We start from the raw sequence: 57,671 nt of genomic DNA on the forward strand, positions 1-57,671 counted from the left end.
GGCAATATCCGGAAGATGAAAATCTACCAATGGCGCCCAATCGCCCGCGTTATTTTGGCAAGCCCAAACGTATTGCCCCAAGCGCTACTGAAGTCAAACATAACCCGAGATCTAGAAGCGCGTGGTTACGTGCGGCGGTGCGTACGGATACCGCGTATGAAGAAAATGCTAAGTAATGATAAAATGATAACTGGCTATATTGTTTTTAAATCGCTACGGGTCTGTTAAAAAGCGGTAAATATTAGCTGCTAATCTGACAGGCTGCTTCTTATAAGCCTTTTTGCTTTATCTGACTGATTATTTTGTGATATTAGTTATTTATTTATTATGAGCTACGGCTATCAGCTATTGCTTAATGAGTAGCAGTTTATATACGTTCCCACTCGTACTAGAGTAGGTCTGTAAAAGTAGGCTTAATATTGATGATATTTTACTAATAGTGGTTTAGGGTGGGTAATTTCATGCTGACAGTTTAGTGTTGGTAGTGATAGGCAGCTAACGGCATAATGCGTTGGCTGTATTCTTTTTTATAATTGAGTTTACTTTTTTGAGACAGTCATGGCAATAACTGGCAGACCTACAACCCGTCATCATACTAAGACCACGCCCGATGCGGATATTGGTGAATTATTCGTGCAGCGTTTTAGTATCGTGAGAATATATGTAGCGATACTACTGTTGTTGGCAGCTGCTATTGTGTGGAGTGGTATTAAAACCGCCGAATCGATTCAACAATATCATCAGGATTATAAAGCCTTGCAAGATATGAAAAAACAAGAGCGCACGTTGCAAATTGAGCATCAGCGTTTATTAATTGAGCAGCAGACTTTTAGTGCCACCCCGCAAATTGCCAGCCGCGCGGTTTCTGAATTGGGAATGTATACCCCAACTTTTAAAGATAAGCTTATTATCCAGCCAGGTGCTGCTGTTGCAGTGACTGAAGCGGTAAGCCCAACTACCGTGGAGGCAGGACGATGAGCGACAACGGAAATAAAACTGACAAAAAAAGCCAAAAAAAGCCAAGTGCTGCCACTGCTAAAAGGTCAGAAAGCGGTAAAGTGACTTCGCCCATACGTCGTAGCAGCATTGGCAAAAGCGGTATTAAAAAGAGCACTGATAAAAACGGTAAAAGTACCAGCGCCGCACCTGTTGGCAAACGTCCAGTGCGTAAAACCACGGCAAAAATCAGTGCTGGTAAAGCCAGTACGAAAAGTCGCTCGACCAAAATAACCAATCGTCTTAAAAAGAGCGACACCCAAGGTGCTTATACCAGCATCAAAAATCGCAAAAGTAAAAAAGTCATTTTTAGTAAAGCGTCAGGTGCCTCAACACGGGGCGGTTTTGAATATGATAAAAATCGATTTCGTACCATTTGGGGACTGTCGTTTATCATTTTGGCGCTGCTTGTCTGCCGTGCTTTTTATCTGCAAGTGGCTAATGCACAGTTTTACCAAGACAAGGGTAATGAGCTGATTACCAGTGAGCGCACCCAAAAATCATACCGAGGTATGATTACCGATCGCAATCATTTACCTTTAGCGGTTAGTGCGCCATTGGCAACCGTCTCTTTTAGCCCATATGATTATGCACGTGAATATTACGAGATAAAACGGATTAAAATAAGTAATCCTGACCAGCCAAAATTACAAGCGCGGATGCAAAAGCGCCTAGATGACATGGATTTGACGATGCTTGCGGCTGCTGCCAATATACCGGTGACAGATCTGCAAAAAGTTACCAAAATTGATGACAGTATTGATGTGACTAAAGAAGAATTGGTAAAAGCTGCGCTACCTTCTGGAGCAGGCTCGCATTATTTGCCGCTATTAAATAAGGTAACGCCTGAGATTGCTCAAAGTGTGAGCTCATTAGACTTTCCTGGCGTTTATGAAAAGACTTTTTTCCAGCGTTTTTATCCGCAGCCGCAACCAAACTCGCAATTATTGGGTTTTATGGGGCAAAATGCTAATGATCCAGAGGGCGGTTATGAAGGGCGCGCTGGCATTGAACGTCAGTATGAAACTGAGCTTGCCGGTAAAGATGGCAAAGTTTTAATTCTAAAAGATGCTAAGCAAAACAGCTTAAAAGAAATTAAACAATTAGAGCCAGAAATTGCTGGGCAAGATGTTGCCCTCACGATTGACTCACGATTGCAGTATTTGCTTTATAAAGAGCTGGAAAAAGTAGGGCGTTTGCGTCAAGCGCTATGGTCAACGGGTATGATTGTGGACGTGCAAACAGGTGAAGTGCTTGCCTTATCAACGTGGCCGTCTTTTAACTCGAATAATTTAAATGAGATGACTGGTGAAAACCAGCGCAACCGTGCATTACTAGACGTGTTTGAGCCGGGTTCGGTTATGAAACCTTTTACCGTGGCGGCGGCGCTAGATTCAGGTAAATATACGCCTACCTCGTTAATTGATACCAATCCTGGCTCTATTCATGTCAAAGGTTACACCATTCGTGACCATGATAATTTGGGCTCGATAAACATGGCAACGCTACTACAAAAATCAAGTAACGTCGCCTCTACCAAGATTGCTTTATCTTTGCCACCTGATGCCATTACTAATATGCAACGACAGTTTGGCTTTGGTACCAAAACCCCATTACAGTTCCCGGGCGAAGGCAGTGGATTATTGGTCACGCCAAAAGAAAAAGAGCTGTCCCGTCGCGCCACCATCAGTTATGGTTATGGCCTACAAGTAACCCTAGCACAAGTGGCACAGGCATATGCCGCACTGGCCGCAGGCGGCGTGATGCACCCGTTAACCTTGATTAAAAGTGACAAACCGCTGCCCAGTAAGCGCATTATGGCGCACGAGCAAGCGATGTCGATTGTGCAGATGTTAGAGTCGGTAACAGCGCCTGGTGGTACAGCGGTTGCTGCTGCCATTGATGGATACCGCGTAGCCGGTAAAACAGGGACATCACGCCGTATCAATCCTGAGGGCGGTTATTATACCGATCAGTATCGCAACGTATTTGCTGGTATTGCCCCAGCGTCTAACCCGAGATTAGTTGGCGTGGTATTGGTTGAAGATCCGCGTGGACAGTTTTACGCTGGTTTTACATCAGCACCTGTTTTTCATAATGTGATGAAAGAGGCGCTACGGTTATATAATGTGCCGCTCGATAAGCCTTTACAAACGAAGTAGAGCACATTACTGTTTTATTTAAGTGCTTACTTATTTTAATGCTCAGTCACCTTTAATATGTTTAGGATTTAAATCTCTCATGCCGACATTGACACGCGATATTACCTTGCAGCTGCTGCTGGACCAGACGCCCAATTATGATGCTGAGGGTGACAATCGCGTTGACATCGTCAGTCATGGCAATAGCAATCTAAAAAGGCAATGGACGGCACAATTACAGGCACTTCCTCATTTACATTCAGTGTCTAACTTGCCCTTTCAAAATATAAAGCTAGATAGTCGCGCGGTTGCTACAAATGATATGTTTGTGTTGCTAGCCAGTCACACACAAGACTGCCAAAAAAGTAGGGCTTATCTTTATCAAGCTGCACAAAACGCAGCCTTTATTTTATCAGAAGTTGATCACACAACTTTACTGACTAACGAGGCTCTTGCTTGTCCGGTTATCTATGTGCCCAATATTCGTGATTTTTTAGGCGATTTGGTGCAAGCGTGTTTGCAATATCGCCAGCCAGTTACGTTGCCAATTGTGGTTGCAGTGACGGGCACGAATGGTAAAACCACCATCAGTCAGCTGATTGCGCAATTAGCACAATTAGCGGATATGAGCAGCGCGGTCATGGGTACGGCAGGTAATGGTAAGCTTGGCGCGCTGATACAAGCCAGCCATACCACGGGTGACGCTTTGGCAGTTCAGCAGTTTGTATATCAAATGGGTGAGGAAGATGCGGATTTAATTGCGCTTGAGGCAAGCTCGCATGGTCTCGATCAGCAGCGTTTACAAGGTGTGCCCGTCAGCGTTGCTATTTATACCAATCTTAGCCGCGACCATTTGGATTATCATGCGACAATGGCGGAATATGTCGCCGCTAAAGCCAAGTTGTTTAACAAAGCCCATTTTCCGACTTTGACCCATGCCATTATTAATATTGATGATGAGTATGCGCAAATAATGCTGGATACGGCAAATGCTAGTGGTTTAGTAGTCTGGACATATAGTTTAGATGCAACGTCAACAGCGACTTTTGTAGCATCGCGTATCGCACCAAGCCTGCAAGGAGTTGAAATTACTCTACAGAGCACGTTTGGTGATATTGATATTATTAGTCCTTTATTAGGACGTTTTAATGTTGCCAACTTACTTGCCGCGATTGCAGCGACAGTCGCATTGGGCATTGATATTGAGCGTATGGTAGATTTAGTACCACAATTACAAGGCGCGGTTGGGCGTATGCAGCGCGTGCCGTCAAAAGATGGCTGCTTTATCGTTGATTACGCGCATACACCTGATGCCTTGGTGCAAGTGTTGGACAGTCTGCGTACTCATTGCCAAGGCAAATTGTGGGCAGTATTTGGCTGCGGCGGTGATCGTGATACGGGTAAGCGTCCGTTGATGGCGCAAGCAGGATTAACGGGTGCGGATCAAGTGATATTGACCGCAGACAATCCACGCACCGAAGATCCCAATGTGATTTTGCAAGACATGCAAGTAGGTATGACTGCTGAGCAATATCAGCGCACCCATATTGAGTCTGACCGCCAACAGGCAATTACATACGCAGTCAATCATGCCAGCGCTAATGATATTGTGGTAATTGCTGGCAAAGGTCATGAAACTTATCAAGAAATTAACGGTGTTCGTCATGATTTTGATGATAGCGTGGTGCTGCGACAGGCTCTACAACAATCTTTGTAGCAATCAGGACGAATATAAAACCATTTAGTGCCTCAAAAATATAACCATCATAGTAAATGGTATCGTCAATACGACAAGAAATAAGACAAGGTAATCGTTATGACAGCTGATAATAATAATAGTAGGCAGTCGCAAGGACTGTATGTCTGGCAAGAAGATAATTTGCTAGCAGCGACAACAGCACTTGATGGATACTGGCAGCTCGGTGATAGGCAACTAGATAGCAGTCACGCTGATTTAGCGGTAAGTGTTTCTAGCACCCGCATTGCCACGGATACCCGCAACATTCAAGCTGGTGACATTTTTTTAGCCATTATTGGTGATAATTTTGATGGCCACGATTACCTCGATATTGCGATTACTCAAGGTGCAAGCGCTGTTATTGTGTCGCGTCCACTGGTAACTGTCATTGCTAACAATATTCCGCAATTGGTGGTTACAGATACTCGCTTGGCATTGGGGCAACTGGCATCGTATCGTCGTCAGCAGCATCCGGATTTGACAGTTATTGCTATTACTGGCTCGAGCGGTAAAACAACGGCTAAAGAGATGCTTGGCAGTATTTTTAGTCGCCTAGCATCGACTCTAATTACCCGTGGTAATTTAAATAATGACTTTGGCGTGCCCATGATGATGCTTGAGCTAAAAGATCAGCATCGTTATGCCATCTTAGAGCTTGGCGCGAACCATATTGGTGAGATTGCCTATACCACAGAGCTTGTGCGTCCAGATGTGGCGTGTATTTTAAATATCGGTACCGCACATCTAGGTGAGTTTGGTAGTCGTGAGGGTATTTGCCAAACCAAAGCAGAAATTTTTCATACCTTAACGGATAAGCAAGTTGCCATCGTGCCTGACACTGATGATTATGCTCAGCAGTTGCGAAACATAGCTAAAACGCATACGTCGCAAGTGCTTGGCTTTGGCAGCACCGATGTGACCGCAAGTGACATTAACGTCCATGCTGAAGGCAGCGAATTTATTCTTCATCTTGGTAGTCAAGCAGGCGCAGTCAGTTTGCCGCTGGCAGGTGAGCATAATGTGAGTAATGCTTTAGCAGCAGCAGCGTGTGCTTATGCGCTAAATATCGATATTCAAGATATCGTCACCGGATTAAATCATGCCCGTCCAGCAAAAGGGCGCTTAAACAGCCAAATGTTGGGCAGACATCGGCTGATTGATGACACTTATAATGCCAATCCACATTCTGTCCGCGCTGCTGCCCACGTATTAGCCGCGCAAACTGGCACTCAAATTATGGTGTTGGGCGATATCGGTGAGCTTGGCGAGGCGGCAATCAGCGAGCACCACAATCTTGGGCACACGATTGCTAGTGATACCAGTATTGATATGCTGTTATGTGTTGGGGAATTTGCATCGGATAGCGTTGCTGGTGCCAAAGCCGTTGGCGGTATTGAGGCACACGCATTTACCGATAAACCTCAGTTGTTGGATTTTTTACAGCCGTATTTACAGGCGCAGCAAGCACAGCCTTGTACTGTGTTGTTCAAAGGCTCTCGTTCCATGCAAATGGAATCTCTTATTGATGCGCTAGTAAAGGAGTAGACCGTGTTAGTTTGGTTGTTTGGATGGCTTGGGCAATTTTATTCTCCGTTTTATGCGGTCTCTTCGTTAACGCTGCGTGCGTTACTGGCAGTAATTACTGCGCTTGCCTTTAGTCTGTTTTTTGGTGGGCGCGTGATTCGCCATTTACGTACCCTCAAATATGGGCAGGCGATTCGTAATGATGGACCGCAATCGCATTTGATCAAAACGGGTACGCCAACCATGGGCGGGGTTTTGATTTTAACCGCTATCGGGGTCTCAACCTTATTATGGGCGCGATTGAATAATCCCTACGTTTGGATTCTGCTAGTAGTCATGGTTATTTTTGGCTTGGTGGGCTGGGCAGATGACTGGCTAAAAATTAAGTATAAAAACCCCACTGGTTTAATTGCTCGTAAAAAATACTTTTGGCTATCCATGGGCGCATTATTCGTCGGGGTATCCTTATATTATATCGCCACGCAGCAACCTGACATCAATACCACGCGCGAAATGCAAGATTTGTTATTACCTATCTTTAAGAATCTAACGATTCCATTCTCCGTGGTGCCATTTGGTATTGGCTTTATTATCTTTACCTACTTTGTGATTAATGGCGCGTCCAATGCGGTCAATTTAACCGACGGCTTAGATGGTTTGGCAATTTTACCGGTTGTGTTGGTAGCCGCTGGTTTAGGCGCGATGGCATATGTATCAGGAGACGTTAGATTTGCCCATTATTTGCATGTACCGTATATTGCTTATAACTCTGAAGTTATTATCGTCTGCGGGGCGATGATTGGCGCAGGACTTGGGTTTTTATGGTTTAACGCCCATCCCGCACAAGTCTTTATGGGTGACGTGGGTGCACTATCGCTTGGCGCTATGCTGGGAACGATTGCGGTCATGACGCGTCAGGAGATTGCCTTTGCGATTATGGGTGGTTTGTTTGTCGCTGAAGCGTTATCGGTAATCATACAGGTAGGCTCCTACAAGCTGCGTAAAAAACGTGTCTTTCGAATGGCACCGCTGCATCACCATTTTGAAGAGCTTGGCTGGAAAGAGACGCAAGTGGTGGCGCGGTTTTGGATTATTGCCATTGTATTGGTGGTAATGGGTCTTATGACGTTAAAGCTACGTTAGGAATAGGTAGCGTAGCTTCAACGAGTAGCAATAAAAAGCCACTTCTATATCATGAGAAGTGGCTTTTTTGTCGCTTGATGCTTAAATTTTGGTAAGATGCTCAGCATATTTATCTGATTTCGAGATGCTCGTGACCCTATTTATTTGCCCTATTTGTCAATCGCCCCTCCAGCCTGCCACTGACACTTGGCGCTGTGATGGCAGCTTGCACCCAAAACATACCCCGCATCCTTTTGATGTGGCGCGCCAAGGTTATGTTAATCTTTTACCTGTACAACAAAAAAAGTCTAAAGCCCCGGGCGACAGCCAGCAGTCTATTATTGCCCGCCAGCGCTTTTTAACTGCCGGCTATTATCAACCGTTAAAAGACCTAATTTGTGAGCAAATGGCGCAGTTATTGGGGCAAAATAAAACTGGCACTGATAATGAGAGGGCAGAAATAAACTGGCTAGATATCGGCTGCGGTGAAGGTTATTACACCCAAGCCATGGCGCAGCAAGGAATTATCGACAACTTAATAGCCGCCGATATCAGTAAACCGGCATTGGTAGAGCTTGCAAAATCTAGTAAGATAAAGGATAGGTTGTGGTATCAACAAGGCGCTAATCAAAAAAATACTAATAAAAAAACCTCTATTTATCCACTAGTGACTAGTGCCGCACATTTGCCATTAAGTGCTGGCAGTATGCACGGAATTAGCAGTATTTTTAGCCCAATTTTGCCAGAAATATTCGCTGATATGCTCACAGAAGAAGGCTATTTAATCATTGCTAAACCCGATATCGGTCATCTGATGAGTTTGCGTGAGGCGTTGTTTGATAGCGTACGAGAGCATGATTCTGATAAATTTTTACCAACCTTAGCACCGCATTTTAGGCTAGTAGCCACGCATCAAGTGATAAATGCGCTAAGCTTACCGGCTGACGCCTTAGCCGATTTATTGACCATGACGCCTTATGCCTATCGTGCCCGCTTAGAGAATCGCCAAGCGCTGTTAGACAGTGCAGCAACAGCGCCTTTTGCTACTGAAGCTAAGTTTGTGGTCTATATTTTACAAAAACGTACCGCGAGTACGCTAGATGCTGATGTCCAGACTTAGAGAACTGGTCCTATGGTTGCCACAATATTATTCCATATACGATAAAATAATGGCCATTGTTCGACTTGTTCGCGCTTAACTTCGACGGAGTCTGCAATATATTGATATTGGCGCGCCATAATATCAGCGGTTAATGCCTTATTGCTCATGACCACGTTATTTTCATAGTTCAAATCAAAGCTGCGTAAGTCTAAGTTGGTTGAGCCAATCAAGCTGATTTCACCATCAATGGTCAAGGTTTTGGCGTGTAATAAGCCCGGTTTATACTCGTAAATTTTGACTCCAGCTTCTAACAATTCCCAGTAATAGCTGCGACTGGTGGCAGCGACTACGAATGAGTCGTTATTTTTGGGGAAAATCATCGTCACATCGACACCACGATAGGCAGTAGCACATAGGATACTAACTAGCGAATAATCAGGTACAAAATAGGGCGTTGAAATCATCAAGGTATGCTGAGCCTGACTGATCAGCGCGCCCAAAAATTGTGGAGAAGCGCCGCGCTGCTGGATTGGACCATCGGCAAATACCTGCGCGGCAAAGCCATTTTCTTTTGGCTGAGTGTCATAAGAAAAACTGCTAAGTGGCGTGTCGGGATTTTCCATTAACCAATCACTGGCAAATAGCATCTGATTTTGGGCGACCACTGGACCTTCCACACGCAGCATAATATCTACCCAAGGTGCATACTTTGGCTTTGGGCTAAATTCAGGATCCGCGCAATTGCGACTACCGCTATAGCCAATTTTACCGTCAATGACCGTGATTTTGCGGTGATTGCGCAAATCGATACGACTAAACAATAACACTTTAATGAAATTACTAATCGGTAGCGCCACACTGACTTGCACGCCCGCAGATTTCATCTCCTTCCATAGCTTTGAGTTCACCATCTTGCGTGAACCCATACCATCAACCATGGCGCGACAAGTAACGCCGCGTTTTGCTGCCCGAATCAGCGCTTGTGCGGTATCTGTGCCCATGCCATCAAGCAGCCAAATGTAATACAGCACATGAATATGATCGGTTGCTGCATCGAAATCAGCAATCATACGCGTGCGGGTTTCATCGGCATCTGCCATCAGCTCAGCACGGTTACCAAGCGTCGTATGATAACCTGTGACATTGGCACCATAGGCAAATGCAGCATGATACTCATGCTTGACCCCTATACGTAGTGACGCATCACTGCCCAACACGGCAGGTGCTTGCTGATGTAGGCGTTCAATAATGGCACGATTCTTACGCTCAAAATCACGACCCAAATGAATTTCTCCGAATAGCCAATACACCACCACTCCGGCATAGGGCAGTAAGAATAATACCACGAGCCAAACCAATCGAGCAGGCGAGGTCAAATCATGACGAGATAATACCCGCAGCGAGATGACTATTAATAAAAGAAAATGGATGATAAAAACAATATTAACGATATTTATCGTCATAAGCGTTACCTGTTATTATTATTTATAGGATTAATCTTATGGATGCATGTCGGTGCTTTTTAGGGCACACGCGTTAGAGTAAATGAACCACTAGAATTTTAAATGAATTAAATATCAGGCATATTCATCACTTGAGTATAGTGCGCAGGATTAAATTTTATAGTAACCACGAGCATACCAATAAGCGTCATGAGTAACATCAGCCATACTGCTTGAAAACTGCCTGTCCATTCGCGCAGTACGCCTGCGATATAAGGAATAATGGCGGTAATAATAAAGCCAATCCCTTGTACAAATGCGGTCAGCGCGCCAGCAAGGCTTGGCTCAGATAGATGATCAAGCGCCACCGTCAATGTTAAAGAAAAACACGCACCAAGACCACAGCCAATCATCGCCACCCATAAGATAAGAAGCGCCTTCGGCATAAGCAACAGTCCAATAAACCCGAGTACCTGAATACCCACTGCAAAAAACAACCAAGGACGACGATCTAAGCGTTTTGCCGACAGTACGGGCGCGCCCAGTGCGCCAACCACCTGCAAGATGGTCATAATGCCAATCAGCTCGCCACTATCCTGCGCGCTCCAGCCTAGGCCACGAGCGTAGCTTGGTAACCAAGCAATCATACAGGCGTAACCGGCATTTGCCAGACCAAAATAGCTGGCGAGCAGCCATGCACGCCGCTTGCCAAAAAAATTAATTTTTATAGAATGGATTGAGTTATTCATCTCCTCGCTGGCTTTTAACCACCATAGGACAAGGGCAATGACCGGAAAAATCAGCCATACACCTAAACCTGCTTGCCAATGACCATAATGCTCAGCTACTAACGGACTGACCATAGCAGCCAAGCCGCCACCCGTCATCAACGCCGCTGAATAAATACCCATTGCCAGAGGTACGCGCTTAGGATACCAGCGTTTTACCACGCCCGGAGCCATCGCTTGCACCACCGCAATTCCAATACCACCAAGCAAGGTACTGGCAATTAACGCCCAGCCTGTGGTCAATCCCAACCGCCACACGCCCGCTGCTGCAATGGCAAACAAGCCTGCTACAATCCATGCGCTTTCACTTAACCGCCTACCAATCCAAGGTAACAATAAAGGAAATATTCCCATACATAACATCGGCAAGACTACCAGTAATGACGCTGTTTGCAAGCTTATACCAGTGCTCAAGCGAATTTCCGCCAATAAAGGACCGGTAGATGTTAGCGTCGGGCGTAGCGTCAATGCTAGAGCAGCAATTACTACCATCGGCCAATATAACGTTAGAATTGACGGACGGGTTTGAGAAGCCAAGTACTTATTACTCATAAAAAATGCTCAGTATTCATAAATAATAAACTGATCCTTAGCAGTAAAAAGGGGATTAAAACCTTCGTGCATTGCTATAAAAATTTGTGCCAGTCTACTCTTTTTACAATGATTTGTAAGCGTCAAGATGTGCAGCAAACGTAACGGCTTAAGTGTTAATAAAACGCCCTTAACAAAAGTAAAAACGCCCTTTTATAAAAGCTAAGATAGGTCACAAAAGACATAGGACAACTGCGACTATAATAAAACATATTTTGCACAAGGAAATTCATACATCCGTGCTACAGTAAAAGACGCATCCCTTATTTTAAAAAACCAGCAGCATAAAATAGTTAAAATAAAATAGTCAAAAAATTGGCGCAGTCTTAACAGGATTATGTTAATGCTATTAGTAAATACAGCTTAATTTATTTACTCATGAAAGGGATGGTATACTTGTTACAGTTATGGAATACTAATAAAACTCACGTAACGGCAAACTACAGTTTGTAGTATGTTCTTAATATCGTGAAGTTAACATCATGACATTATCGTCATGTACTTAGGATTATTAAGAATAGGCCACCCACTAAGCTTGAATGATACAAGCTTTTATTTGAAAGGATGCTCAATAATGTTTAAGACTAAAACGCCACAACAAGAAACATTTATTAATATCGTACACAGCCCACGTTTAAAACCCCTCAAGCGTCAGCCTGCAGTCAAATGCACGGTAGCTCGCGGACCGATTGATAAAGCCTATTTGGCAGAATTAGCAGGCTCGGATGAATATATCTCAATAGCTTTTTGCTATAAAAACTATAACGATGAAGCCAAGCCCCGCTTGAGTGAAAATGAAAGCTGTGCAGTGATTAGTGTCGCTAAGGCCAAAGAGCTGTTGCACACAGAAGTATTAGCAGAAGAAGCGTTGACGTCAGTCAGTATTATCTTATTTAGTGCGGTATCACAAACCTTTGGGGGTTTCTTAACCGATGGCGAAACCAACAAGCGCTATGTCTTATCAAAAGGCACAGAATACGCCGGTCTGACTTCACTTTAAGATAATCTTTATAAACTCATCATTTTTAACATATGTGAGTGAGAGATACTTGTTTAAGTTTAATAGTATTGAGTTTTTATAAATTAGATAAATAAAAAAAGCCACTTTTAGAGTGGCTTTTTTTATTGCTTTAAAGTTTTCATAAATAATGATGATTTTATCGGTTATTCTTAAATCTTACATTCTTTAACACTGTTATTCATGGTCATCTTCAAGTTTTAGTGTAAATTATTTATAGTTATAAGCTGTAGATTCAACTCACCATTATCAAGGATGATAAGATGTATAAAATTGGAAGCGCTTTATTGATGACCGCAGGTTTAGCTTTGACACCACTTACACAAGCCATAGCAGCAGAACGTCCCAGTATCTCTGTTCTCATTCCGGGGAAGCATAATGATAACGGCTTTATGGAAGCCGCCTATCGTGGCTATGAAAAGATTAAGACAGAGTTGGATGTCGATGCGACATACGTCTCCAATATATCCGCGACTTCAGATCAAAAGCTACTAACGGATGCCATGCGAGAATTGGCTCAAAAAAGCCCCGATATGATTATTGCTCATGGTGGTCAATGCAACGGTCCTGCAGAAATTGTTAGTAAAGAGTTTCCTAATATTAAATTTGTCGTTATCCAAGGTCAGGTACAAGGCGATAATCTTTCCAGTTATGTCGTACGTCAAGAAGATTCTGCATGGCTGGCAGGGGCGCTGGCTGGACTCACCACTAAATCTAACATCGTTGGTCATATCTCTGGTGCTTGGCCAAAGCCCGGTTTGATGGGTCGTGCTGCTTTCTACGATGGACTCAAATATGTTAATCCTAAAGCTACCTTTCTAACTTGGTTCACAGGTGATCTAGATAATAAAGATATCAACGCAGAAGCGGCTTCAGCAGAGATATATAAAGGTGCTGATGTCATTTACACCATGCTCAATGCCGGGCGTCAAGGTGTGATTGAAGAGATTAAAACTCATGACGGCAAGGTACGTCACATCGGGAATGTATCGGATTGGACCAAGGTAGATGATACATTTGTTGGCTCGGCAGTGGCTGACGCTAGTGTGGCTATTCTTACTGCTGCTCAAGACTTAACCACGGGTAAATGGCGTCCTAATCAAATTCATGAGATTGGACTGAGTGAGCAGGATGTGGTGAGACTGGCGGTCGCTAATGACGTATCACCAGAAGTAAAAAATAAATTAGATACCTTTGCTAAAAAAATCGTTAATGGTGAGATTAAGATTTCTACCACCTATAACGGCAAAGAGTTTAATCCAGCAACCGGAAATTTTGTAGAGCAATCATTTAAAGAAACTCTAAAAAAATACCAATAATGCTTTTAATAGCAAAAATACTGTAAAGGCTAGGGACAAGATAGCCTTTACAGCATAGACGTGAATCATTGCTGTTTACGGTATTTATTTGGTCGAGAATGATATTTTAGTGGTATGAAATTTTTGACAGCCGTAATTAGCAAGTAGAGACTAAAAGTCTTACTATTATAGGCATTCATTATTGTTTAAAGTGAAGTAAAAAAAAGATAGGATAACAGAGTTCATATATAAGATTGGCGGTGAAGGAGGGATTCGAACCCTCGATACGCTATTAACGTATACACACTTTCCAGGCGTGCGGTTTCAGCCACTCACCCACTTCACCGTTTGATAACTGCTTACCATCAATGTGTTGCACGTCATTAAAATGGCGCGATATTGACAGACATCGGTTATTTTAGACGGCCTATTATAGCCGATAGTAGCGGCAATGTCACGACTTGCGCTTGCCAATCAAGAAAAATATGCTATATAGGTGCGTCTTTCATTATCTATCTGCGCCTGCTACGATAGCGTATTGCCAAAGAGAGTGAACTGTTAGATGAGAAGTGATGTTATTGTTAACGATCAAAAAAAGCATATTGCCCCGCAGCCGTCTTCACTAATGCAGATTAGCCGTGTCAGTCTAACTGTGATAACGCTGCTTGTTGGGCTATGTATCAGTATTTTTCCGGCACAGGCGGAGGATTTATCGCAGTGCGGCGAGAATTTTTATGGCGGTGTTTATCCAGAATTTACCAATAGTAAATTAAGTAAAGATACTCAAGCGTTATGTTTTAATGGCTTTGCGGTGATGTATTCTGATGTCTCGCGTACACCATTATGGTCAGCCGAGCATTTAACTCGTAAACGATTGCAGCAAGCCAAACAGATTGATCGTGAAGACAGTTTTCACGAAGAGAGCCGATTACCGCTGTCTGCGCGTGCCAAATTAGCGGATTATTCAGGCTCTGGCTTTGACCGTGGACATCTAGCGCCGAATGGTGATATGGCAAACCGCAATCAGCAGTATGATAGTTTCAGCCTTGCCAATATTGCCCCGCAGTCACCACGTAACAATCGCTATATTTGGCGTAATATTGAATCAGTAACTCGCTATTTAACTCAGCAATATGGCGACACTTATACCATCACCGGCGTTGCCTTTACCAATAAAAAGCTACAACGGCTCAAAGGGCGAGTACTGGTACCAAGCCACTTTTTTAAAGCCGTTTATATTCCTGCGATCAATAGTGCTGGCGTGTACTATGCACCCAATGATGAGTCTGAGCGAATAGAAGTTATCAGCATTGATGAGCTGACAGCGCGTACTGGGATTGATGTCTTGCCGGTACTCGATCGCCAAGTAAAAGCGCAGTCCATGATGTTGCCACTCAAGGCAGGTGAGAAGATAGATGCTCCCGATGTGCCAACAGAAAAACCAAGCTGGCAACTTTTTGTTGTCGCCATAATTGATTGGTTAATGGCGCAACTAAAAGCTTAATAACCAATTGTAAACTATTTATACGATAGCTTATTCTTTAAATAAATCTATTATTTAGATAAAAAAGCATTTATATAAGTAGCCTACTGCGCTTTTGAGAAATAGGGGAAACATATGATTGAACCTTTTGCAAATAATCATCAAAGCATGCAAATTGGTGATTTAGTTATCGAAAATCAAACCGATAAAGTGGTTATTTACGGTGACATTGATTTACAGCTAAATACTATCGGCTATGAGCAAGCTCAGCAATTACACGCGCTCAGTGGTAGAATTTTGCAAGCTTTTACTGAACATCCTGACTATAGTAAAAATGATGCGCTGTCAAAAGATAATAGTGACGCCACAGATGAGACTATAGACAATCCCTTTCTGTAACTATTTGATATAGTTTTTCTTTTATAGAAACATTTGTCTATAAAAATATACTGAGCAAAATTTGGAATTTGCTTATAATGAATGGAACGACAGCCCAATATTGCTGCTATTTAATAGCAGAGTAGCTTTTATAATCTCACATTGCGTTCTACAATCTCATCTTACGAAAGGAGTCGATATATGAAGTTATTTACTAAAACTGTATTAACAGTTGCTGGTATCAGTATGGCAACTATGGCCTTTGCCGCAGATCCATTAGCCAATACCAGCTGGCAAACCTTTGAAGACGGTAAGCCAAAAGGGGTGGTTAAAATCACTGAATCTAATGGCGTATTGACCGGTAAGCTTGTTGAAGCCAATACTGCCAAAGGCAAACAGTATGTCGGTATGACCGTCATTGCTGGTCTAAAAGCTGATGGAAATGGCAAATATAGCGGTGGCACGATTACTGACCCAGCAAAAAATAAAACCTATCGTATGACTGCTACGGTCAAAGGCGATACTATGGATTTAAAGGGTCACTTAGGTCCATTTACCCGTACGCAAACGTGGAAAAAGAAATAAGGGAATAAATGCAGCACCCTTATTTAATGTATGGTTTTTCAGTGTTAGTACTATAAATAGTTAGTAAAAAACCCCGCATACCGATTGGTATGCGGGGTTTTTAATGAGCGTTTCTTAATTCTGTAGCGTACATTTATCAAGCTGTTAAGAAGCTGGTTGTCCGCTTAAATCGCGTCAGAGCCGGTTTCACCAGTACGTATACGAATTACCTGTTCTAAGTTGGTCACAAAAATTTTACCATCACCAATTTTGCCAGTACTGGCAATACGCGTAATGGCTTCTATTGCCGGGTCTACCATCTCATCAATAACTGCTACTTCTACTTTGACCTTCGGTAAAAAATCCACCACGTATTCCGCACCACGATAAAGCTCAGTATGTCCTTTTTGACGACCAAACCCTTTTACTTCGGTGACGGTAACGCCTTTGACACCGATATCAGACAATGCTTCGCGAACGTCATCGAGTTTAAAAGGTTTTAAAATCGCAGTAATGAGCTTCATACAGAATTTCCTTATAAGGGTAATGGGGCTGTCTGGTGCAGACCTTCGCATGCGTCTTATGATTCCTGCGCTTACAGACAAATTGCTTATTTTTATTACCCCATATCAGCCTAATAAAGAGCAATGAATGTACAAGCTTGTCTATACGGTAGCAAAAATCAGGATTTTATTATAGCTAACTTTTGCCCTACTTGGGATGACTATCCTGTGATGATTTACTAAAAAGCGACGGTCAATTCAATAACACCAGCGGTCGGTATCAGCAAATCGAGGGACGAGCGTACGCTTGTTTTTTATTTAACAGCCAATCGACAATGCATGACCTTATTTGTATGACCCAGTTTAAGAAGCGACCATGTTATAAGTATTATTTCATTATTCTTTAGGAAATAATAGATAAGGGATTTTGGTGGTGCCAAGCAGTTTTTTGGTGTCACTGCCTTGTAGCAGTTCGCGCAGGCGTGATTGCCCAAAAGCACCAGTCATTAACAGCCCAATCTGATGCTCTTCTAGATAAGAGCTTAAAGATGCGCTGACATCGCGACTTTCTATTAATGTCTTTTTGCATTGAATCCCGGCTTGCTTTAATCGGGCATAGGCTTCGCGTAAGGCATCGCAGTTTGTGGCATTTTCTTTGCCAATCATAACGATATGAATGGTTAATGCACGTACTAAGGGTGTTTTACACAGCCATTTCAGCATTTTATGAGAGGTTGGGCGATTATCAAAGGCAAATAAAGCAGTGGTCGGCGCTAAAAAATGCACGTGGGTGACAAGCACCGGACATTGGCTTAAACGCACCAGCTCACTCAAAGTCAGCTTGCAGGTGAGATGATGACCGATGACCACCAGTTGCGATTTTTCATCGACATAATCTAAGCTCTCAACCAGTGGCTCGTGCCGATGTAAGGTATAGACTGGTCGTTTATAATGCTGTTGTCCGCAGTAAGCAGTAGCTTGATGCAGCAAGAGTTTACCTTGTGCTTTTAATTCTGAATTGCTTAAATGCTCTTTAGTGGTAAATTCTTCCAGCAAGGCGCTTTCATCATCAATATTTAAGCAGCCTGAATAATTAATCGCGGCTTTTTGTTGTAGACTTGGCACAGAGTAGAGCAAGCCAATGGGCGCTTGCAAACGTACCGCTGCCCACATGCTGGCATCTAGTACCGCTTGCACATGGTCTGGGCAGTCTAAACAGGCAATCACACTATCAGGTTTCAAATTACTCATAACACAACCACATCATTTTAGTCATAATCAATCGTCGCAAGACATGAGCTAGTGAAACGAATTAATCGAGCAATCCAATATCACGGCGGTCGTGAATAGAGAAGCGATCAATTAGCGTACGGCTGGCGTTATTTAGTCCAACCACTTTGACATCAATACCTTCGCGCTGCAAGCGCATGACCAGTTTGTCGAGTGTATCAACGGCACTGACGTCCCAAAAGTGCGCTTGACTAACGTCAATATGAACGTTGTCTAGCGCTTCTCGGGTATCAAAACTCTGTAAAAATTGTGTTGTAGAGGCGAAGAAAACTTGCCCTTGAACATAGTAATAGCGGGTATTATTATCGTCATCGTACTCACTAAATACGGTTAAAAATTGCCTGATTTTATTAGCAAAGAATAACGCTGAGAGTAGGACACCAACGCCGACACCATATGCCAAATTATGCGTAAAGACGGTGGTCAATACGGTCGATAACATAACGATATTAAAAGACATGGGATGGGTTTTAAACTCGCGAATAGACTGCCAGTTAAAAGTACCAATCGACACCATAATCATCACGGCAACCAGCGCCGCCATTGGAATTTGGCTGACCCATTCACTTAAAAATACCACCATAAGGAGTAGCACTACACCGGCAATTAAAGTCGATAAGCGCGTACGTCCGCCAGATTTGACGTTAATCATCGACTGACCAATCATCGCACAACCTGCCATCCCACCAAAAAAGCTCGTCACCACGTTAGCAATACCTTGTCCACGACATTCGCGATTTTTATTACTTGGGGTATCAGTCAGCTCATCGACAATAGTAGCGGTCATCATGGACTCTAACAGTCCAACAATCGCTAGCGTAATAGAATAAGGCGCGATAATCACTAGCGTATTCAAATTCAGCGGAATGTCCGGTAATAAAAACATCGGTAGCGAGTCTGGCAGCTCGCCCATACTACCCACATTGCGGATGTCTAAATTCATATACATGGCCACAATCGTCAGACCCACAATACATACCAGCGGTGAGGGCAGTACGCGCCCGATTTTGGGTATCAATGGAAATAAGTAAATAATAGCAAGTCCTGCTGCGGTCATGATATAAACCGTCGTGCCGACCCGTTCCGTCATCGGGTTCAGCTCAGGGAGTTGGGCGGCAAATATCAAAATTGCGAGCGCATTAACAAAGCCAATCACCACGGAGCGCGACACAAAACGCATCAAGTTACCCAGCTTTAAGATGCCCATGACAATTTGGATGACGCCACATAATAATGTGGCTGCCAATAGATATTGTAGACCATGGTCAGCGACCAAAGTCACCATCACCAATGCCATCGCACCGGTTGCCGCTGAAATCATCCCCGGACGTCCACCAACAAAACTAATCACTACCGCAATACAAAACGAAGCGTATAACCCCACTTTAGGATCAACGCCGGCGATAATAGAAAAAGCAATGGCTTCTGGAATCAGTGCCAATGCGACCACGATACCCGACAGGATATCGCCTCGCACGTTAGAAAACCATTCGTCACGTACGCTATCAAAGAAAGAGGTCATAAATAAACTGTATACCATTAAGGTAAAATAGAAGTAAAAACAGGTAAGAATAGATAGCGGTCATAATGTTAGACTAAAACGTTAAAACATAATGCCAAGTACAGTGCTAGCCGCTGGCTATGAAAACATGCGCATAATAGCACATAGAGATAAAAAAGCAGTATCGAAACCTGAACGATACCGTTATCATGCTAAACCCATTATCCCATAATACTGGGTATGATATATGTTTTAGTCTGCCACTTATTGTTATGACAGGCTTGTCTTATATTAGCCTTATCCGCTTAGCCAATTCACTCTTATACATTGCTTTGAAAAAGGAAACCCCATGACCCCTCTTGTTGCAACAGAATCTGCCACTCATCATATTATCGATTCACAGCATCAGCGTGGTTTACAAGTAGTGGTTGGATTGGGTCAGTCGGGGCTGTCTGTGGTGCATTATTTGGCTGAGAAAGGCTATGAGGTTGCTGTAACCGATAATCAGAATACGCCAGCACTGGCAGAGCAGCTACCAGAGTCAGTGACTATCTGTCAGTTTGGTGCGATTGACAGTGAGTTGTTGCAGCAAGCCGCGCGTATTATTATCAGCCCGGGTATTTCACTGGCTACCCCAGCTATCGCCTTAGCTCTTGAAGCGAACATTCCAGTCGTCAGTGATATCCAGCTGTTTTGTGACGCGTGCACTGTTCCTATAATTGCCATTACCGGTTCTAATGCCAAAAGTACCGTCACCACTTTAGTAGGAAAAATGGCGGCTGATGCTGGGGTTAATGTCGGTGTTGGTGGCAATATTGGTATTCCTGCCCTCAACTTACTTGCTAATGCTGATATGCAGCTGGCGGTACTTGAGTTGTCCAGTTTCCAACTTGAAACTGTGACCAATCTTGGCGCGCAAGTAGCAACGGTACTTAATATGTCACCTGATCATCTTGATCGCCATGGTGATATGTCGCGCTATCAGCAAGCCAAGCATCGCGTATTTCAAGGAGCAAAATCAGTGGTCATTAATCGTGATGATACACTGACGCATCCAGAAGCGGCGGTGCAATTACCATGCGTTAGTACCGGCATTGATGCTCCTGATGTTGGTCAATACGGGTTGATTGTTGATACAGACGGACAAACTTATATTGCTCGTGGTACCGAACGCCTGTTATCAGCAGATCAACTGCCCATCAAAGGTCGCCATAATATGCTCAATGCCCAGTCAGCCTTAGCACTTGGCGAGCTAGCCGGACTGTCTTTATCGTCGATGCTCAGTACTTTGCAGCAATTTACTGGATTGGATCACCGTTGCCAATATGTCCGAACTATTGCCGGAGTCGATTATTTTAACGACTCTAAAGGCACTAATATCGGCTCGACCATGGCGGCTATTGAGGGTCTGGGGGCGGTCTATGCGCCTAAAGGTGGCAAGCTGCTATTAATCTTAGGTGGTCAAGGGAAAGGGCAGGAGTTTGGCGAGCTAGCTCCTTTTATCAATCGTTATGTTAGCCACGTGCTGTGTATCGGTGCCGATGGTGAAAAGATTGAGCAGCATTTACGCGCCGCAAAGCTAAGTGATGAGGTGGCGTTACAGCAATGTCAGTCGCTTGATAATGCGTTTGTTATTATCCAGCAGTTAACAGATAAACAGGCAAGTGATAAGAGTGATAAGTCAGACATACAGGTTGTGTTGTTATCACCTGCTTGTGCCAGCTTTGATCAATTTAGTGGCTACGAGGCGCGGGGGGAATATTTTAGCCAACTGGTTGTCCAATTAGATTTAGATGCTACAACGGCACGTTAAAACAGTGTCCAATTATCCTTAAAAAGTTAAAGTAAAGGACAATTACAATCGGCTAAACTTAATGGGTTCAGCCGATAAATCATTGTTTTACTGCATTATTACTGCTACTGTCGCATACTAAATATCTCTGACTACTGTGAGTTTGAAATTTGCTGCTAAAATACTTTTTTTAACCATGTTTCTTGTATAACGTATTTTTGATAAATCGTGTTTTTTAAAAGCGAGCGTATGACAAAAACAAAGTTAGTAAGGTTAAAAACAGTAAGATTAAAAATAGCGAAATCATTTTATTAATCCACTCAGTAGTTGTCCGCTTAAACAATTACGCTGTAGTTGAGTAACGGTCTAGGTTTTCTGAAGTAAACGGTGGCGTTCAATAAACGCCGTGTTTTTTGTTTGTTAGTGTATCTAAAATCAGTGTATCTAAAACTATGGCGCTCTCTTTTCTATCTCGTATTTCCCAATCGTTTCAGTCAACGTCCGGCTCAGACGATAGGCAGTTGTTGCCTTCGGCGCGCGCGACGTTATTGGCCAGTGTCGGTTGTATGTTGGTACTCAGCTTATTGATGGTGGCATCGGCTTCTATCCCTTTTGCCCTTAATCGCGGTATGACCGAGCTACACTTTTTCAATCGGCAGTTACTGTATATGGGTATTGGCTTGGTTTTTGCCATTATTCCCTATTATTTGGTGCCGCTTAAAATGCTATATCAGACGACGACACAATTCGTCTTATTAGGCATCACCGGTTTACTATTGGTTGCCGCGCTATTTGGGACGCCCATTAATGGCTCAAAGCGCTGGCTAAATTTAGGCTTTCTAAATTTTCAGGTGGCTGAACTGGCAAAGCTGGTAGTGATTATTTTTGTTGCCGACTTTGTAGTGCGTCGCTCGTTTGAGGTGCGTAACGGCTGGGATGGTTTTTTACGTATTTCTTTAGTCATTGGCTTATTGACAGTATTGCTGCTATTACAGCCGGATTTTGGCTCATTGGTGGTGATTGTTGGCACTGTATTTGCGATATTTTATATTGCTGGTGCGCCTTATAAGCAGTTTATTGCACTGGGCACGGTAGTCGGTGTGTTAGCGGTGATGGCGGTGGCTTTTGTACAATATCGTCTGACGCGGGCGCTATCATTTTTAGACCCCTTTGATGATATACAAGATACGGATTATCAGCTGGCACGAAGCCTAATTGCCTTTGGTCGTGGGCAGTTTACGGGAGTCGGTTATGGGGAAAGTGTGCAAAAGCTGTCACATTTACCCGAAGCGCATACCGACTTTCTATTAGCCATTACCGGTGAGGAGCTTGGCTTTGTTGGCGTTGCAACGATTTTGCTGTTAGAGACGCTGATTATTGGTAGTGCCATGCGCATCAGCTACAATGCGCTAAAACGTCGGCAAATGCGTATGAGCTATACTGCGTTTGGTATTGCTATTATTTTTATTGCGCAAACAGTGATCAATGCGGCAATGAATATGGGTGCAATGCCGACCAAAGGTTTGACCATGCCGTTCTTTAGTTATGGTGGTTCATCGATGTTAATCAGCTTGATTATGGTGGCGATTCTACTTAAAATTCATAAAGAAAGCCCTGAAATTGAAAAAAGCCAATGTCGTTATTATTAGTAACCAAACTGTTTATAAAAAAGCGTCGCATATAGCGGCGCTTTTTCTATGCTTAGTATTTATATCTAAAGCTGAGGACTGTTTAACGCTTGCTTACCTTGCAGCGGAGTGTTGTCCCATTGAGCAATGGCTTGCTGGAGCATACGCGCAGGCGTGTCCATATCTACGTTTGGCTGCTGTAATAGCTGTAATGCTAGCGCCAGCAGGGCACTTGGTTTGCGCGTATCAATGGGCTGAGCCAGGTTTTGTTTGGATAGTTTTTGTCCATTGGTATGGCATATTAGCGGCAAATGATACCAATGATCTATGCTGGGCAGCTTTGAGGCGTGCATAATGCTGATTTGCGCAGCGGTCAGCGGTAGAATATCAAGACCACGCATCACATGGCTAATATGCTGTAGTCCGTCGTCAATGCTTGCCGCTAAGATATAATTGATCATGCCATCTTGCCGGCGCACCACCATATCCCCTAAAGTTTGCTGCGGATTTTGCCACTGTAATCCCTGAATACTGTCAATAAACCCAATCAGATGATTGGGCAGTTGCAAGCGTAGCTTATGGGTATACAAATTCAGCTTAGCGTCCACACAACAGCGCGGATAACGTTGGTGTTCTGCTCGCTGCTTATAACTGTCTTGATTATCCTGCTGAGACCAATAGTGCGCAAGGCTTTTACGCGAGCATTGACAACCATAAGTAAGCGGGCGCAGCAATGAGGACAAATAATCATTATAGATGTCAATACGCTCCGACTGATAAATCACGTCGCCATCCCAATGCAAACCTAGCGCTTCCAAATCGATCATAATCTGTTCGCTAAATTGCTGAGCGCAGCGGTCAGTATCTGTATCCTCAATACGCAAGCGCCAAATACCGCCCAAAGATTTAATATGACAAAAACTTGCCAGTGCTGTGGTCAGTGAGCCCAAATGCAGCTCACCCGTTGGCGAAGGGGCAAAGCGCCCGATGGGTTGTCTTTTTACCAATGATATATCGGTAGGGGTATGAATAAGTGTCAAAATAGATAACTGTCGAAAGTAGAAGAATATAGATAGAATAAAGAAAGTGATTATAAAAAGATATCAATAAAATTCAGATATTTTGTGAGCCATATATTATTGCCATAAAAAAATAAGCGACCTGTTTAAAGGTCGCTTATTAAAAGAAAATAATCGTTAAGGATAATAAGGCGCTTATAGAGCCACTATAAACTTATTATGCCCCTTGATTTTGACGCTCTTTTATTTCAGATAATGTTTTGCAGTCGATACATTGAGTAGCTGTTGGACGTGCTTCTAGGCGACGCAAGCCAATCTCAACACCGCAAGTGTCGCAGAATCCATAATCATCTCCATCGATTTCTGCCATCGATTTGTCAATTTTACGAATCAGCTTACGTTCACGGTCGCGCGTACGCAAAGTCAATGCAAACTCTTCTTCTTGGGTTGCCCGGTCATTGATATCAGGCATGGCACTCGACTCATCTTGAATATAGGTCTTCGTGCGGTCTGCTTCGCCAACCAGCTGTTCTTTCCAATCCAATAAGATGGCTCGAAAATGCTCTAATTGCGCTTCAGACATATATTCTTCATCGTCAGCAGGCACATATGGGGTGAACTTAACATCACTTGGGTTGGTCGTCAGGGTGCTCATATCGGTCTCCTACTTTTACAATTTAATCCATCAAAACGGCACCTTTAATTAAGTGTTAAGTAAGGGTGAGCCGTCAAAAATTTTGCTAAAGGTATTCATGTTGGGATAAAAAAACGTGGTTTAACAAGCGGTCTAGAATTGTAGTTCTCTAAAAGTATTATCCTAGGTCGTCATTACACTTTACGCGAGACGCAACCAGAATAATAACTGTATAATTATTAGCAATTTATTAAGGTAAAAAAGGTATCAATACCCTTCATATTGCTAAGTTATTTATAGCGTAAATTCATAGCACTACAGTACCTTTGTAAGGTAAAGAGTCGGGCTACTGGCGGTCAAGTATCTAACCTTTTAACCCAGCTTGCAACCTGCCCATTGTTGGCTAATTGCAACCAACGGTAACCGGGACGCGCTGTCTCATCATAGGTAAACTCATCCTCATTGGGCTTGAATTGGTAGCAGGTAGAGGGAGTACTATAAACAGTGATGCCTTGATGGGTAGAGGCTTGTTCCTGATGAGTATGCCCGCTAATAATTACCTGCAACTGGCTATTATACTCAGCCATCTGCTGCCAAAATATACCCGCATTTTTGGTGATATAAGCATCTATCCATTTAGAATTCATAGGTAATAGATGATGATGGAGCGCAAGCAGTGCAGGCTTGTCGCAGGAACTCAGCTGATTACGCAGCCATGCCATATCGTCAAGCTTGATTTCACCGGCCACCTGACCCGGTATCGACGAATCTAAAAACAGCAACTGCCAATGGTCAGTCATTATCACATGGCGGCTGAGCAAACGGCTATCGGCAGGCTGAGCAATCAGGGCACGCTCTGAAAAAGGTAGATCTTTGCCCACCTCGTCGGTCACATCATGATTACCAGCAATACAAACAAAAGGAATATTGGTTGCCTGCAAAGTTGCAAAAATATAGTCATAAACAGCGGACTCTACTTCATCTACTAAGTCACCGGTCACTATGATTAAGTCACAGCGCACATCATCACTAAGTGCTTGCTGCAATACCGCCTCAAATCTTTGCAGGCAGACGTCATCTAATACGGCATTGGAATGAGTACTGATAGCTTGCTGCGTTAAGTGCAAATCTGTAATTTGTAGCACGTTCAGTGGCTGCTCTGCGGTGCTGAGTGTCTGAATAGGATAGGTTGGCATGGGCTGTCCCTTATCAAGGCGAAACAGTTCAAATCTAAACAGTCATCATTAATATCGAATATATCAAGCAAGCGCTGTTTTTTATGTCATTAAATGCTTACGCTACTAAATAATCAGCAGTGAGCGCACCATCTGAACGGTAATTAGGCGGTTTATAACACACATTTCGCAAAAGCCCTACTATTATTTATCAAATAAAGTTTAATAAATAATAAGTAAAAGTAGCGATAGCTTAAAGTCACTTAAGACGATATGAAGAGAAAATACAAATTAGTGATGAGAGGCTGTCCATATTTTTGAGGTGATTAAGGCGGCAAAAAATAAAATAGCAAGGACTAATACAATAGCCAGCCCTGTTTGAATATCTAAAGCAATACTGCCCCAAACGCCTAATGTCACGCCCAGTTGCGCGACGATTAACGCAAGGACAACCATCTGCTTTGGTGATGCAGAATATAAACGGGCAGTGAGCGCAGGCAATACCAATAGACCGCTAATAAGTAAGCTGCCAACCGCTTGCAAGGCAATAGCACAAAATCCTGCCAGCATGCCCATGAAAAATAACCGTTGGCGGGTGGGGTTGATACCTTGAATACGAGCAAGCGCCTCATGCGTGGCAAGCTTCACTTGTGCTGGCCAAATATAGCGTAATACTACCAAACCGACCAAAACGCTGCCACCTAATAGTGGCAAATCTGCCCAGTCAAGCTCAAGCAAATTACCAAACAAAAATCCCAACACATTTGCTTGCTGGTCAGTTAACTGCGTAAGGGTGAGTAAACCCAAACACAATAATGAGACGGCAACTACCGCAAGGACAGCATCGACAGGTAGGCGTTCATCATCAATAAATACCAAACCGACCACTACGATGACGCTGACGACAGCGATACCCATACCGATAGGCAGTTGCCACCACACAGCGAGCGCCACACCCAACAGCGTACCATGTGCCAAAGCATCAGCAAAAAATGCCATACGCCGCCACAGTACCAAACAACCAAGGGGCGCAGAAAGTAGCCCTAAAATACTGCCAGCAATCCAAGCAGGGGCAATGATGGCTAACCAAGCGCTCATAACAGGTATCGTCCGTTAAAATTTTTAATAAAAGAAAATAAAACTACAAGCAGCAATCACACTGGTTAATCACAGCTCACTTGGCGCATGATGCTCGCACGCATGAGGCTGATGCACATAAGGTTGCTCATAATGATGCCCAAACAGCTTTTGGAACTCTGAGGTAATCGCAAGTTCACTGGGTCGCCCTTCACAGCAAATATGCTTATTTAAACAAATCACCCGCCGACTCCCTTTCATAACCCAATGCAAATCATGAGACACCACCAGCATCGCACAGCGTAAAAAGTCTGGCAGCTCATCGATGAATTGATACAGCCACACTTCAGTATCTGGGTCTAAACCCTGCATGGGCTCATCTAAAATTAATAGATTGGGCTTATCCAGCAGTGCCCGTGCCAGTAACACGCGCTGGGTTTCGCCGCCCGATAGGTGGCGCATTTGCCGCGATAATAGATGGGTTAACGATAGGTTGTCAAAAATAAACTGCCGCTGACTGTCATTTAAACGGTCATTATCCGCTTGTCCCAATAAATCTGAAACCCGTAATGGCAAAATGGGCGGTATGGTAAAGCGCTGCGGCACATAGCCCAGTTGCAATGGTTGATGCGCAGTAATTGTCCCTGCTGTTGGTGTAATCAAGCCCAATATCAACTTAACCAGCGTTGACTTACCTGCACCATTGGGTCCGATTAAACTAACTGTTTCATTGACTGCAATATCGATATCAATATGCGACACCAAACGCTGCCTACCAATATCATAATTCACCTGATGTAAGCTAAGCAGCTTAGTCTGACTCTGTGCCTTATTCTTTGTCTGAGCCGAATTTTCTGACGGCTGTATCCTATCTGCAGTAGTGGCAGAAGACGGATTTGAAGAAGAGGTAAATGGATTCATAAGCTCACAGCACAAGGTTAAAAAAGGACGGAAACAGCCAAGCAAATAAATCACAGACTCATCACAAATAGCTAGTATAAAGCACGCCATGCTAAGGTAATGACTAAGTTTCTGTAATCGGAAGCGTTGTCTCTGTCGGTATATTCAGCGTAGACGGCACAGACACATGGCAATCTTGACAGTAGCCACTCAGCTCAATCACGCTGCGTGCTACCTTGAAACCAACATCTTGCTCAGCAAAGCTCATAATTTCTTGTACTGGCATACTACTGCATTCCTGCACGCGCTGACACTGCTCGCAAATTAAAAAAGCAGCGGTATGCGGTGCACGCGGGTGGCAACAAGGCACATAGGCATTGATAGAGGTCAGCTGATGAATCAGATTTTCTGACAATAAAAACTCTAGGCTGCGATAAACTGTTGGTGGCGCGACATTTTTTTGCGTTTCTTTTTTGCTGCTTTTAGTATCTGCTGCTTTGTTGTCAGCTGCCTTACTTTTACTTACTTTGTTAGCTTCTGATTCTGCTACGCGCATCTGTTGTAATTGGGTGATGAGGTCATACGCGCCAACGGGTTTATCCGCTTGTAAAATCAGCGCATATATTTGCTGACGTAACGGAGTAAAGCGTACTCCGTCAGCCCTACATTGCTCCTGAGCTGCCCTCAGCCGCGCTTCTACATCCGCAGTAGTGAACTGCTGCACATCATGTACATGATTACAAATGGATGCAGTAATAGACATGAGGCAAACTCCTAAAATAATGATGCACTTTTTATTTGTTATAGTATAACATAATGATAAAATCTTCACTTCGCTATTTTACGCTATTTCTCATAGGATAATGACCGCATGAATGCCCTGCATCGATACTTAGAAAACGCGCAACGTCGCCTGTTTACTTTTGACAAACGTATTAGCCAATGGCAAAAATGGCTAGTAACGCCTATTTTTCTATTAAGTTCGTTGTTTATGGTTAGCGCTCAAGCTGGAACCGTTAGCGTAAGCAATTATCCCTTATTTCTATTAAGCCAAGCAGTGACAGAAGGCTCACCTCCAGCCAAGCAATTATTGCAAGCAGGGGAGGTGGGGCACCACGGTAGCATTAGCCCGGGCGATATTAAAGCCATTCAAGACAGCACCTTTGTGGTTTGGTTTGGCGGCTCATTGGAGAATACGCTAGCCACTACCTTGAATAATGCGCCTAATGCCATCTCCTTATTCGCTTTTGATGCGTTTAACCGTCATCCGCTACGCAACGTAGCGGCTCAACCGCTGGCTGCTACGCTTGATCCGCATATCTGGCTGGATCCTGAAAATGCCAAAGCCATTACCCGTGCGCTTGCTGTTATTCACAGCCATGCCAATCCGCAGTACAAAAAGCTTTATCACACCAATGCGCAAAAATTTGCTCAAAATATGGACAGCGCTGTTGCCAAAATTCAGCCTAGTGTTGCCAAAAAACGTCCTTATTGGGCATATCATGACGCATACCAATATATGGAACCCGCACTGCAGCTTCAGTTTATCGGTAGCTTAAGTACAGATGAGCATCTTGCCCCAAAAGCCAGTCAATTGCGCTGGCTCAATGAACAACGACCACAAAAACAAATGTGTTTGGTCAGTCAAGGTAAGCCTTCAAAAGGGCTCATGGCTAAACTACAGCCAGTCAAGAGCACGATTCAAGTAGAAGACATGAGTCAGAGTAAAGATTTTGTGAGCGGTTGGCTGCATATGGCACAGCAAATAGTAAACTGCATTTCATAAAAACCGTTTACGAATAAGTGGGATGAATAGCAGCTTACAAGCATCTTATACCGACACCCAAATCTCTCGTAGCACTTGATTAGTAACAGATTTAACTTGCTTAACCTAAGTCTGCTCCTTATAATGAGTAGCGGTTAAAATAAGCAAAATGCTACCGTTTTAATAAAGAGCTATGCTGCATTAAGTCTGCTTTTGTGCTGTTATTCGTTTTCAGCTGATCATAGGATAGCGCATGACCCAGCCTGCAACACGCACGCAAAAACATCATATTGGTAGGGTAATTAAGCGTCAGTTATGGGTATTATTTATCCTCATTGCGCTGGCGATAGTCATTGACATGGTCTTACTACACACGCAGCTGCTGGTAGCCAAAAGCTTGTCCATCGGTGCGCTACTGAGTTTTGCCACCCAAGTGGTTTTTGCTAGTTTTATTTTTTGGCATAGCGGTTATCGCGCGCGTCAGCATATTGTCACGCAGTTGTACCGAGGTCAAATGGTCAAATGGCTATTAACCATCGTTGGTTTTGCGGCTATTTTTATTATGGTCAAGCCATTGTCTGCGCCTGCGCTGTTCTTTGGTTTCATTATTATGCAGATCAGTCACAGCCTATTGCTATGGAAACAGCATTAAAATTGATATGTAAAGGTAAGGCAGGTCATATAGCGCCAGTTTTATCCGTAACTTGCCTATCACATTGAACTGTCTTATTGAAAAATAAGTAAACTGTTCAACAGTTTATAAGCTGCCAATCACTCTTTATCTATGAATGACTCATAATTGTTTATAAATAGGGGAGGGTTGTAAAGATAAACAAAGTGATAGGTAAACTATATTTTACAATACAATTATAAGAGCAAAGCTATATTACTAAAGAGTATCAATAACTACTTTAGTTATACCAGTAATAAATAATAGATAATTGACTTTACATGAATACAATGCTGCATTAAGATACACAGTTAATTATTTTGCTTAAACACGTTGTTTTGAGCATTAATCTTGCTACAAGGATTGAGCAAGCACGAACATGATAACTCATGTGCAGATACCAAGGGCTGGTAATTACTACTATTAAGCCCTTTTTTGATAGCTATATTTTATAAAAAGCTAATGAAATCAGGTACTTGCATCGGTTCTATAGGTTGGGTGTTGTTGATGAAAGGACAGTTTTAGCAGCACAATTTGTGTGCATGATAGTCGTGCATTGTGTCGGGCTTACCCCTGCATCAGGTGACAACCATTTTTTTGGTAGTTGATTAAATCGTTGATTAATAAGAAGCTTACATTATGGCAGCCGAGCAAACATCATCAGAATATATCTCTCACCACTTAACGAATTGGACGTACGGCTATCTGCCGGGCGAAGGTTGGAAAGTTGCACATACCGCTGAAGAAGCAGGGTTAATGGGCTTTAAAGCTATCCACCTTGATTCCATGTTGTGGTCAATTGGTTTGGGTATCCTGTTTTGTGCGATCTTTTGGATGGTTGCCAGAAAAGTAACCTCAGGAGTGCCTGGTAAACTACAGGCAGCCGTTGAGATGATCGTTGAATTCGTTGATAACAACGTTCGCGACTCTTACAGCGGTACATCAAAATTGGTTGCGCCCTTAGCGCTGACCATTTTTGTGTGGATATTCCTGATGAACTTAATGGACTTGTTGCCTATCGACTTTATTCCAAGTCTAGCAGGACAAGTTGGCGCCATGATGGGTCATGACCCACATCATGTATTCTTTAAGATTGTACCAACCACAGATCCCAATATTACTTTAGGCATGTCATTTTCTGTCTTTATACTGATTTTATTTTATAGTATTAAAGAAAAAGGCTTGGGCGGATTTGTAGGCGAGTTAACCCTGCATCCGTTTAGTGCCAAAAATCCTATTTTACAAATCATTTTAATACCCATCAACTTTATCTTAGAGTTTGTAACTCTAATAGCCAAGCCAATCTCTTTAGGATTGCGACTATTCGGTAACATGTATGCCGGTGAGTTGATTTTCATACTGATTGCCCTGATGCCATTTTGGATTCAATGGGCGTTATCAGTACCGTGGGCTATTTTCCACATCTTAATTATTACCCTCCAAGCGTTCGTATTTATGATGCTGACCATAGTTTACATGTCACTTGCATCATCAACTGAACATTAATTAGACATTCAATAGGTAAATGAGGATACATCAATGGATCCAGTATTAGGTGGTTATACAGTTATCGCAGTAGCAATACTTATCGGTTTAGGCGCACTAGGCACCGGTATTGGCTTTGCAATCTTAGGTGGCAAATTCTTAGAAGGCGTTGCCCGTCAGCCAGAACTTGGTTCACAGTTGCAAACCCGTATGTTCATCGTCGCAGGTTTGCTTGATGCTATTCCGATGATCGGTGTTGGTATCGCCATGCTATTGTTATTCGCAAACCCTCTAGCAGGTTAATCAGAAAGCTCAGTTGTAAATGTTTGGTAGTCAAAATTTGTATTTTAAACGTAGTCAAAGTTTGGCTATCAAATATGATCAATGACACTGATTTTTCATTAACAAAGAGGTGATCACGTGAATATCAATTCTACCCTCATCGGTCAAGCCATTGCTTTTGCAATCTTTGTGATGTTCTGCATGAAATTCGTGTGGCCACCACTTATTGGCGCAATTAATGACCGTCAGCGTAAAATTGCTGAAGGCTTAAGTGCTGCTGAAAAAGCAAAAGCAGACTTGGCAACCGCTGAGCAAGATGTACAGCAAGAGCTTGATTTGGCAAAAACAAAAGCGGCTGCATTAATTGAGCAGGCGAATAAAAGTGCCAACCAACTTGTTGAAGATGCAAAATCGCAAGCCCAAGTGGAAGGCGAACGTATCCGTCAGCAAGCACAAGCGGCAATTGATCAAGAGATCAATCAAGCACGTGAATCATTGCGTGCCCAAGTGGCAGAGCTTGCAGTACTGGGTGCTGAAAAGATTTTGCAAGACAAAGTCGATATGCAAACACATGCCAGAATGTTAGACCAACTGGCGGCGAAGCTGTAATTGTGAGGATAACATGGCTGACTTATCAACCTTAGCACGACCCTACGCGAAAGCCGCGTTTGACTATGCCAATGAGAACGGGGTAGTAAATGAGTGGGAAGACTTCTTGTTTATTGCCGGAACGATTGTCAAAGACAAATCGTTCCAACCATTGCTAGACAATCCAGCCGTCTCTGCTGAGCAAAAGTCAGCCGCTTTGGTCGATCTTTATGATACACAAGTGGCAAGCGCCAATGGTTCTGCTTTACAGCTGTTGTTAGACAGCACGCAGGGTCATGGCGATACTGCCCACTATCCTAAAGTATCAACCGCGCTTAGCAACTTCGTTATTCAGTTATCAGAGCACGAGCGTCTGGCGCTGCTGCCTGAAGTTTATGAGCATTATCGTCATCATAAGGCGCTAAGCTTAAAGCAACTTGACGCTTATGTGACCTCTGCCTATCCTTTAACCGATGCACAGCGCGAGCTGTTTCAATCACGTCTTGCTACCTCGCTTAATGCCAGCGTAGTGATTCATGAGTCGGTTGATGCAAGTCTTTTGGCAGGCGCGACGATCAAAGTTGGCGACAAAGTCATCGATGATTCTATGCGTGGCAAGTTACAACAGTTAAAAACACAGCTAACGGCCTAATACCAATCATGAACGCAAACTTGCCTTATCGGGTGTGCGTGATATAAGAGTATTTAAGTCAGTAGGCGGGTTATCATAAATTAAAGGAAACACGGCAATGCAACAATTGAATCCAGCGGAAATCAGTAATCTGATTAAGCAGCGCATTCAAGACCTTGATGCAGGTGCAACTGCAAAAAATGAAGGCACGATTGTCAAAGTATCTGACGGTATCGTGCAAATTCATGGTCTTGAAGATGCCATGTATGGCGAGATGATTGAATTTGAAGGCGAAGTTTACGGTATGGCGCTGAACTTAGAGCGTGATTCTGTGGGCGCGGTAGTCCTTGGTGATTACTTAAAACTACAAGAAGGTCAAAAAGCCTATTGTACAGGTCGCATTCTTGAAGTTCCGGTAGGTCCTGAGCTGCTAGGTCGTGTTGTTGATGCTTTAGGTAACCCTATTGATGGCAAAGGTCCTATCAACGCTAAGCTTACTGATAAAGTTGAAAAAATCGCCCCAGGCGTTATCGACCGTCAATCAGTAGATCAGCCAGTAATGACTGGTTATAAAGCTGTTGATACCATGATTCCAATCGGTCGTGGTCAGCGTGAGCTTATCATTGGTGACCGTCAGACCGGTAAAACGGCAATGGCAATCGATGCGATTATCGCGCAAAAAGATTCTGGCATTAAGTGTGTGTATGTGGCTATCGGTCAGAAACGTTCAACGATTGCGAACGTGGTTCGTAAACTTGAGCAAACTGGTGCATTAGCATATACCACTGTCGTTGTGGCGTCAGCGTCAGAGCCAGCAGCACTACAATATATTGCACCGTACTCAGGTTGTACGATGGGCGAATATTTCCGTGACCGCGGTGAAGATGCGCTGATTGTCTTTGATGATTTATCAAAGCAAGCAGTAGCATATCGTCAGATTTCACTATTGCTACGTCGTCCGCCAGGTCGCGAAGCTTATCCTGGTGACGTATTCTATTTACACTCACGTTTACTTGAGCGTGCCTCACGCGTGAACGCAGCGTATGTAGAAAAATTCACCAATGGTGAAGTGGTTGGTAAAACTGGTTCTTTAACCGCGTTACCGATTATTGAAACTCAGGCGGGTGACGTATCAGCATTCGTACCGACCAACGTAATTTCAATTACTGATGGTCAGATTTTCTTAGAGTCAAGCCTATTTAACTCAGGTATCCGTCCAGCAGTGAACGCTGGTATTTCGGTATCACGTGTTGGTGGTGCGGCGCAAACTAAGATTATTAAAAAGCTATCTGGTGGTATCCGTACCGCTTTAGCACAGTATCGTGAATTGGCTGCGTTTGCTCAGTTTGCATCGGATCTTGATGATGTGACTCGCGAACAGTTGGATCATGGTGAGCGTGTGACTGAACTGATGAAGCAAAAACAGTATCAGCCGATGTCTATTGCTGAACAAGCTGCGGTTATCTATGCCTCAAACGAAGGCTTTTTAGCGGATGTACCGGTTGAAAAAATTGGTGCTTTTGAAGAAAGCTACTTACGCTATATGCGTGATGAGCAAGCGGCATTAATGACTGAGATTGATGAGACTGCAAACTACAATGATGATATTTCTAGTCGTTTGAAGTCAGCTATTGAGACCTTTAAAACAAACCACAGTTATTAATTTAACGGGTTTGGTTGGTTGCTTACGAGTGGTGCGATGTCTTATATAGACTGTCACGCCGCTTTTCCCGCAACCAACGGCATGTAATCGCGTAGTGCCACGAGATATTAATACCTTGTTTTATATTAAAAAATTGTGACCTGCGCCAATGCTTTTAACCCTCTATATTGGAATCATTATGGCAAACTTAAAAGAAATACGTGCCAAAGTCACCAGTATTCAAAGCACCCAAAAAATTACTCGCGCCATGCAAATGGTTGCTGCAAGTAAAATGCGCCGTGCTCAAGAGCGCATGGTGGTGGGTCGCCCGTATGCTGATAGTATGCGCCGGGTTATCTCGCATTTGGTGCATGCTTCATCCGATTATAAACACCCGTATATGGAAGCGCGTCCGGTTAATAAGGTGGGTTACATCGTTATCACCTCCGACCGCGGACTTGCTGGTGGCTTGAATATTAATTTATTCAAAGCATTAAGCAAAAATATTAAAACCTATCAAGACCAGTCTGTACACGCTGAATTTGCGGTTATTGGTTCTAAAGGCGTCAGCTTCTTTAAAAGCTTTGGCGGTAAAGTCACCTCAGCAATCACAGATTATGGTGACAATCCGACTTTTGAGCAGTTAAATGCGCCGGTTCAAGCAATGCTTGACGACTATAATACGGGCAAAATAGACCGCATTTATGTGGTATATAATCAGTTTATTAATGCCATGACCCAAAAGCCGACGATTACGCAATTGGTGCCGCTACCAGAAGGTGCATTGAATGATGAAAACAGTGGCATAGAGACTGAATTGAGCTGGGATTATATCTATGAGCCTGATATCGAGACTCTAATTGATGGTCTGCTTGGACGCTATATTGAATCGATTGTCTATCAAGCAGTCATGGAAAACATTGCCTCTGAGCAGTCGTCGCGTATGGTAGCAATGAAAGCAGCCACAGATAATGCTGGTGACCTCATTAACGATTTACAGTTGGTTTATAACAAGCTGCGTCAAGCGGCGATTACCCGAGAAATCTCGGAAATCGTTGGCGGTGCTGCCGCTGTTTCATAATTGACACCCCCTATATATAGAAGATCAAGGAGAACGCAATGAGTAGCGGTCGTATTGTACAGATTATTGGCGCGGTTCTTGACGTTGAGTTCAACCGTAATGAAGTTCCTCAGATTTATGATGCCTTGCAAGTAGATGGTACCGACACTACCCTAGAAGTACAGCAGCAGTTGGGCGATGGCATTGTACGTACTATTGCCATGGGTTCAACGGAAGGCTTAAAACGTAATTTGCCAGTGACTAACACCGGCGCCCCTATTTCTGTGCCCGTTGGTATGGGTACTTTGGGTCGTATTATGGATGTTCTTGGTCGTCCAATCGATGAAGAAGGTCCAGTTATTGCTGATGAGAAATGGTCGATTCATCGTGAAGCGCCAAGCTACGCTGAGCAATCAAACAGCACTGAATTGCTAGAGACTGGTATTAAAGTTATCGACTTACTATGCCCGTTTGCTAAAGGTGGTAAAGTTGGTCTGTTCGGTGGTGCTGGTGTTGGTAAAACCGTCAACATGATGGAATTGATCAACAACATCGCGCTTAAACACGAAGGCTTGTCTGTGTTTGCAGGTGTTGGTGAGCGTACGCGTGAAGGCAATGACTTTTATCACGAAATGCAAGAAGCGGGCGTTGTTAATACCGAAGACTTTAGCAAATCTAAAGTGGCGATGGTATATGGTCAGATGAATGAGCCACCGGGTAACCGTTTGCGTGTGGCGCTGTCTGGTTTGACCATGGCTGAGTATTTCCGTGATACTAAAGATCCAGAAACCGGTAAAGGTCGCGACGTTCTATTATTCGTTGATAATATCTATCGTTATACGCTTGCCGGTACTGAGGTATCTGCATTGCTAGGTCGTATGCCATCAGCAGTTGGTTATCAGCCAACACTAGCTGAAGAGATGGGTATGCTGCAAGAACGTATTACTTCTACGCAATCAGGTTCAATCACCTCTGTGCAAGCGGTATATGTACCTGCGGATGACTTGACCGATCCATCACCTGCTACTACCTTTGCTCACTTAGATGCAACTGTAGTACTAAGCCGTGATATCGCCTCACAAGGTATTTATCCTGCGGTAGATCCACTCGATTCAACGTCACGTCAGCTCGATCCACAAGTGATCGGCGAAGAGCATTACAATGTTGCTCGCGGCGTGCAAGAAGTATTGCAGCGTTATAAAGAACTTAAAGACATCATCGCTATTTTGGGTATGGATGAGTTGTCAGAAGAAGATAAACTGGTTGTTTATCGCGCCCGTAAGATTCAGCGCTTCTTATCTCAGCCATTCCACGTGGCGGAAGTATTCACCGGTGCACCTGGTAAATATGTATCATTACGTGACACCATCGCCAGCTTTAAAGCCATTATCGCTGGTGAATATGATGACCTACCAGAGCAAGCATTCTACATGGCAGGTGGTATTGATGAAGTCGTTGCTAAAGCAGAAAAAATGAAATCTTCTGCCGCGTAATTGGTTTACTTCTCTAAAAATTAGTAAATAGCTCGTAATAGGTCTATTTACTAATACGCATTACCGTTTTCTAGTCGCTTGAATAGTAAGGAGTAAGGGATGGCAACGTTTCAATGTCGCATCGTAAGTGCCCGTGAAGAGTTATATTCAGGGGAAATCAGCATGTTGATCGCTACGGGTAGCGAAGGCGAAGTTGGTGTCCTACCAGGTCATACACCACTGATTACCTTACTAAAACCGGGACCGATGCGCGTACAAACTGCTAATGGCGAAGAAGTGGTTATTTATGTGTCAGGCGGTGTATTAGAAGTACAACCAAAGATGGTCACGGTATTGGCTGATACTGCGACGCGTGCGCATAACCTTGACGAAAGTAAAATCGTTGAAGCTCGTAGGAAAGCAGAGCAAATGCTGGTCAATCAATCTGATACCTTGCAAACCAATGCGGCATTAGCATCATTGGCAGAGTCAGTGGCACAGCTACAAACGATTCGTAAATTTAAAAATCGTGCCTAATGGTTGTTTTTAATATTGTTTTTTAAGATTGTGTTAGATTTTACGTACTTTAGCTTATGCGTACTTAAATGATAAATACTTAGCATGATTACCCAAAAAACCAGCTTATTTTAAGCTGGTTTTTTTTGTTTGTTAAATAGTCATGGCATTTCTATTTTTTTCACCGTTACGATTGGTACTAAACGTAAATCGTTGATAAGTTAGGGCACATAATATGAGTGATATACTGGTTAATATCTTGTTATTTGGTTATATTATAGGGTAGCCATTATTTGAGTGGTTAATAGAAAGTTGAGCATAGGTGTTTGGTAATAAAAAGCTCAGCACAAACGAGTTATGTACGTAGCTAAGTATAAAAAACAGTATGTGCTTATCTTTTATCAGCGTAATTATCTTAATTATTGGACGCAAACTAACGTTTTAGTCAGTGTTACTTATAGGTTTTGTTAACAATAATAGGCTATAGTATGGGAAGCCACACGTTTGATAGTATACTATGCTACCGCATTTACATCCCTTATATGCATATGAATTATGCCACTTTATTATCCTATTAACTTTTCTTGTTTTACTTCTATATATTAAAGGATATCATGATGACAATGAACGAAGACGACAACACACCAAGAATCCTAATTGTTGAGGACGATGAACGCTTAGCCATGTTGACTCAAGATTATTTGGTCAAAAACGGTTTGGAAGTGGCGATCGAAACTGACGGTAACCGCGCTATTCGCCGTATCGTTAATGAGCAGCCTGATTTGGTGGTGCTCGATGTTATGTTGCCTGGTAGTGATGGTTTAACGGTATGCCGTGAAGTACGCCCGCATTATCAAAACCCTATTCTGATGTTGACTGCGCGTACTGAAGACATGGATCAGGTATTGGGTTTAGAGATGGGCGCAGATGATTATGTCGCCAAACCTGCTCAGCCACGTGTTTTGCTCGCTCGTATTCGTGCCTTACTGCGCCGCTCTGAAAACGCGCCATCAGAAGATGTGCCGCAGCGTTTAGAGTTTGGTGAGTTAATTATTGACAATGGTGGTCGTTCGGTCATGCTTGGCGAAGAATTGGTTGATTTTACCAGTGCTGAATATGACTTATTATGGTTGCTTGCTTCTAATGCCGGACGTATCTTGTCGCGTGAAGACATCTTTGAGCGTCTACGTGGTATTGAATATGATGGTCAAGATCGCTCTATTGACGTGCGTATTTCGCGTATTCGTCCAAAAATCGGTGATGATCCAGAGAATCCAAAACGTATTAAAACCGTACGCAGTAAAGGTTATTTGTTCGTTAAAGAAGGCAACTAATTTACGCTATTGCTATTAGTCATTAATATGATTGCTTTAGCAGTAATGGTTTAAATAATATAACCTATTTGCTAGGTAAATATCATAAGTCATTCTAAAGCTGTTCTAATATCACGAAAAACCAGCACTATGCTGGTTTTTTTATGGGTGGAGGTTAATTTTTGTCCTTGATCGTCTGGTTATGTGGTTTAATTGAGCGTTAGCGTTCAGGCGCTAAGATTGATTAAAGCGATCCTGATTATTTGGTCATTATATTATTATCTACTAGGTTGGTTACGTCACGTATGTCATTAATCTCTTCTTTAAAACACAGTATCTTCGTGCGTATTTACGCTGGGCTATTGATTGTCTGTTTGTGTGTGGCACTATTTGCGCAATTATTGATGGAGACAATCAATAAGGAGCGGGTACAGTCATACCGCGAGAATATGGCGACCGGGGCTTTTTATCTGATTAGCCAAGGTATTGATCGTCAGGATAGCAAATCTCAGCGCGATTATTGGTTATCAGATGCCAGCAGTTTATTTGGCTCAAAGTTTCATATTGTACCTTTACAGCAGGTAAATTTTAGCTCTAGTGAGCTACGTCGGTTTGAGAAAGGCGAGACAGTCGTTCGCTACGACAACAAGAAAAATTATGCCGATGTCTATCATCGTTTGCAAGAGCGTGATGTTGCACTGACGGTTAGAATAGCGCAGGTTACTGAGCAGCAGGTGCGCGCTTTGGCAGTATTTTTACTCGATGATATGTCTTACTATACGACCCTATCGGCTAAGCGCGCCCGTTTGGTAGATTTAGAAGATAAGTTTCCCTTTCCGCTAGCACTTGAAGGGGTGAATGACCTTAATCTAGATAGTGATCAATTAGCACGCTTGCGCCGTGATGAAGTGGTTATTTTATTTCAAGATACCAGCACCAGTCAAAGTAACTCTTCCATTCGAATTATTGTGCCATCAGAAATTAATGATATGGCAATTTTAATGGGTCCGATACCACTGTTTAATTGGTTTCCACTCAATCTTATTATCAGTATGGTACTGATTAGTATGTTCTTAATTAGCTTAGGCGTGTATGCGTTAATTTTCCCGCTTGAACGTAAATTACAACTGATTCAGGTCGGGGTAAATGAGGTCAGTCAAGGTAATCTTGACAGTCAAGTACAGGTTATTGGGCAAGATGAAATTGCGCGCTTGTCTGCCACGTTCAATGCTATGACCTCACATATCAAACGCTTGATTGAGTCGCAACGTGAGCTGACGCGTGCGGTATCTCATGAGTTGCGTACGCCTGTGGCACGTATTCGTTTTGCAGTCGATATGCTGGCAGATACGGACGATGAAGATTCGCGTTTTATGCAGCGTGATTATATCGATGAAGATATTGAGGCGCTTAATGGTCTTATCGATGAGATTTTGACCTACGCAAAACTGGAAGAAGGCTCTCCAAAACTAGATCTTGAACCGGTTAATTTTAAAGAGTTGATTGAGCAAATCGTACGCGAGACTAATGCGTTAGGTAAAGATATTAAAATTATCGGCAAGCCACCAAGTTCGAAAGTGACAGCAATTGCAGATCGCCGCTACTTGCACCGCGTGATTCAAAACCTTGCGGGTAATGCGCTGCGTTATGCTGAGTCAACCATTATCATCAGTGCTGGGGTAAGAAAGGGTAATGCTTTTGTTTGTGTTGAAGATGATGGACACGGTATATCAGAAGCTGACAGAGAAAAAGTGTTTATTCCCTTCTCGCGCTTGGATGATAGTCGGACACGAGCTTCAGGCGGTTACGGGCTAGGCTTATCGATTGTGTCACGGATTGCCTTTTGGTTTAGTGGCAATATGAAGGTCGATGAGAGTCCAGAGCTGAGTGGTGCCCGTTTTACCATGACATGGCCAGTCAAGCCATTAACACAGACGATAGCAGCGGATGAAATTACTCAAGAGCAAAGCGAACGTACTTTTGGTTAAGTTAATTTTAGTTTAATGTATTTTTTGTCGTTTTAATTGATATTGATAGAGTAGGAAAAAAGATAATGCCGTATTTATTTGGTGGGTTGGTGTTACTAAATGCCGCAACGCTGGGTTATTATTTGTTTCTTCAGCAACCAAGCACCTCGAAAAGTTTTCAGGACGTACAAAATTCATTGATTTTACCTGTAGCGTTTACCAATAGCGCTGAATTTATCCCACCTGTTATTGGTAGTGAAGAATAAGATTGCAAATATACAGTCAATGAGTAATCTCTAATGAAGGCGTAAGGTATATATTATCTTACGCCTTTTATATTTAAAGATAGTGTAGATGCTAGGGCGAATGCCTTTATCACTTACTGATGATTCTTACACTTATATTTTCACTTAGTTATCAAGTGCTGCTTGAGTAAGTGTATCGGTCTTCGGCGCTTCCTCATCCTCTATTTTAGATATCAGGGGAATATGTACACAGACTTGTAAACCGCCCTGTGGATGGTTGATGGCTTCAACCGTACCATGATGGAGCCGTGCGATACGGCTGACAATGGCTAAGCCAAGTCCACTCCCTTGAGTGGTACGAGCCGTCTCACCGCGCTCAAAAGGCTGCATAATACGCTCTAATTGATCTTCCGCAACCCCATCACCGCAGTCGCGTACGCAGATAATCAATTGCTCTTGCGCCTCTTTATTGACCACATTTTCATTAATTATTTCTTCATCAGTTTCATCAACTATCGGCACAATAGTGGCTGACAAGTAAATCGGCGGTTTACCATAACGATTGGCATTGTTAACCAAGTTAATAATCAAGCGTTTGATGGACAACGGACGTACTGGCACTACTTTAAGATTTTCTGACTGGTAAATAAATTTCATCGGCGCAAACTGCACCATTACCTCTTTAAATATCGTATCCAAATCAGTCAAGCGCATCGGCTCATCGGAACCGTCTTTCATAAAGGAAATAAATTGCTCCAAGATGGCATCCATATCTTCAATATCATAGATCAATCCTTCGCGAAAGAAGTCATCCGGTAGCATCTCCGCCGTCAAGCGCATGCGAGTCAGTGGGGTACGCAAATCGTGAGAAATGCCAGCAAGCATAATAGTACGCTCTTTTTGGGATTGATTGAGCGTGGTAAACATACGATTGAACGCCATATTAACCTGGCGGATTTCCGTAGATCCACTATGCGTTGGCAGGGTCGTAGCATGACCCAAACGAATATAATTGGTCGCCGCACGCTGCAAATGCCGCAGCGGACGATTGAGCTGCTGCGACAATAAAATAATGGTTAACAGCGTTAAAATGGGCAGACCGAGCAAAAATAACAATAATAGAGGCGTGCTATATTGTGAGTAATAAATCACCGATTCGCGAATCCAAAAGCTCGTATCACGGCTGTCTTGCACCCATAACTGCGGGGTTGGTTTGAATTTAAAATAAACCTCAGCTGGACGTCCAAGCTGGGCGCTAATCTCACGCTGCAATACATTGGTAAACATGCCCACAAATGGCTTATCTTCAACTTCAGGAAATTCACTGACCGTATCTACCACGGTTACATGCGAATGTTGATAAAACCACTGGCGTACTTCTGGCTGGTCGCGCCAGTCCTTTTTAATACTATTGATGAGTTGCAGCTCACTGGTCAAATAGCGTGCATGGGTTTTTAATTCGGGCAAATACAAACTGCGCCAAAAAAACCAAAGCGATAAGCCCACACTGATAAGCACAATAAAAGCGACTGCAGTTGTTGTTATACCGCTGTGCGAGTAACTCAAAGACAAACGTTTGGCGGCACGCTTGGTTATAGGTGGGGTGGTCATAAGGCTTACTCTTACAGTGATGATAACCAGGTATGGGTGATAATATCGATAAATGGACAGCTATCAGGCAAAGTATAGTGCAATCATTGCTAATGCGCCATGTAAATACAGCGCGTCACTTAATGATAGAAAGTGCCAAAACAGACATTACATTGGTAAGAGCCTTCACATAAATATTGATATCAATAAGGATAACTTTAGGTCTAAGATCTCTCAATAATTAGTCAAAATCTAAGCTAGTAATCGCCTTTAAACCCTTGTTATAAAATAATTAAATAAACAATGTTTATATTTTCAATAAATTAAAACTATGATATAATTATGCCCTTTTTGGTATACCTGCGAAAGAGAGAATTCACATGGTTGTTATTCGTTTAGCACGGGGCGGTGCCAAGAAACGCCCATTTTATCAAGTAGTTGTTGCTGACCAACGCCGCGCGCGTGATGGCCGCTACATTGAAAACATCGGCTTTTTTAATCCGCTCGCTAAAGAGTCTGAAGAAGCAGTACGCCTAAATATGGAAGCGTACAATGCGTGGATCGCTAAAGGTGCACAACCTTCAGATCGCGTGGCTTCATTAGCAAAAGCTTACAACAAGTCTGCTGCTCAAACTGAAGCAACTGCTTAAGTTTAACTGGCATTATACTGGTAACGCATTTATTGCGTCCATCAGTTGGCTTTAGTATACATAGCGTAGCTGGTCTGACCGGTGTACGCCATTAACTGTTTATTGCTATGCGTAGATTGTTAGGTTTTTAACAGTCTTTTATTATTTACTGCTGTTTATCTCAGGTTAGCCGTTATGTCATCTGTTCCAGACGCCAATACCCTTATGAAAATCGCTCAGCTTAAGAAGCCTTATGGCATCAAAGGCTGGCTTTGGGTGTTTAGCGATACCGATGAGCATGCGGATATCTTTGCTATTAAACAGTGGTGGATGAAAACGGCTACTGGTCTAAAGCCATTAACAGTCAAAGCATGGCGCGAGCAAGGCACAGGACTTGTGGCTCAGTTTGAGCAAGTTCCTGACCGTAATATCGCTGAAACCATGAACGGTGTGACGATTTGGGTCGCAAAAGACGTGTTGCCAGAGCCCAACGAAGACGAATATTATTGGTCGGATTTAGTTGGAATGCAGGTGAAAAATGAGCAAGACGAATATTTGGGTGACATCACCGAGATGTTTGAAACTGGCGCTCATGACATCATGCGTGTGGCAGCAACCGCGAACAGTTTAGATAATGAAGAGCGGTTGATACCTTGGCATAAGCAAACCGTGCTCACCGTCGATGTGGCAGCGAAAACGGTCGTTGTCGCTTGGCAAAGCGATTATTAATATAAGCTGTTCATTCAAGTTTATTAATACAGACTTGAAGGTGTAATAGTCAAGTTGCCTTGATGTGGGATTCAGATGTATTTTGCCGTGATTAGTATTTTTCCTGAGATGTTTGCAACGATTCGTGAGTTTGGTATCACGGGGAGAGCAGTCTCTCAGGAGCAAGTCACGATTGAATGCATCAATCCGCGTGATTATACCACTGATAATTATCGCCGTATTGATGAGCGCCCGTATGGTGGCGGTCCTGGCATGGTGATGATGGCTGAGCCATTATCTAAAGCCATTAAGGATGCGCGCTTGCGAGCAAGTCAACATGGTTGCCGTATGGATAAAGTGCATTGTCCTGTGATTTATATGTCACCGCAAGGGCAGACGCTGAGTGAGAATAGCGTGGTCAGCATGGCTGAGTATTATGACGGCATGATTATATTATGTGGTCGTTACGAAGGCATTGATGAGCGCCTATTGTCACAGTATGTCGATATGGAAGTGTCATTGGGTGATTATGTACTGACCGGTGGTGAGCTGCCAGCGATGGTGCTTATGGATAGTGTGATACGTCGTCTGCCTGATATTATGGGTGATGATAAGTCAGCTGAGCAAGACTCGTTCGTCGATGGCTTGCTTGACTGTCCACATTATACTAAGCCGCATGAGTTTGCTGGTATGGCAGTACCTGAAGTTTTGCTGTCAGGACATCATGCCAATATCGCTCAGTGGCGCTTTGCTCAGCAAGTCGAGCGCACGCAAACGCGGCGCCCTGATTTATGGCAAGCGTTCACGCCATCGGTGCAGCAGGCTAAATGGCTAAAAGCTTTGGCGAAAGCAGCTAAAAAATAGCTTGATAGCTTATGATTTAAATCGTGCCGTCATTTAAACGCTCAATAAACAGTTAATCAGTAAAATTTTAAGCTGCATAAAACAGGTCATACCATAATGGCCGTTTGCTACCCCCATTTATGTTGTATCTTATGAAAAAAAGATATGATTACTTATTACAAACAGGTGATATGCGCATAGCCTCTATTATCTAATGTGAGGAGATAACTCTCATGAGCAACAAGCATCCATTGGTTCAAGTCATTGAAAACGCTCAAATTATTGAACGTCCAAGCTTTGGCCCTGGCGACACTGTCGTCGTTCAAGTAAAAGTACGTGAAGGCGAACGTGAGCGTTTACAGGCTTTTGAAGGCGTTGTTATTGCTAAGCGTAACCGCGGTTTAAACTCTGCGTTTACTGTACGTAAAATTTCAAGCGGTGTTGGTGTTGAGCGTGCATTCCAGTTGCATTCACCTATCATTGAAAGCATTGAAGTGAAACGCCGTGGCGCTGTTCGCCGTGCGAAACTATACTACTTACGTGAGCGTTCTGGTAAATCAGCACGTATCCGCGAAAAGTTGGTTGCTCGTGCTCCTAAAGCTGCTCAGAAAAAAGCTGACGCTTAGAGTACATTAGGTATCTGAGTCTCACCCTTTAGGTTAATGCCTATTGCTGATATTCGATACCGCTACCAAGTCCTCTACTATTGTAGAACTTGGCAAGCAAGCAAAAGTAGATACAAGCCCTTATTCATAGGTTTATCATATAAATAAGTAGGCGTACCAAAAAAGACAAAACCCCAATCTGTGCTGATGCCAGATTGGGGTTTTTGTATGTGTGGGTTTTAATTTTATGTACAGCTTTTAATAATAAAAACTGTGACTTTGTTATGGCTCTAGCGCCTCAATACGGCTGGTCTGGTCTTTTGAATTACTGTGCTTACGCAAGCGAATGTAAATGGTTTTGGTAACTGTAGCGATAACCTTTTGTTGATCGTCTACAATGTCGGTGTTGTATTCACGGAATACCGCATTGCCCTCCTTTGCTAACTCTTGAATCGTGGCAATTTCAGTACTAGGTACTTTCATGCGCGCGGTTACTTTACTGTGACCGGGGGCTATGAACTCTATATGCGAGCTTTTATCCCAAACTACATAACTACTGCCCAGCTGATGCATCAGAATCAGCATATAAAAAGGATCGACCATTGAATAGAGGCTACCCCCGAATTGTGTGCCAACAATATTTTTATTAAGCGCATTTAGTCCCATGTTAACCACGCATAAGCCTTGGTCTAAATCTATATGTTCAACCTTAATGCCTGCACCAATATAGGGTGCATAAGTATTGATACGCATTTTAAGTAAGTGTGGCGTCAATAGCGGCATGATGCTTTTTTTCGTTTTGCGTCTTAGTGTTTCTAAATTCTTGGGTAATAGACTCATATCTTATCCTTTAGTCTTTTATTGCCGATGCCAATTGTTTCTAAGTAATATTGACAGGCAATATCTGCTTTTTCTATTTTTATAATCGCTCGTAGACAGTCCTGACAGGGATGTGTAGGGCAGTCATCGCCTAGGTCATCATTATTAATATATTAATTTTATGATAATAAAGGTGTATAAGTTACCTATGAATGGAACAAAAGACTTTTATCATAGTGAAAGCTATCGTCCTGCTCCAGTCCTCAAGCGTAACCAAAATGTCTATTCGGTTTGTATAGCTATTAATATGTTAAAAAGTATTAAATAATTAATGGCTATGAGATGTTTGATAACAAAGGATGCACTTTACACTATTTTTATCAATAAGTTGCATAATGAATTGATACTAAGGGTTATTACGGATATTCCTTTATAACGTTGTCGAGGTCTAGTTAATTGATAGATTGAAAGAACTATCGCCAGCTCATTCATTTTTTAATCTATTCATTACCCAATAGATTCCTTTTACTGATTCTGATTCCAGATACTCCCTTTGATATTTTTAATAATAAAAACTAAATATTTTTTAAATTATCTGGATATTGATACAAAAGGTATCTTTTTAAGTGAAAAACTCGCAATCAAAAAATGGTTGGCATACAATAATGACCCATTTGTGGGGTTTAATGTGTTCTTTTCTATCTATGGAGAGTTCATGCTGCGCAAAAACAACGGATACCTCAGTCGACATAGGGAGATGGGATGAGTACTACTCCAATAGCCAATTCAGGGACGAGCCTAGCACCAGAGCGGTCTGCTGATGAGCATCAATTGCAGGGCAGTTACGCCGAGTTGCATGAGCCAAGTGCGAGTTTTAACAGTCGTGATGCTTACCTTGAACATGAACTACAAATCATGCAGCCGAAGCGCTGGCGTGCCAATCTACCCTTTCGCGATTATCGCTTTGAATATGAAGACAGTATTCCTGCGATGGCGGCAACCATTGGCAAGGTAGTAATGGTAGGGGCGATTGCTGCGACGTTTGCAGGACCGCTTGGGTTAGGCGAAGCATTTGTACTTGAAAATGTACGCTATGAGCTTCTGATCGTATCATTTTTTATTATTCTGTTTTCAGGGTTTTTGCTGCCGACTGCCAATCTAGCAGGCACTCATGGTCCGCTGATTCCTTTGATACCGATTGTGGTCGCTGCCGGTGGGCATCCGATGGCGTTTGGTTTGCTTATCGGGGCATTTGGTTTATTGCTTGCGATTAGTAAAGGTGGCAGCTTGCTGGCAAACCTGACCAGTAAGGGTGTTTGTGGCGGTCTGCTGCTATATTTGGGTTTTATTGGAACTACGTCGCAGGTTAAAAATTTATTCACGTGGGCAGAAGGTATTGGTATGTCTTATATTGCCTTTGTCGTGATTCTACTCACCATTATCCTTTATGCTATTCTAGAGAATTTTAATAAGCGTTGGCTTGCGGTGCCGCTGAGCTGTTTGTTAGGTGGCGGTGTTGCTTTTGCCTTGGGAGCCCCATTTACCTTTAAGACAGCGCCCGGTTTGCCGCATATGAGTCCCATGTATTGGTGGGGCGAGAATACGGGTTGGATGCTGGGGTTGCCCACGGTTGAGAGCTTTATTGTCGTGCTACCGTTTGCTATTTTAGCAGTCGCTATGTGGTCACCTGACTTCTTAGGGCATCAAGTTTTCCAAAAAATTAGCTATCCTAAGCGTACTGAACGTGTACTGATGGATATCGACGATACGATGGTCAGTGCCTCATTTCGTCAAGTTGCCGGTTCGGTATTGGGCGGTGCTAACTTTGCCTCCTCTTGGGGCACTTATATTGTTCCGGCAGCAATTGCCAAGCGTCCGATTCCAGCAGGAGCGGTATTGACGGCTGTTTTCTGCGTGATTGCAGGTCTCTGGGGTTATCCGATGGACTTAGCCATTTGGGAACCGGTCATGTGTGTGGCGCTGATTGTCGGGGTTTTTATTCCGCTGTTAGAGGCTGGGATGGAGATGACACGCGAAGGAAAAACCACTCAATCAGCAGCAATTGTGGTATTCGCATCGGCGTTGGTTAATCCTGCCTTTGGTTGGTCAATCACGCTTTTACTAGATAACTTGGGCTTGATTGGCTCCAAAGAGCGTAGTGCCAGCTTATCAAAAATGAGTCGCTGGATTATTCCTATGGTGATGTTTGTAGTCTTAACGGGCGTTATGGCTGTGGTCGGTATGCTGCCCGGTATTCCTGCTTTGCTCCCCAACTTTCGTCATTAATAAATAGTTATTAACCTAAGCGATAAAAATAAAAAGTCAGCTTTGTGCTGGCTTTTTTGTGCTTGCAATTTGGCTAAAATCGCCCCATAACTAGCCATAACCTAGTTTGTTGTGAGTACCGCCTGTCATGGTCACTGAGTCCACTGCTATTTCTGCTGTGCCCCCTGTATCGCTAGAGGACAAAAAAGCGCGTCTCAAGCATTTAATCCAGCGCCTGCCTAATTTGCCCGGTGTCTATAAAATGCTTGGTAAAAATGGTGATATTCTCTATGTCGGTAAGGCAAAATCGCTTAAAAGCCGCGTAAATAGCTACTTTGCCAAGACCATTGACCATCCTAAAACGCGGGCATTGGTGGCGCGAATTCATAATATTGAAACCATCATTACCCGTAGTGAAACTGAAGCGTTATTGCTTGAGCAAAATCTCATTAAAGAACATCGTCCACCTTATAACGTGTTGCTGCGTGATGATAAGTCTTATCTGTATGTATTTATTTCCGCAGATAAACCTTATCCACGACTGGCGTATGGGCGAGGCAAGGGTAATCATCAAAAGGGTCGCTTCTTTGGACCTTTTCCCTCTGCTCATGCAGCAAAAGAAACTTTGGTGCTCATGCAAAAAATGTTTCAAATGCGTCAGTGTACCAATACCTTTTTTAAACAGCGTCAACGTCCGTGCTTGGAGTATCAAATTAAACGCTGCCGTGCGCCGTGCGTCGGTTTGGTAACGGCAGAGGATTACGCAGAAGATGTGAATAATACCATTCGTTTTTTGAAGGGTGATTCCAGTGATATTCACAGTACGCTGATTACCAAAATGGAAGGCGCGGCGGAAGAATTGGATTTTGAAAAAGCCGTATTTTATCGTGATCAGCTGTCTATGTTACGCGAAGTGCAAACCAAGCAAGCGGTGTATACGGTAGAGGGTGAAGCGGATGTGATATCTATTGCCAGCCAAGCGGGTATGACGGCAGTGAATGTGCTGACGGTTCGCGGTGGGCGGGTTTTGGGCGGTAAAAATTACTTCCCTGACGTCGATAGCAGCGAGCCGATTGCCGATAATTTATCGGCATTTATTACTTCCTTTTACTTTCAAGTGACCGATGATTTGCCTGCTGAGATTATCTTAAGTCATCAGCTGCCTGACCAAGTGGCGATTAGTGAGGCATTGGCAACCCATTTTGGCAGTAAAGTCACTATTAAAACCAGCGTTCGTGAACATCGTGCGGAATGGCTCGATTTGGCAACGCTCAATGCGACGAACGCTCTTAAAACCAAACTGGGAGATTATTTAGAATTACATGCGCGTTTTGGGGCATTAAAAGACGTGTTAGCGTCAGTGACTGAACGCCCGATTGATCGTATCGAATGCTTTGATATTTCCCATACCATGGGCGAGGCGACCATTGGTAGCTGCGTAGTGTTTGATCAAGGTGGCTCGCGCCGGCGGGATTATCGTCAATATGCCATTCATGATATTGTCGGCGGTGATGATTATGCGGCGATGAAACAGGTACTCACGCGCCGTTATAAAAAGCAACCGCTACCGGATTTGTTATTGATTGATGGTGGTAAAGGTCAGTTGAGTATGGCAAAAGAAGTGCTAGTAGAATTAGGTATTCTCGGCGATACGTTACTGATTGGGGTGGCAAAAGGCGAGGGTCGGAAAGCCGGACTTGAAGTATTACACTTTTTAGATCATGAACCGCTTGATTTGCCCATGGACAGTAAGGCGCTGCATTTATTGATGCACATTCGTGATGAGGCGCATCGTTTTGCCATTACGGCGCATCGTAAAAAGCGTGATAAAAGACGGTCATCGTCGGTATTAGAAGTGATTCCGGGACTTGGGGAAAAGCGCCGCCGCGATATTCTTAATCATTTTGGCGGTATGCAGCAGTTACTTGGCGCATCGCAACAAGAATTGGCAGGCGTGCCGGGGATTGGTAAAGTGTTGGCAAATACGATTTATAAAGTGTTGCATGAATAATGCGATTTTTAATTTAAAAAAATGACAACAGCCCTAAGACTATTGTCATTCTAAAGTTAATCACTTTTAATCGTTAAAAATCAAAACTTAACTGTTGGTTCGGTTGGCTACGACAGTGTTGGCGAACATACTCCCAACGATTAAACCTATATCGCACATAGAAGCGTACGCGCACAGCTTTAGGGTAACAGCATTGAATAGCCATTGATTACTCCGTAATTATGATAAAAATTTCATAACTATGGAGACGCAGACAAATATTTAGCATTTGCTATTAATAGCATTTACTATAAAATATACAAACCCTACCAAGGTAAATAAACTTTATAAGTAAGCTAATACTGGAGTTTGTCTCCATAGCTGTCTTATCTAAAAGTTTTTTAAGCTCAGTAATTAATTTTACTGAGCTTTTTTAATTTTCCATAGACTGTTTCTCCTCTCATACGGTACATTATCAAAACTTTATTAAAAAAATTAGGCTTTTCTTTTATAAGTCACAAACTTAAAATCCAAGCTACTTTTATCATCATGCATTTTCTCAGATTCTTCTGCGACTGCAAACTCGTCTGGCAGCTCAGGGTAAAAAGCATCGCCCTCATTAATGTCCGTATCAACATGAGTCAGCTCAATGCGGTCAGTAACGCTCAGCGCCTCGCTAAACACGCGCTCGCCACCAATCACCCAAATGGTTTTTAACTGCAAATCTGCTGCCAAATCTGCTGCTTGTTGTAGGGCAGCGTCTAAATCATGCAGCACGTGCGCATTCTTTTTTTCTATCAGCCCTTGTTGCTGCGCATAATTCAACTGGGTAGTAATAATAAAACTAATGCGCTTTGGCAGTGGTTTAGAACCCATTGACTCAAAAGTCTTGCGTCCCATAATCACAATACCCTTGATGGTATCATCACTATTTTGGGTGGTCAGTTGCTTAAAATGCTGCAAGTCGGTTGGGATATGCCATGGTAAATCATTGCCTTTGCCGATACAGCGATTACGACTGATAGCGGCAATTTGCGCCACTTCGATGCTGTTGATACTCATGGTGTTACCTTTTTCTTAAAATATAAACACGTTATTAGACTGCCACAGGCGCTTTAATAGCGGGGTGCGATTCGTAGCCATCCACGCTGATATCTTCATATTCAAATGCAAAAATATCTTTAATATTAGGATTTAACGTCAAGGTTGGTAGCGCATAAAGTGAGCGTGTTAATTGCAAATCAACTTGCTCGCGATGATTTTGGTAAATGTGGCAATCTCCGCCTGTCCAAATAAATTCACCAACTTCCAAATTGCAAACCTGCGCTACCATTTGCGTCAACAACGCATAGCTGGCAATGTTAAACGGTACACCCAAAAATAGGTCTGCTGAACGTTGATACAGCTGGCAAGATAGCTTATTTTCCGCCACAAAAAACTGAAACAGCGTATGGCAAGGTGGTAAAGCAACTTGTTCCGCCTCGCAAGGATTCCAGCCTGACACAATTAAACGTCGTGAATTGGGATTGGTTTTGATTTGATGAATGACGTCCGTTATTTGGTCAACGCCATCACTCGCATAACTGCCATCAGCGTTTTTACTGGCGCCATAATTACGCCATTGATGCCCATAAATAGGACCCAAATCACCTTCAGCACGATTAAAGCGAGCCGTTTGTGCTGCGGTTGCCCATTCATTCCAAATACGCACGTTATGCTGCTGTAGATACTCAACATGGGTGCTGCCAGTTAAAAACCACAATAATTCGTACACAATAGATTTAAAATGCACTTTTTTGGTGGTTAATAATGGAAAACCATCGGCGAGATCAAAGCGTAACTGCGCCCCAAAATGGCTAATCGTTCCCGTACCAGTACGGTCACCTTTTTCAGTGCCGTTATTAATAACGTATTGCAGCAAATCCAAATAGGCTTGCTCATTTTTGCTCGTAATCATAAAACTGCTCTTTCGTATGAGTGTCATGCGGAGTAAAACTTTATCTGCTTAATAGGTGCCTTGCTTGCCCCAATCGTAGATACCGCGCTTATAAGCATAAACCAGCAACACAAAACCAAGAATAATCATCGGTGCAGATAACAATTGCCCTTTGGTCATCCATCCTAAGAGGATAAAACCTTGGTCAACATCCGGCTGTCGGAAAAACTCAATGATAAAGCGGCTGAGACCATAGCCTAATAAGAAAATAGCGGTTGCTGCCATACGCGGACGCGGCTTTGATGAATACCACCACAAGAAGATAAACAATAATAAACCTTCAGCAAAGGCTTCATAAAGCTGGGAAGGATGACGCGGCAGTAAATATTGCCCATTAACCTCAAGCATCAGCTCTTGCAGCGCAGGATTTGCTTGCAGTTGCTGCATATCAAAGGCAGCGGCTTGCGGAAAATAGGTCAGCCAGTTATAGCCACCATCTGATACTCGACCCCACAGCTCACCATTGATATAGTTACCGATACGACCAAATAATAGACCGGTTGGCACCACGGGCACCACAAAATCAAAGACTTCAAACGGTGACTTTTTATATTTGCGTGCAAAAAGCCACATGCCCAGCATTACGCCAATAAATCCGCCGTGAAAGGACATACCGCCTTCCCAAACCTTTAGCAGATAAGCTGGATTTTGCAACAGCTCGCCAAATTGGTAAAACAGCACATAACCGATGCGACCGCCTAAGATAACCCCAAGCGCCCCGTAAAATATCAAATCGGATACCATATCCGTCGACCACGTATCACGCTTGGTGCTGCGATACCATGCCAGACCATAAGCCGCAGCAAAAGCTAATAAATACATCAAGCCGTACCAATGCACCTCTACAGGTCCAAGCGCTAAAGCTACGGGGTCAAACTGGGGATGAATCATCATAAAGGCATCATAAAAGTGATTGTGGAATGGTGCTCATGATAGCAAAAATCAACCCATAGGCATACACTCGTTATGGATGCAGTTTTGTGTCACAAGCAATTTTGAGTAGTGGCTTATATAAAGTCTGAGTGATAAGAAATCAAAAATAACGCTAGAATAAAGACAGATAAATTAGTGTTAAAATCTTAGATTGGAATTTTGGAAAGTCTAAAATCTAAGGAGTTTTATGTGTATTGTCGCCATCGCTTGGCAATTGTTTGATGAGTTGCCGTTAATACTATTGTCTAACCGCGATGAGTTTTTGCAGCGTCCGACTGAACCTCTGCATCAGTGGACGGACAAGCCTATTTTTGCGGGAAGAGATGAGCAGAGCGGAGGTACATGGCTCGGTATTCATCAAGAAATCCAACCGCACCACCATCAAAACGGACGCTGGGCAGCAGTGCTTAACTTTCGTGATGGCGCACAGGCAAGTGATAATGAGCGTTCACGTGGTGAGTTAGTGACTGACTTTTTAACCAGTCATTTAAGTCCGATGGAGTTTGCCCGCCAAATTAGTTTGCAAGACTATGCCGGATTTAATCTCATTATTGGCGATGCTCAGCAAGCAGTAATGATTAATAATCGTGGTCATGCGCCAACGCCACTTTATGCAGGGTTGCATGTATTTTCTAATGGTCAGCCAGAAGATAGCTGGTTTAAAACTGAACGACTGCGCAGCCGTTTGCGTCAAGAAGTCCTGCCATTAATAAGCGAAAACAGTGTGCCTCAATATTGGCAAGACACTGCACTTACCGTTATGTCAGACATCACCAAAGCTCCGGAAGGTGATTTGCCAAATACTGGTATGGGCAAATCTATTGAACAGGCGTTATCCTCTGTCTTTATTGAGCCGATAGCTTTATCGAATATTGAGACTACCATGCCAACTTATGGCACACGCACTCAAAGTATTTTGACTGTAAGTTATGATTCCAAGTCCAGTATTTTACCAGCCACTTATCATTTGCAATTAGACAGTCGGGAATATCAGAACATACATTAGATTAATATAAAATCCCTAAAATAAGTGTGGTTTTACTTTGAATTGCTATTCTTATGTCATACACTCAATGAGTAGGGCATCAAAACCTACGATTAATATCTAATGCGATTTAAGTTAATGCTGATCATACAAGGATTGTGACATGAACATGATGAAATCACTGATATTTATTGAGCCGGGTAAAATTGAGATTGTAGATAAAAGAATTCCCGATGTAGGGCCAAATGATGCGCTATTAAAAATCACGACTACCACTATTTGTGGCACGGATATTCATATTTATAAAGGGGAATACCCTGTTGCCAAAGGATTAACGATAGGTCATGAGCCAGTAGGCATTATTGAAAAACTAGGCTCAGCGGTACAAGGCTATCAAGAAGGACAACGCGTTATCGCTGGTGCAATTTGTCCCAGCTTTAGCTCGTATGCTTGTCAAGACGGCTTCCCCTCACAAGATGGCGGCTACATTCAGCCAGATGGCAGTTGCACGTGTCATGGCTATAAAGCCACGGGCGGTTGGCGCTTTGGTAACATCATTGATGGCACGCAAGCAGAATACGTTCTAGTACCCGATGCTCAGGCTAACCTTGCGCCTGTACCTGACGGTCTAACCGATGAACAAGTGCTCATGTGTCCCGACATTATGTCTACTGGCTTTAAAGGGGCGGAAAATGCCAATATTAAAATCGGTGATATCGTTGCCGTATTCGCGCAAGGTCCAATTGGCTTATGTGCTACTGCGGGAGCAAGACTTAAAGGTGCTTCGACCATTATTGCGATTGACGGCAATAATAGTCGCTTAGCCATGGCAAAAAAAATGGGCGCAGATATTACTTTTAATTTTAACGAAGTAGATGTGGTTGACGAAGTGTTAAAACTCACTGGTGGTCGCGGTGTTGATAGCAGTATCGAAGCATTGGGTCTAAAAACTACCTTTGAGCAGGCACTTAAAGTGCTAAAGCCCGGTGGAACGCTGTCTAGCCTTGGGGTCTATTCTGAAGATTTGACCATTCCCATGGCATATTTTGCTTCTGGTCTTGGTGACCATACGATTCGTACGGCGCTATGCCCCGGTGGTAAAGAACGTATGCGCCGTTTAATGAATGTCATTGAAACGGGCCGTGTCGATTTATCAGAAATGGTCACTCATACCTATGCTTTAGACGACATTGTCGAGGCATATGATTTATTTATGCATCAGCGCGATGGGGTGTTAAAAATCGCTATTAAGCCCTAGTCATTACTAGATCGCTACTATATCACCGACGTAAAAGTTAACCATAAAAAAGCCTGTATCGCTTAAATACAGGCTTTTTGCATTGTAAAATAAAACATAAAATTAGAACTGAATTAAATGATTATTCTGTTCTGGGATAATCAGGTCTTGCTTGAGTGGCAGCTCGCGCGCCAACTCTTGTAACGCCCTCTGATATACTCCACGTTTAAAGTGAATCACTTGACCGAGTGGGTACCAATAACTTACCCATTGCCAGTGGTCGAACTCAGGCTTACCCGAATCAAAGCGGATATGCTGAGTGTTTGGCTCATCTAAGCGCAGCAAAAACCATTTCTGTTTTTGCCCAATACATAAGGGATGCTGTCCGTGACGCACATAACGCTTCGGTAGGCGATAACGCAACCAATCTTGCGTAACAGCCAATAGCTCCACATGACGCGGATATAACCCAACCTCCTCCCAGAGCTCGCGATACATCGCATCCATTGGCGTCTCCCCACGGTCGATTCCACCCTGAGGAAACTGCCAAGCGTTGTGACCAAGACGTTTTGCCCACAGTACCTGTCCTTGTGTATTTGCCAAAATGATGCCGACATTGGCACGAAAGCCGTCTGCATCTATCATGACTAAACCTTTCAAATTGTCTAAAACCGCTTATTTTTCATAAAGTACTTATATACAAGTCATCGTTATTGTGTAGCGATGGATATTAGGCGACTAGTATCAATAATTTATCAAAATAAGATTCATTGCCATTATTAAACCAAGAAAATGACAAAATGTGTAACAGTATTTTGCTATAAAATGTTTCACGAATTTAATCTTTAATAATCAATGGCTTAGATTTATCAATTAACAGACAATTTAAGAAAAAATAGTCAGTGCATATGCACAACTTTTTAGAAAAGATAAATACCAGAAAAGACAAGTTAGACTAGTGTATTTTGGCACAATATTCAGCGCTATAATCAACACTATTATTAGTGACACTTGCTCTATAAAATCGAGTTTTCGCTTGTGCTACACTAGCGGCGTGAGATACTTTAAAATTGATAACAATGTATTAATAACCCAATAAAAATAAGGACAGAGCATTATGGCTGAATCAAAAGCAAGCGTTACTTGGCAAGAAAACCGCGCCTTTATGGGTGTTGCCCCATCAGGACATGAAGTACAGATTGATGCGGACAAAGAAAAAGGTGCAAGCCCTATGGAGCTGATTTTGCTTGGGCTTGGTGGCTGTGCCAGTTATGATGTGGTGGCGATTTTACAAAAATCACGCCAAGCAGTGGTAGGCGTACGTTGTGAGCTGACTGCTCAGCGTGCTGAAACGGTGCCAGCTGTTTATACTGATATTCACCTGCACTTTATCGTAACCGGTCAAGATATTAAAGACAGCCAAGTCGAAAAAGCGATTAAACTGTCGGCAGAAAAATACTGCTCAGCCAGTCGTATGCTGGCAAATGGTGGCGTCAATGTGACTCATGATTATGAAATTATCGAAGAAGCTGTCTAAACCTAAGGCTGGGAGCATAAATACTGATGAATGCATTATTTGGCATGATACCGGATACGGCAGCCGCTGCGATTTGGGCGATGGTGGTGGCAAGCCTACTACCACTGACCATGGCAATGGCAGCAAAAATGCTGGGCGGATTTAGTTTAAAAGATAATGCCCATCCGCGTGATTTTTTGCAGAATACGATAGGG

At 43.1% G+C, this 57,671-nt stretch carries 54 protein-coding genes and 1 tRNA gene (2 of these 55 cut by a window edge); 37 read left to right on the forward strand and 18 right to left on the reverse strand.

Annotation, left to right across the window (positions count from 1 at the left end; translation table 11 throughout):
• From rsmH to H2245_RS09570, 7 genes are all read left to right on the forward strand, one after another.
• A protein-coding gene (rsmH, locus tag H2245_RS09540) for a 16S rRNA (cytosine(1402)-N(4))-methyltransferase RsmH (protein ID WP_182407260.1) crosses the window boundary here: on the forward strand, nt 1–176 show its 3' portion. 862 nt of this gene lie to the left of the window's left edge; the window shows 176 of its 1,038 coding nt (coding positions 863–1,038); the start codon falls outside the window, past its left edge; its stop codon occupies nt 174–176.
• A gap of 382 nt (nt 177–558) precedes the next feature.
• The gene (locus H2245_RS09545; protein ID WP_182407170.1) at nt 559–978 is read left to right on the forward strand and encodes a cell division protein FtsL; all 420 of its coding nucleotides are present in this window, start codon (nt 559–561) and stop codon (nt 976–978) included.
• Nucleotides 975–3,158 (forward strand): penicillin-binding transpeptidase domain-containing protein, encoded by a 2,184-nt coding sequence (locus H2245_RS09550; protein ID WP_182407171.1) that lies wholly within the window; start codon nt 975–977, stop codon nt 3,156–3,158. The genes H2245_RS09545 and H2245_RS09550 overlap by 4 nt, the downstream gene beginning before the upstream one ends.
• 79 nt (nt 3,159–3,237) lie before the next feature.
• The gene (locus tag H2245_RS09555; RefSeq protein ID WP_182407172.1) at nt 3,238–4,854 is read left to right on the forward strand and encodes a UDP-N-acetylmuramoyl-L-alanyl-D-glutamate--2,6-diaminopimelate ligase; all 1,617 of its coding nucleotides are present in this window, start codon (nt 3,238–3,240) and stop codon (nt 4,852–4,854) included.
• 99 nt (nt 4,855–4,953) lie between these two features.
• On the forward strand, nt 4,954–6,420 hold the full coding sequence (gene murF / locus H2245_RS09560) for a UDP-N-acetylmuramoyl-tripeptide--D-alanyl-D-alanine ligase (RefSeq protein ID WP_182407173.1): 1,467 nt from the start codon (nt 4,954–4,956) through the stop codon (nt 6,418–6,420).
• Nucleotides 6,421–6,423: 3 nt separating this feature from the next.
• Entirely contained in the window at nt 6,424–7,542 is a 1,119-nt protein-coding gene (gene mraY / locus H2245_RS09565) for a phospho-N-acetylmuramoyl-pentapeptide-transferase (RefSeq protein ID WP_182407174.1), read from the forward strand.
• A 124-nt stretch (nt 7,543–7,666) separates the two neighbouring features.
• A complete protein-coding gene (locus H2245_RS09570) occupies nt 7,667–8,641 on the forward strand; it encodes a putative RNA methyltransferase (protein ID WP_182407175.1) in 975 nt (324 codons plus the stop codon).
• Here the strand turns inward: H2245_RS09570 and cls are convergent.
• Nucleotides 8,638–10,086: a cardiolipin synthase gene (gene cls, locus H2245_RS09575; RefSeq protein WP_182407176.1), complete on the reverse strand. Its 1,449-nt coding sequence runs from the start codon at nt 10,084–10,086 to the stop codon at nt 8,638–8,640. The genes H2245_RS09570 and cls overlap by 4 nt on opposite strands.
• A gap of 107 nt (nt 10,087–10,193) precedes the next feature.
• Entirely contained in the window at nt 10,194–11,405 is a 1,212-nt protein-coding gene (locus H2245_RS09580; RefSeq protein WP_182407177.1) for a CynX/NimT family MFS transporter, read from the reverse strand.
• A 613-nt stretch (nt 11,406–12,018) separates the two neighbouring features.
• Between H2245_RS09580 and H2245_RS09585 the strand changes: the two genes are divergently transcribed.
• The gene (locus H2245_RS09585) at nt 12,019–12,444 is read left to right on the forward strand and encodes a hypothetical protein (protein ID WP_182407178.1); all 426 of its coding nucleotides are present in this window, start codon (nt 12,019–12,021) and stop codon (nt 12,442–12,444) included.
• 281 nt (nt 12,445–12,725) lie between these two features.
• Entirely contained in the window at nt 12,726–13,781 is a 1,056-nt protein-coding gene (locus tag H2245_RS09590) for a BMP family protein (protein WP_182407179.1), read from the forward strand.
• A gap of 234 nt (nt 13,782–14,015) precedes the next feature.
• Here H2245_RS09590 and H2245_RS09595 read toward each other — a convergent pair.
• Nucleotides 14,016–14,106, reverse strand: a tRNA-Ser gene (locus H2245_RS09595).
• A 216-nt stretch (nt 14,107–14,322) separates the two neighbouring features.
• Here H2245_RS09595 and H2245_RS09600 point away from each other — a divergent pair.
• The 3 genes from H2245_RS09600 (at nt 14,323) to H2245_RS09610 (ending at nt 16,206) form a co-directional block, all read left to right on the forward strand.
• Complete coding sequence (locus tag H2245_RS09600) at nt 14,323–15,264, forward strand: DNA/RNA non-specific endonuclease (RefSeq protein WP_259365162.1); 942 nt, start codon at nt 14,323–14,325, stop codon at nt 15,262–15,264.
• A 114-nt stretch (nt 15,265–15,378) separates the two neighbouring features.
• Nucleotides 15,379–15,642 (forward strand): hypothetical protein, encoded by a 264-nt coding sequence (locus H2245_RS09605; RefSeq protein WP_182407180.1) that lies wholly within the window; start codon nt 15,379–15,381, stop codon nt 15,640–15,642.
• Nucleotides 15,643–15,822: 180 nt separating this feature from the next.
• Nucleotides 15,823–16,206: a DUF2147 domain-containing protein gene (locus tag H2245_RS09610; RefSeq protein ID WP_182407181.1), complete on the forward strand. Its 384-nt coding sequence runs from the start codon at nt 15,823–15,825 to the stop codon at nt 16,204–16,206.
• Between the two features lie 164 nt (nt 16,207–16,370).
• On the opposite strand, the gene H2245_RS09615 is transcribed toward H2245_RS09610, so the two are convergent.
• From H2245_RS09615 to H2245_RS09625, 3 genes are all read right to left on the reverse strand, one after another.
• Nucleotides 16,371–16,709 (reverse strand): P-II family nitrogen regulator, encoded by a 339-nt coding sequence (locus tag H2245_RS09615; RefSeq protein WP_182407182.1) that lies wholly within the window; start codon nt 16,707–16,709, stop codon nt 16,371–16,373.
• Between the two features lie 375 nt (nt 16,710–17,084).
• Complete coding sequence (locus H2245_RS09620; protein WP_182407183.1) at nt 17,085–17,939, reverse strand: universal stress protein; 855 nt, start codon at nt 17,937–17,939, stop codon at nt 17,085–17,087.
• A 61-nt stretch (nt 17,940–18,000) separates the two neighbouring features.
• Nucleotides 18,001–19,500 carry a SulP family inorganic anion transporter gene (locus H2245_RS09625; RefSeq protein ID WP_182407184.1) on the reverse strand — a complete coding sequence of 500 codons (1,500 nt, stop codon included), beginning with the start codon at nt 19,498–19,500 and terminating at the stop codon, nt 18,001–18,003.
• A gap of 328 nt (nt 19,501–19,828) precedes the next feature.
• Between H2245_RS09625 and murD the strand changes: the two genes are divergently transcribed.
• Nucleotides 19,829–21,292 carry a UDP-N-acetylmuramoyl-L-alanine--D-glutamate ligase gene (gene murD, locus H2245_RS09630; RefSeq protein WP_182407185.1) on the forward strand — a complete coding sequence of 488 codons (1,464 nt, stop codon included), beginning with the start codon at nt 19,829–19,831 and terminating at the stop codon, nt 21,290–21,292.
• Between the two features lie 431 nt (nt 21,293–21,723).
• The gene (ftsW, locus tag H2245_RS09635) at nt 21,724–22,920 is read left to right on the forward strand and encodes a putative lipid II flippase FtsW (protein WP_182407186.1); all 1,197 of its coding nucleotides are present in this window, start codon (nt 21,724–21,726) and stop codon (nt 22,918–22,920) included.
• 65 nt (nt 22,921–22,985) lie between these two features.
• Here the strand turns inward: ftsW and gluQRS are convergent, their stop codons facing one another.
• The 6 genes from gluQRS to H2245_RS09665 all read right to left on the reverse strand — a co-directional run bounded on the left by gluQRS (nt 22,986) and on the right by H2245_RS09665 (nt 28,467).
• A complete protein-coding gene (gene gluQRS / locus H2245_RS09640) occupies nt 22,986–23,939 on the reverse strand; it encodes a tRNA glutamyl-Q(34) synthetase GluQRS (protein WP_404944674.1) in 954 nt (317 codons plus the stop codon).
• A gap of 196 nt (nt 23,940–24,135) precedes the next feature.
• Nucleotides 24,136–24,573 (reverse strand): RNA polymerase-binding protein DksA, encoded by a 438-nt coding sequence (gene dksA / locus H2245_RS09645; RefSeq protein WP_182407187.1) that lies wholly within the window; start codon nt 24,571–24,573, stop codon nt 24,136–24,138.
• 335 nt (nt 24,574–24,908) lie between these two features.
• A complete protein-coding gene (locus H2245_RS09650; protein WP_182407188.1) occupies nt 24,909–25,748 on the reverse strand; it encodes a metallophosphoesterase in 840 nt (279 codons plus the stop codon).
• 270 nt (nt 25,749–26,018) lie between these two features.
• The gene (locus H2245_RS09655; RefSeq protein ID WP_182407189.1) at nt 26,019–26,825 is read right to left on the reverse strand and encodes a metal ABC transporter permease; all 807 of its coding nucleotides are present in this window, start codon (nt 26,823–26,825) and stop codon (nt 26,019–26,021) included.
• A gap of 69 nt (nt 26,826–26,894) precedes the next feature.
• Nucleotides 26,895–27,725 carry a metal ABC transporter ATP-binding protein gene (locus tag H2245_RS09660; RefSeq protein WP_182407190.1) on the reverse strand — a complete coding sequence of 277 codons (831 nt, stop codon included), beginning with the start codon at nt 27,723–27,725 and terminating at the stop codon, nt 26,895–26,897.
• A 103-nt stretch (nt 27,726–27,828) separates the two neighbouring features.
• On the reverse strand, nt 27,829–28,467 hold the full coding sequence (locus tag H2245_RS09665) for a transcriptional repressor (RefSeq protein WP_182407191.1): 639 nt from the start codon (nt 28,465–28,467) through the stop codon (nt 27,829–27,831).
• 108 nt (nt 28,468–28,575) lie between these two features.
• Between H2245_RS09665 and H2245_RS09670 the strand changes: the two genes are divergently transcribed.
• The 13 genes from H2245_RS09670 (at nt 28,576) to H2245_RS09730 (ending at nt 41,361) form a co-directional block, all read left to right on the forward strand.
• A complete protein-coding gene (locus H2245_RS09670) occupies nt 28,576–29,490 on the forward strand; it encodes a metal ABC transporter substrate-binding protein (protein WP_182407192.1) in 915 nt (304 codons plus the stop codon).
• Between the two features lie 232 nt (nt 29,491–29,722).
• Nucleotides 29,723–30,121, forward strand: coding sequence for an ATP synthase subunit I (locus H2245_RS09675; protein ID WP_182407193.1), 399 nt, complete (start codon nt 29,723–29,725; stop codon nt 30,119–30,121).
• Between the two features lie 657 nt (nt 30,122–30,778).
• A complete protein-coding gene (gene atpB / locus H2245_RS09680; protein WP_182407194.1) occupies nt 30,779–31,645 on the forward strand; it encodes a F0F1 ATP synthase subunit A in 867 nt (288 codons plus the stop codon).
• A 33-nt stretch (nt 31,646–31,678) separates the two neighbouring features.
• Nucleotides 31,679–31,927, forward strand: coding sequence for a F0F1 ATP synthase subunit C (atpE, locus tag H2245_RS09685; protein ID WP_182407195.1), 249 nt, complete (start codon nt 31,679–31,681; stop codon nt 31,925–31,927).
• Nucleotides 31,928–32,044: 117 nt separating this feature from the next.
• The gene (locus tag H2245_RS09690) at nt 32,045–32,515 is read left to right on the forward strand and encodes a F0F1 ATP synthase subunit B (protein ID WP_182407196.1); all 471 of its coding nucleotides are present in this window, start codon (nt 32,045–32,047) and stop codon (nt 32,513–32,515) included.
• Nucleotides 32,516–32,528: 13 nt separating this feature from the next.
• Nucleotides 32,529–33,146, forward strand: a complete 618-nt coding sequence (locus H2245_RS09695; RefSeq protein ID WP_182407197.1) for a F0F1 ATP synthase subunit delta — start codon at nt 32,529–32,531, stop codon at nt 33,144–33,146.
• A 97-nt stretch (nt 33,147–33,243) separates the two neighbouring features.
• Entirely contained in the window at nt 33,244–34,788 is a 1,545-nt protein-coding gene (gene atpA, locus H2245_RS09700) for a F0F1 ATP synthase subunit alpha (protein WP_182407198.1), read from the forward strand.
• A gap of 178 nt (nt 34,789–34,966) precedes the next feature.
• Entirely contained in the window at nt 34,967–35,848 is an 882-nt protein-coding gene (atpG, locus tag H2245_RS09705) for a F0F1 ATP synthase subunit gamma (protein ID WP_182407199.1), read from the forward strand.
• Between the two features lie 38 nt (nt 35,849–35,886).
• Entirely contained in the window at nt 35,887–37,320 is a 1,434-nt protein-coding gene (gene atpD / locus H2245_RS09710) for a F0F1 ATP synthase subunit beta (RefSeq protein ID WP_182407200.1), read from the forward strand.
• A 99-nt stretch (nt 37,321–37,419) separates the two neighbouring features.
• Entirely contained in the window at nt 37,420–37,836 is a 417-nt protein-coding gene (locus H2245_RS09715) for a F0F1 ATP synthase subunit epsilon (protein WP_182407201.1), read from the forward strand.
• 602 nt (nt 37,837–38,438) lie between these two features.
• Complete coding sequence (locus tag H2245_RS09720; protein ID WP_062536526.1) at nt 38,439–39,149, forward strand: response regulator; 711 nt, start codon at nt 38,439–38,441, stop codon at nt 39,147–39,149.
• Between the two features lie 284 nt (nt 39,150–39,433).
• A complete protein-coding gene (locus H2245_RS09725; protein ID WP_182407202.1) occupies nt 39,434–41,116 on the forward strand; it encodes an ATP-binding protein in 1,683 nt (560 codons plus the stop codon).
• A gap of 65 nt (nt 41,117–41,181) precedes the next feature.
• Nucleotides 41,182–41,361 carry a hypothetical protein gene (locus tag H2245_RS09730; RefSeq protein ID WP_182407203.1) on the forward strand — a complete coding sequence of 60 codons (180 nt, stop codon included), beginning with the start codon at nt 41,182–41,184 and terminating at the stop codon, nt 41,359–41,361.
• Nucleotides 41,362–41,505: 144 nt separating this feature from the next.
• Here H2245_RS09730 and H2245_RS09735 read toward each other — a convergent pair whose 3' ends face one another.
• On the reverse strand, nt 41,506–42,951 hold the full coding sequence (locus H2245_RS09735) for an ATP-binding protein (protein WP_182407204.1): 1,446 nt from the start codon (nt 42,949–42,951) through the stop codon (nt 41,506–41,508).
• A 359-nt stretch (nt 42,952–43,310) separates the two neighbouring features.
• Between H2245_RS09735 and rpsP the strand changes: the two genes are divergently transcribed.
• From rpsP to rplS, 4 genes are all read left to right on the forward strand, one after another.
• Nucleotides 43,311–43,580: a 30S ribosomal protein S16 gene (rpsP, locus tag H2245_RS09740; RefSeq protein WP_021812802.1), complete on the forward strand. Its 270-nt coding sequence runs from the start codon at nt 43,311–43,313 to the stop codon at nt 43,578–43,580.
• A 174-nt stretch (nt 43,581–43,754) separates the two neighbouring features.
• Nucleotides 43,755–44,288: a ribosome maturation factor RimM gene (rimM, locus tag H2245_RS09745; protein ID WP_182407205.1), complete on the forward strand. Its 534-nt coding sequence runs from the start codon at nt 43,755–43,757 to the stop codon at nt 44,286–44,288.
• A 75-nt stretch (nt 44,289–44,363) separates the two neighbouring features.
• On the forward strand, nt 44,364–45,131 hold the full coding sequence (gene trmD, locus H2245_RS09750) for a tRNA (guanosine(37)-N1)-methyltransferase TrmD (protein ID WP_182407206.1): 768 nt from the start codon (nt 44,364–44,366) through the stop codon (nt 45,129–45,131).
• Nucleotides 45,132–45,343: 212 nt separating this feature from the next.
• The gene (gene rplS / locus H2245_RS09755; protein ID WP_182407207.1) at nt 45,344–45,736 is read left to right on the forward strand and encodes a 50S ribosomal protein L19; all 393 of its coding nucleotides are present in this window, start codon (nt 45,344–45,346) and stop codon (nt 45,734–45,736) included.
• Between the two features lie 261 nt (nt 45,737–45,997).
• Here the strand turns inward: rplS and H2245_RS09760 are convergent, their stop codons facing one another.
• Nucleotides 45,998–46,555 (reverse strand): DUF4442 domain-containing protein, encoded by a 558-nt coding sequence (locus H2245_RS09760; protein ID WP_182407208.1) that lies wholly within the window; start codon nt 46,553–46,555, stop codon nt 45,998–46,000.
• 741 nt (nt 46,556–47,296) lie between these two features.
• On the opposite strand from H2245_RS09760, the gene H2245_RS09765 reads away from it, so the two are divergent.
• Nucleotides 47,297–48,820 carry a DUF3360 family protein gene (locus H2245_RS09765; protein ID WP_220464417.1) on the forward strand — a complete coding sequence of 508 codons (1,524 nt, stop codon included), beginning with the start codon at nt 47,297–47,299 and terminating at the stop codon, nt 48,818–48,820.
• Between the two features lie 127 nt (nt 48,821–48,947).
• Nucleotides 48,948–50,810 carry an excinuclease ABC subunit UvrC gene (uvrC, locus tag H2245_RS09770; protein ID WP_182407209.1) on the forward strand — a complete coding sequence of 621 codons (1,863 nt, stop codon included), beginning with the start codon at nt 48,948–48,950 and terminating at the stop codon, nt 50,808–50,810.
• Between the two features lie 474 nt (nt 50,811–51,284).
• On the opposite strand, the gene H2245_RS09775 is transcribed toward uvrC, so the two are convergent.
• From H2245_RS09775 to lgt, 3 genes are read right to left on the reverse strand one after another with little or no spacing between them, the layout of a single operon-like run.
• On the reverse strand, nt 51,285–51,851 hold the full coding sequence (locus tag H2245_RS09775) for a dihydrofolate reductase (protein ID WP_182407210.1): 567 nt from the start codon (nt 51,849–51,851) through the stop codon (nt 51,285–51,287).
• Nucleotides 51,852–51,885: 34 nt separating this feature from the next.
• Nucleotides 51,886–52,746 (reverse strand): thymidylate synthase, encoded by an 861-nt coding sequence (locus H2245_RS09780; protein WP_182407211.1) that lies wholly within the window; start codon nt 52,744–52,746, stop codon nt 51,886–51,888.
• A 48-nt stretch (nt 52,747–52,794) separates the two neighbouring features.
• On the reverse strand, nt 52,795–53,679 hold the full coding sequence (gene lgt / locus H2245_RS09785) for a prolipoprotein diacylglyceryl transferase (RefSeq protein ID WP_182407212.1): 885 nt from the start codon (nt 53,677–53,679) through the stop codon (nt 52,795–52,797).
• A gap of 226 nt (nt 53,680–53,905) precedes the next feature.
• On the opposite strand from lgt, the gene H2245_RS09790 reads away from it, so the two are divergent.
• On the forward strand, nt 53,906–54,724 hold the full coding sequence (locus H2245_RS09790) for an NRDE family protein (RefSeq protein WP_182407213.1): 819 nt from the start codon (nt 53,906–53,908) through the stop codon (nt 54,722–54,724).
• Nucleotides 54,725–54,866: 142 nt separating this feature from the next.
• Nucleotides 54,867–55,961 (forward strand): NAD(P)-dependent alcohol dehydrogenase, encoded by a 1,095-nt coding sequence (locus H2245_RS09795; protein WP_182407214.1) that lies wholly within the window; start codon nt 54,867–54,869, stop codon nt 55,959–55,961.
• A 102-nt stretch (nt 55,962–56,063) separates the two neighbouring features.
• On the opposite strand, the gene H2245_RS09800 is transcribed toward H2245_RS09795, so the two are convergent.
• A complete protein-coding gene (locus H2245_RS09800; RefSeq protein ID WP_182407215.1) occupies nt 56,064–56,585 on the reverse strand; it encodes an RNA pyrophosphohydrolase in 522 nt (173 codons plus the stop codon).
• Nucleotides 56,586–57,057: 472 nt separating this feature from the next.
• Between H2245_RS09800 and H2245_RS09805 the strand changes: the two genes are divergently transcribed.
• Together H2245_RS09805 and H2245_RS09810 are read left to right on the forward strand one after the other, a co-directional pair.
• Nucleotides 57,058–57,477, forward strand: coding sequence for an OsmC family protein (locus tag H2245_RS09805; RefSeq protein WP_182407216.1), 420 nt, complete (start codon nt 57,058–57,060; stop codon nt 57,475–57,477).
• Between the two features lie 26 nt (nt 57,478–57,503).
• Nucleotides 57,504–57,671: the start of an MAPEG family protein gene (locus H2245_RS09810; RefSeq protein ID WP_182407217.1), read on the forward strand. 258 nt of this gene lie beyond the right edge of the window; the window shows 168 of its 426 coding nt (coding positions 1–168); its start codon is at nt 57,504–57,506; the stop codon falls past the right edge of the window.

It is taken from the genome of Psychrobacter sp. GP33, assembly GCF_014119005.1.
In the GTDB taxonomy this organism is placed as follows: Bacteria; Pseudomonadota; Gammaproteobacteria; order Pseudomonadales; family Moraxellaceae; genus Psychrobacter.

Excerpts from the sequence above, each read along its gene's own strand:
- H2245_RS09580 (WP_182407177.1), bottom strand. The coding sequence starts at position 11,405 with ATGAGTAATAAGTACTTGGCTTCTCAAACCCGTCCGTCAATTCTAACG.
- lgt (WP_182407212.1), bottom strand. The coding sequence starts at position 53,679 with ATGATGATTCATCCCCAGTTTGACCCCGTAGCTTTAGCGCTTGGACCT.
- H2245_RS09615 (WP_182407182.1), bottom strand. The coding sequence starts at position 16,709 with ATGAAGCTCATTACTGCGATTTTAAAACCTTTTAAACTCGATGACGTT.
- atpA (WP_182407198.1), top strand. The coding sequence starts at position 33,244 with ATGCAACAATTGAATCCAGCGGAAATCAGTAATCTGATTAAGCAGCGC.
- H2245_RS09720 (WP_062536526.1), top strand. The coding sequence starts at position 38,439 with ATGAACGAAGACGACAACACACCAAGAATCCTAATTGTTGAGGACGAT.
- trmD (WP_182407206.1), top strand. The coding sequence starts at position 44,364 with ATGTATTTTGCCGTGATTAGTATTTTTCCTGAGATGTTTGCAACGATT.
- H2245_RS09655 (WP_182407189.1), bottom strand. The coding sequence starts at position 26,825 with ATGAGCGCTTGGTTAGCCATCATTGCCCCTGCTTGGATTGCTGGCAGT.
- H2245_RS09650 (WP_182407188.1), bottom strand. The coding sequence starts at position 25,748 with ATGCCAACCTATCCTATTCAGACACTCAGCACCGCAGAGCAGCCACTG.
- H2245_RS09665 (WP_182407191.1), bottom strand. The coding sequence starts at position 28,467 with ATGTCTATTACTGCATCCATTTGTAATCATGTACATGATGTGCAGCAG.
- H2245_RS09610 (WP_182407181.1), top strand. The coding sequence starts at position 15,823 with ATGAAGTTATTTACTAAAACTGTATTAACAGTTGCTGGTATCAGTATG.
- H2245_RS09555 (WP_182407172.1), top strand. The coding sequence starts at position 3,238 with ATGCCGACATTGACACGCGATATTACCTTGCAGCTGCTGCTGGACCAG.
- H2245_RS09790 (WP_182407213.1), top strand. The coding sequence starts at position 53,906 with ATGTGTATTGTCGCCATCGCTTGGCAATTGTTTGATGAGTTGCCGTTA.
- atpB (WP_182407194.1), top strand. The coding sequence starts at position 30,779 with ATGGCAGCCGAGCAAACATCATCAGAATATATCTCTCACCACTTAACG.
- murF (WP_182407173.1), top strand. The coding sequence starts at position 4,954 with ATGACAGCTGATAATAATAATAGTAGGCAGTCGCAAGGACTGTATGTC.
- H2245_RS09725 (WP_182407202.1), top strand. The coding sequence starts at position 39,434 with ATGTCATTAATCTCTTCTTTAAAACACAGTATCTTCGTGCGTATTTAC.
- H2245_RS09760 (WP_182407208.1), bottom strand. The coding sequence starts at position 46,555 with ATGAGTCTATTACCCAAGAATTTAGAAACACTAAGACGCAAAACGAAA.
- H2245_RS09765 (WP_220464417.1), top strand. The coding sequence starts at position 47,297 with ATGAGTACTACTCCAATAGCCAATTCAGGGACGAGCCTAGCACCAGAG.
- H2245_RS09775 (WP_182407210.1), bottom strand. The coding sequence starts at position 51,851 with ATGAGTATCAACAGCATCGAAGTGGCGCAAATTGCCGCTATCAGTCGT.
- rplS (WP_182407207.1), top strand. The coding sequence starts at position 45,344 with ATGAGCAACAAGCATCCATTGGTTCAAGTCATTGAAAACGCTCAAATT.
- dksA (WP_182407187.1), bottom strand. The coding sequence starts at position 24,573 with ATGAGCACCCTGACGACCAACCCAAGTGATGTTAAGTTCACCCCATAT.
- H2245_RS09805 (WP_182407216.1), top strand. The coding sequence starts at position 57,058 with ATGGCTGAATCAAAAGCAAGCGTTACTTGGCAAGAAAACCGCGCCTTT.
- H2245_RS09695 (WP_182407197.1), top strand. The coding sequence starts at position 32,529 with ATGGCTGACTTATCAACCTTAGCACGACCCTACGCGAAAGCCGCGTTT.
- H2245_RS09675 (WP_182407193.1), top strand. The coding sequence starts at position 29,723 with ATGACCCAGCCTGCAACACGCACGCAAAAACATCATATTGGTAGGGTA.
- H2245_RS09730 (WP_182407203.1), top strand. The coding sequence starts at position 41,182 with ATGCCGTATTTATTTGGTGGGTTGGTGTTACTAAATGCCGCAACGCTG.
- murD (WP_182407185.1), top strand. The coding sequence starts at position 19,829 with ATGACCCCTCTTGTTGCAACAGAATCTGCCACTCATCATATTATCGAT.
- H2245_RS09800 (WP_182407215.1), bottom strand. The coding sequence starts at position 56,585 with ATGATAGATGCAGACGGCTTTCGTGCCAATGTCGGCATCATTTTGGCA.
- uvrC (WP_182407209.1), top strand. The coding sequence starts at position 48,948 with ATGGTCACTGAGTCCACTGCTATTTCTGCTGTGCCCCCTGTATCGCTA.
- cls (WP_182407176.1), bottom strand. The coding sequence starts at position 10,086 with ATGACGATAAATATCGTTAATATTGTTTTTATCATCCATTTTCTTTTA.
- H2245_RS09625 (WP_182407184.1), bottom strand. The coding sequence starts at position 19,500 with ATGACCTCTTTCTTTGATAGCGTACGTGACGAATGGTTTTCTAACGTG.
- H2245_RS09600 (WP_259365162.1), top strand. The coding sequence starts at position 14,323 with ATGAGAAGTGATGTTATTGTTAACGATCAAAAAAAGCATATTGCCCCG.
- rimM (WP_182407205.1), top strand. The coding sequence starts at position 43,755 with ATGTCATCTGTTCCAGACGCCAATACCCTTATGAAAATCGCTCAGCTT.
- H2245_RS09780 (WP_182407211.1), bottom strand. The coding sequence starts at position 52,746 with ATGATTACGAGCAAAAATGAGCAAGCCTATTTGGATTTGCTGCAATAC.
- ftsW (WP_182407186.1), top strand. The coding sequence starts at position 21,724 with ATGGCGCTCTCTTTTCTATCTCGTATTTCCCAATCGTTTCAGTCAACG.
- H2245_RS09620 (WP_182407183.1), bottom strand. The coding sequence starts at position 17,939 with ATGAGTAATTTGAAACCTGATAGTGTGATTGCCTGTTTAGACTGCCCA.
- H2245_RS09570 (WP_182407175.1), top strand. The coding sequence starts at position 7,667 with ATGCTCGTGACCCTATTTATTTGCCCTATTTGTCAATCGCCCCTCCAG.
- H2245_RS09545 (WP_182407170.1), top strand. The coding sequence starts at position 559 with ATGGCAATAACTGGCAGACCTACAACCCGTCATCATACTAAGACCACG.
- H2245_RS09735 (WP_182407204.1), bottom strand. The coding sequence starts at position 42,951 with ATGACCACCCCACCTATAACCAAGCGTGCCGCCAAACGTTTGTCTTTG.
- rpsP (WP_021812802.1), top strand. The coding sequence starts at position 43,311 with ATGGTTGTTATTCGTTTAGCACGGGGCGGTGCCAAGAAACGCCCATTT.
- H2245_RS09670 (WP_182407192.1), top strand. The coding sequence starts at position 28,576 with ATGAATGCCCTGCATCGATACTTAGAAAACGCGCAACGTCGCCTGTTT.
- H2245_RS09585 (WP_182407178.1), top strand. The coding sequence starts at position 12,019 with ATGTTTAAGACTAAAACGCCACAACAAGAAACATTTATTAATATCGTA.
- atpD (WP_182407200.1), top strand. The coding sequence starts at position 35,887 with ATGAGTAGCGGTCGTATTGTACAGATTATTGGCGCGGTTCTTGACGTT.
- H2245_RS09605 (WP_182407180.1), top strand. The coding sequence starts at position 15,379 with ATGATTGAACCTTTTGCAAATAATCATCAAAGCATGCAAATTGGTGAT.
- atpG (WP_182407199.1), top strand. The coding sequence starts at position 34,967 with ATGGCAAACTTAAAAGAAATACGTGCCAAAGTCACCAGTATTCAAAGC.
- H2245_RS09715 (WP_182407201.1), top strand. The coding sequence starts at position 37,420 with ATGGCAACGTTTCAATGTCGCATCGTAAGTGCCCGTGAAGAGTTATAT.
- H2245_RS09590 (WP_182407179.1), top strand. The coding sequence starts at position 12,726 with ATGTATAAAATTGGAAGCGCTTTATTGATGACCGCAGGTTTAGCTTTG.
- H2245_RS09795 (WP_182407214.1), top strand. The coding sequence starts at position 54,867 with ATGAACATGATGAAATCACTGATATTTATTGAGCCGGGTAAAATTGAG.
- H2245_RS09550 (WP_182407171.1), top strand. The coding sequence starts at position 975 with ATGAGCGACAACGGAAATAAAACTGACAAAAAAAGCCAAAAAAAGCCA.
- atpE (WP_182407195.1), top strand. The coding sequence starts at position 31,679 with ATGGATCCAGTATTAGGTGGTTATACAGTTATCGCAGTAGCAATACTT.
- H2245_RS09660 (WP_182407190.1), bottom strand. The coding sequence starts at position 27,725 with ATGAATCCATTTACCTCTTCTTCAAATCCGTCTTCTGCCACTACTGCA.